Origin of the sequence: Paucibacter sediminis (assembly GCF_030254645.1) — a bacterium.
GTDB classification, from domain to species: Bacteria; Pseudomonadota; Gammaproteobacteria; order Burkholderiales; family Burkholderiaceae_C; genus Paucibacter_B; species Paucibacter_B sediminis.
On sequence record NZ_CP116346.1, the window covers coordinates 4,552,074 to 4,605,446 of the forward strand.

General features: G+C 68.6%; 58 protein-coding genes and 1 riboswitch (2 of these 59 running past the window's edge). Of the genes, 16 read left to right on the forward strand and 42 right to left on the reverse strand.

Going from position 1 to position 53,373, the window contains the following annotated elements; genetic code table 11:
• The 5 genes from prsK to PFX98_RS21095 all read right to left on the reverse strand — a co-directional run.
• Window positions 1-1,977: the 5' portion of an XrtA/PEP-CTERM system histidine kinase PrsK gene (prsK, locus tag PFX98_RS21075; protein WP_285232444.1), read on the reverse strand. 150 nt of this gene lie to the left of the window's left edge; only the first 1,977 of its 2,127 coding nucleotides appear in the window; its start codon is at window positions 1,975-1,977; its stop codon lies off the left edge, out of view.
• 154 nt (window positions 1,978-2,131) lie between these two features.
• Complete coding sequence (locus tag PFX98_RS21080) at window positions 2,132-3,514, reverse strand: TIGR03013 family XrtA/PEP-CTERM system glycosyltransferase (protein ID WP_285232445.1); 1,383 nt, start codon at window positions 3,512-3,514, stop codon at window positions 2,132-2,134.
• Between the two features lie 441 nt (window positions 3,515-3,955).
• A complete protein-coding gene (locus PFX98_RS21085) occupies window positions 3,956-5,098 on the reverse strand; it encodes a branched-chain amino acid ABC transporter substrate-binding protein (protein ID WP_285232446.1) in 1,143 nt (380 codons plus the stop codon).
• A 270-nt stretch (window positions 5,099-5,368) separates the two neighbouring features.
• Window positions 5,369-5,797, reverse strand: coding sequence for a DNA polymerase III subunit chi (locus tag PFX98_RS21090; protein ID WP_285232447.1), 429 nt, complete (start codon window positions 5,795-5,797; stop codon window positions 5,369-5,371).
• Between the two features lie 26 nt (window positions 5,798-5,823).
• On the reverse strand, window positions 5,824-7,284 hold the full coding sequence (locus PFX98_RS21095) for a leucyl aminopeptidase (protein ID WP_285232448.1): 1,461 nt from the start codon (window positions 7,282-7,284) through the stop codon (window positions 5,824-5,826).
• Window positions 7,285-7,342: 58 nt separating this feature from the next.
• Between PFX98_RS21095 and lptF the strand changes: the two genes are divergently transcribed.
• From lptF to PFX98_RS21120, 5 genes are read left to right on the forward strand one after another with little or no spacing between them, the layout of a single operon-like run.
• Window positions 7,343-8,419, forward strand: a complete 1,077-nt coding sequence (gene lptF / locus PFX98_RS21100) for an LPS export ABC transporter permease LptF (RefSeq protein WP_342399159.1) — start codon at window positions 7,343-7,345, stop codon at window positions 8,417-8,419.
• Complete coding sequence (locus PFX98_RS21105) at window positions 8,416-9,585, forward strand: LptF/LptG family permease (protein WP_285232450.1); 1,170 nt, start codon at window positions 8,416-8,418, stop codon at window positions 9,583-9,585. Before lptF ends, PFX98_RS21105 begins: the two co-directional genes overlap by 4 nt.
• A gap of 5 nt (window positions 9,586-9,590) precedes the next feature.
• Window positions 9,591-9,989 carry a sirohydrochlorin chelatase gene (locus PFX98_RS21110; RefSeq protein ID WP_285232451.1) on the forward strand — a complete coding sequence of 133 codons (399 nt, stop codon included), beginning with the start codon at window positions 9,591-9,593 and terminating at the stop codon, window positions 9,987-9,989.
• Window positions 9,986-10,930, forward strand: coding sequence for a CysB family HTH-type transcriptional regulator (locus PFX98_RS21115; RefSeq protein ID WP_285232452.1), 945 nt, complete (start codon window positions 9,986-9,988; stop codon window positions 10,928-10,930). The genes PFX98_RS21110 and PFX98_RS21115 overlap by 4 nt, the downstream gene beginning before the upstream one ends.
• Window positions 10,931-10,955: 25 nt before the next feature.
• Entirely contained in the window at window positions 10,956-12,110 is a 1,155-nt protein-coding gene (locus PFX98_RS21120; RefSeq protein ID WP_285232453.1) for a pyridoxal phosphate-dependent aminotransferase, read from the forward strand.
• Between the two features lies 1 nt (window position 12,111).
• On the opposite strand, the gene PFX98_RS21125 is transcribed toward PFX98_RS21120, so the two are convergent.
• Window positions 12,112-14,181, reverse strand: a complete 2,070-nt coding sequence (locus tag PFX98_RS21125) for a type IV pilus assembly protein FimV (RefSeq protein WP_285232454.1) — start codon at window positions 14,179-14,181, stop codon at window positions 12,112-12,114.
• A gap of 118 nt (window positions 14,182-14,299) precedes the next feature.
• A complete protein-coding gene (locus PFX98_RS21130) occupies window positions 14,300-15,070 on the reverse strand; it encodes a class II aldolase/adducin family protein (RefSeq protein WP_285232455.1) in 771 nt (256 codons plus the stop codon).
• An 86-nt stretch (window positions 15,071-15,156) separates the two neighbouring features.
• On the opposite strand from PFX98_RS21130, the gene PFX98_RS21135 reads away from it, so the two are divergent.
• Both PFX98_RS21135 and PFX98_RS21140 read left to right on the forward strand, forming a co-directional pair.
• Window positions 15,157-15,861 (forward strand): Crp/Fnr family transcriptional regulator, encoded by a 705-nt coding sequence (locus PFX98_RS21135; RefSeq protein WP_285232456.1) that lies wholly within the window; start codon window positions 15,157-15,159, stop codon window positions 15,859-15,861.
• Window positions 15,862-15,918: 57 nt separating this feature from the next.
• The gene (locus PFX98_RS21140) at window positions 15,919-16,992 is read left to right on the forward strand and encodes a phosphotransferase (protein ID WP_285232457.1); all 1,074 of its coding nucleotides are present in this window, start codon (window positions 15,919-15,921) and stop codon (window positions 16,990-16,992) included.
• A gap of 10 nt (window positions 16,993-17,002) precedes the next feature.
• On the opposite strand, the gene PFX98_RS21145 is transcribed toward PFX98_RS21140, so the two are convergent.
• Window positions 17,003-17,758 (reverse strand): hypothetical protein, encoded by a 756-nt coding sequence (locus tag PFX98_RS21145; protein WP_285232458.1) that lies wholly within the window; start codon window positions 17,756-17,758, stop codon window positions 17,003-17,005.
• A 60-nt stretch (window positions 17,759-17,818) separates the two neighbouring features.
• Here PFX98_RS21145 and PFX98_RS21150 point away from each other — a divergent pair, with 60 nt between their 5' ends.
• Window positions 17,819-18,511, forward strand: coding sequence for a glutathione binding-like protein (locus tag PFX98_RS21150; protein ID WP_285232459.1), 693 nt, complete (start codon window positions 17,819-17,821; stop codon window positions 18,509-18,511).
• Between the two features lie 286 nt (window positions 18,512-18,797).
• Here the strand turns inward: PFX98_RS21150 and PFX98_RS21155 are convergent, their stop codons facing one another.
• Genes PFX98_RS21155 through flgB form a run of 12 tightly spaced genes read right to left on the reverse strand, consistent with a single transcriptional unit; the run spans window position 18,798 to window position 28,500 of the window.
• A complete protein-coding gene (locus PFX98_RS21155; protein ID WP_285232460.1) occupies window positions 18,798-19,838 on the reverse strand; it encodes a hypothetical protein in 1,041 nt (346 codons plus the stop codon).
• A gap of 10 nt (window positions 19,839-19,848) precedes the next feature.
• Complete coding sequence (locus PFX98_RS21160) at window positions 19,849-20,739, reverse strand: flagellin N-terminal helical domain-containing protein (RefSeq protein WP_285232461.1); 891 nt, start codon at window positions 20,737-20,739, stop codon at window positions 19,849-19,851.
• A gap of 14 nt (window positions 20,740-20,753) precedes the next feature.
• Window positions 20,754-22,142 carry a flagellar hook-associated protein FlgK gene (gene flgK, locus PFX98_RS21165; RefSeq protein ID WP_285232462.1) on the reverse strand — a complete coding sequence of 463 codons (1,389 nt, stop codon included), beginning with the start codon at window positions 22,140-22,142 and terminating at the stop codon, window positions 20,754-20,756.
• A 33-nt stretch (window positions 22,143-22,175) separates the two neighbouring features.
• Complete coding sequence (locus PFX98_RS21170; protein WP_285232463.1) at window positions 22,176-22,496, reverse strand: rod-binding protein; 321 nt, start codon at window positions 22,494-22,496, stop codon at window positions 22,176-22,178.
• Window positions 22,496-23,602, reverse strand: coding sequence for a flagellar basal body P-ring protein FlgI (locus tag PFX98_RS21175; RefSeq protein WP_285232464.1), 1,107 nt, complete (start codon window positions 23,600-23,602; stop codon window positions 22,496-22,498). The genes PFX98_RS21170 and PFX98_RS21175 overlap by 1 nt, the downstream gene beginning before the upstream one ends.
• Before the next feature lie 12 nt (window positions 23,603-23,614).
• Window positions 23,615-24,268: a flagellar basal body L-ring protein FlgH gene (gene flgH / locus PFX98_RS21180; protein WP_285232465.1), complete on the reverse strand. Its 654-nt coding sequence runs from the start codon at window positions 24,266-24,268 to the stop codon at window positions 23,615-23,617.
• Window positions 24,268-25,056, reverse strand: a complete 789-nt coding sequence (gene flgG, locus PFX98_RS21185; RefSeq protein WP_285232466.1) for a flagellar basal-body rod protein FlgG — start codon at window positions 25,054-25,056, stop codon at window positions 24,268-24,270. Before flgG ends, flgH begins: the two co-directional genes overlap by 1 nt.
• 25 nt (window positions 25,057-25,081) lie before the next feature.
• Window positions 25,082-25,807 (reverse strand): flagellar basal body rod protein FlgF, encoded by a 726-nt coding sequence (locus PFX98_RS21190; protein ID WP_285232467.1) that lies wholly within the window; start codon window positions 25,805-25,807, stop codon window positions 25,082-25,084.
• 2 nt (window positions 25,808-25,809) lie between these two features.
• A complete protein-coding gene (locus tag PFX98_RS21195) occupies window positions 25,810-27,027 on the reverse strand; it encodes a flagellar hook protein FlgE (RefSeq protein WP_285232468.1) in 1,218 nt (405 codons plus the stop codon).
• 12 nt (window positions 27,028-27,039) lie between these two features.
• Window positions 27,040-27,705, reverse strand: coding sequence for a flagellar hook capping FlgD N-terminal domain-containing protein (locus PFX98_RS21200; RefSeq protein ID WP_285232469.1), 666 nt, complete (start codon window positions 27,703-27,705; stop codon window positions 27,040-27,042).
• 1 nt (window position 27,706) lies between these two features.
• Window positions 27,707-28,129, reverse strand: a complete 423-nt coding sequence (gene flgC, locus PFX98_RS21205; protein WP_285232470.1) for a flagellar basal body rod protein FlgC — start codon at window positions 28,127-28,129, stop codon at window positions 27,707-27,709.
• A 5-nt stretch (window positions 28,130-28,134) separates the two neighbouring features.
• Window positions 28,135-28,500, reverse strand: coding sequence for a flagellar basal body rod protein FlgB (gene flgB / locus PFX98_RS21210; protein WP_285232471.1), 366 nt, complete (start codon window positions 28,498-28,500; stop codon window positions 28,135-28,137).
• On the opposite strand from flgB, the gene flgA reads away from it, so the two are divergent.
• Entirely contained in the window at window positions 28,499-29,212 is a 714-nt protein-coding gene (flgA, locus tag PFX98_RS21215) for a flagellar basal body P-ring formation chaperone FlgA (protein ID WP_285232472.1), read from the forward strand. The genes flgB and flgA overlap by 2 nt on opposite strands.
• 14 nt (window positions 29,213-29,226) lie before the next feature.
• On the opposite strand, the gene flgJ is transcribed toward flgA, so the two are convergent.
• From flgJ to fliE, 17 genes are all read right to left on the reverse strand, one after another.
• Window positions 29,227-29,976: a flagellar assembly peptidoglycan hydrolase FlgJ gene (gene flgJ, locus PFX98_RS21220; protein WP_285232473.1), complete on the reverse strand. Its 750-nt coding sequence runs from the start codon at window positions 29,974-29,976 to the stop codon at window positions 29,227-29,229.
• The gene (gene flgN / locus PFX98_RS21225; protein WP_285232474.1) at window positions 29,963-30,394 is read right to left on the reverse strand and encodes a flagellar export chaperone FlgN; all 432 of its coding nucleotides are present in this window, start codon (window positions 30,392-30,394) and stop codon (window positions 29,963-29,965) included. The genes flgJ and flgN overlap by 14 nt, the downstream gene beginning before the upstream one ends.
• Window positions 30,391-30,678: a flagellar biosynthesis anti-sigma factor FlgM gene (flgM, locus tag PFX98_RS21230; protein ID WP_285232475.1), complete on the reverse strand. Its 288-nt coding sequence runs from the start codon at window positions 30,676-30,678 to the stop codon at window positions 30,391-30,393. The genes flgN and flgM overlap by 4 nt, the downstream gene beginning before the upstream one ends.
• 26 nt (window positions 30,679-30,704) lie before the next feature.
• A complete protein-coding gene (locus PFX98_RS21235) occupies window positions 30,705-31,691 on the reverse strand; it encodes a flagellar motor protein MotB (RefSeq protein WP_285232476.1) in 987 nt (328 codons plus the stop codon).
• Window positions 31,681-32,634: a flagellar motor stator protein MotA gene (gene motA / locus PFX98_RS21240; RefSeq protein ID WP_285232477.1), complete on the reverse strand. Its 954-nt coding sequence runs from the start codon at window positions 32,632-32,634 to the stop codon at window positions 31,681-31,683. Before motA ends, PFX98_RS21235 begins: the two co-directional genes overlap by 11 nt.
• A gap of 15 nt (window positions 32,635-32,649) precedes the next feature.
• Window positions 32,650-33,363 (reverse strand): FliA/WhiG family RNA polymerase sigma factor, encoded by a 714-nt coding sequence (locus tag PFX98_RS21245; RefSeq protein ID WP_285235663.1) that lies wholly within the window; start codon window positions 33,361-33,363, stop codon window positions 32,650-32,652.
• Between the two features lie 16 nt (window positions 33,364-33,379).
• On the reverse strand, window positions 33,380-33,841 hold the full coding sequence (locus PFX98_RS21250; protein ID WP_285232478.1) for a flagellar basal body-associated FliL family protein: 462 nt from the start codon (window positions 33,839-33,841) through the stop codon (window positions 33,380-33,382).
• Between the two features lie 2 nt (window positions 33,842-33,843).
• A complete protein-coding gene (locus tag PFX98_RS21255; protein ID WP_285232479.1) occupies window positions 33,844-35,091 on the reverse strand; it encodes a flagellar hook-length control protein FliK in 1,248 nt (415 codons plus the stop codon).
• Window positions 35,088-35,411 (reverse strand): hypothetical protein, encoded by a 324-nt coding sequence (locus PFX98_RS21260; RefSeq protein ID WP_285232480.1) that lies wholly within the window; start codon window positions 35,409-35,411, stop codon window positions 35,088-35,090. The genes PFX98_RS21255 and PFX98_RS21260 overlap by 4 nt, the downstream gene beginning before the upstream one ends.
• Window positions 35,404-35,790 carry a flagellar export chaperone FliS gene (gene fliS, locus PFX98_RS21265; protein WP_285232481.1) on the reverse strand — a complete coding sequence of 129 codons (387 nt, stop codon included), beginning with the start codon at window positions 35,788-35,790 and terminating at the stop codon, window positions 35,404-35,406. Before fliS ends, PFX98_RS21260 begins: the two co-directional genes overlap by 8 nt.
• Before the next feature lie 29 nt (window positions 35,791-35,819).
• A complete protein-coding gene (gene fliD, locus PFX98_RS21270; RefSeq protein WP_285232482.1) occupies window positions 35,820-37,181 on the reverse strand; it encodes a flagellar filament capping protein FliD in 1,362 nt (453 codons plus the stop codon).
• Window positions 37,182-37,268: 87 nt separating this feature from the next.
• Window positions 37,269-37,718, reverse strand: a complete 450-nt coding sequence (locus PFX98_RS21275) for a flagellar export protein FliJ (protein WP_285232483.1) — start codon at window positions 37,716-37,718, stop codon at window positions 37,269-37,271.
• Window positions 37,715-39,025, reverse strand: a complete 1,311-nt coding sequence (gene fliI, locus PFX98_RS21280) for a flagellar protein export ATPase FliI (RefSeq protein ID WP_285232484.1) — start codon at window positions 39,023-39,025, stop codon at window positions 37,715-37,717. The genes PFX98_RS21275 and fliI overlap by 4 nt, the downstream gene beginning before the upstream one ends.
• Window positions 39,022-39,705, reverse strand: a complete 684-nt coding sequence (gene fliH, locus PFX98_RS21285) for a flagellar assembly protein FliH (protein WP_285232485.1) — start codon at window positions 39,703-39,705, stop codon at window positions 39,022-39,024. Before fliH ends, fliI begins: the two co-directional genes overlap by 4 nt.
• Window positions 39,705-40,712, reverse strand: a complete 1,008-nt coding sequence (locus tag PFX98_RS21290; RefSeq protein WP_425334632.1) for a FliG C-terminal domain-containing protein — start codon at window positions 40,710-40,712, stop codon at window positions 39,705-39,707. Before PFX98_RS21290 ends, fliH begins: the two co-directional genes overlap by 1 nt.
• Before the next feature lie 4 nt (window positions 40,713-40,716).
• Window positions 40,717-42,414, reverse strand: coding sequence for a flagellar basal-body MS-ring/collar protein FliF (gene fliF / locus PFX98_RS21295; protein WP_285232487.1), 1,698 nt, complete (start codon window positions 42,412-42,414; stop codon window positions 40,717-40,719).
• Between the two features lie 28 nt (window positions 42,415-42,442).
• Window positions 42,443-42,802: a flagellar hook-basal body complex protein FliE gene (fliE, locus tag PFX98_RS21300; RefSeq protein WP_285232488.1), complete on the reverse strand. Its 360-nt coding sequence runs from the start codon at window positions 42,800-42,802 to the stop codon at window positions 42,443-42,445.
• 625 nt (window positions 42,803-43,427) lie between these two features.
• A riboswitch (cyclic di-GMP riboswitch) is annotated at window positions 43,428-43,539 on the reverse strand.
• A 396-nt stretch (window positions 43,540-43,935) separates the two neighbouring features.
• On the opposite strand from fliE, the gene PFX98_RS21305 reads away from it, so the two are divergent.
• Genes PFX98_RS21305 through PFX98_RS21335 form a run of 7 tightly spaced genes read left to right on the forward strand, consistent with a single transcriptional unit; the run spans window position 43,936 to window position 50,180 of the window.
• Complete coding sequence (locus PFX98_RS21305; protein ID WP_285232489.1) at window positions 43,936-44,766, forward strand: FliM/FliN family flagellar motor C-terminal domain-containing protein; 831 nt, start codon at window positions 43,936-43,938, stop codon at window positions 44,764-44,766.
• A gap of 3 nt (window positions 44,767-44,769) precedes the next feature.
• Entirely contained in the window at window positions 44,770-45,132 is a 363-nt protein-coding gene (locus tag PFX98_RS21310; RefSeq protein ID WP_285232490.1) for a FliM/FliN family flagellar motor switch protein, read from the forward strand.
• Window positions 45,129-45,884 (forward strand): flagellar type III secretion system pore protein FliP, encoded by a 756-nt coding sequence (gene fliP, locus PFX98_RS21315; protein WP_285232491.1) that lies wholly within the window; start codon window positions 45,129-45,131, stop codon window positions 45,882-45,884. Before PFX98_RS21310 ends, fliP begins: the two co-directional genes overlap by 4 nt.
• A gap of 1 nt (window position 45,885) precedes the next feature.
• Window positions 45,886-46,155 carry a flagellar biosynthesis protein FliQ gene (gene fliQ, locus PFX98_RS21320; RefSeq protein ID WP_285232492.1) on the forward strand — a complete coding sequence of 90 codons (270 nt, stop codon included), beginning with the start codon at window positions 45,886-45,888 and terminating at the stop codon, window positions 46,153-46,155.
• Between the two features lie 8 nt (window positions 46,156-46,163).
• Complete coding sequence (gene fliR, locus PFX98_RS21325; protein ID WP_285232493.1) at window positions 46,164-46,955, forward strand: flagellar biosynthetic protein FliR; 792 nt, start codon at window positions 46,164-46,166, stop codon at window positions 46,953-46,955.
• The gene (gene flhB / locus PFX98_RS21330; protein WP_285232494.1) at window positions 46,948-48,096 is read left to right on the forward strand and encodes a flagellar type III secretion system protein FlhB; all 1,149 of its coding nucleotides are present in this window, start codon (window positions 46,948-46,950) and stop codon (window positions 48,094-48,096) included. Before fliR ends, flhB begins: the two co-directional genes overlap by 8 nt.
• Window positions 48,093-50,180 (forward strand): flagellar biosynthesis protein FlhA, encoded by a 2,088-nt coding sequence (locus PFX98_RS21335; protein ID WP_285232495.1) that lies wholly within the window; start codon window positions 48,093-48,095, stop codon window positions 50,178-50,180. Before flhB ends, PFX98_RS21335 begins: the two co-directional genes overlap by 4 nt.
• Here the strand turns inward: PFX98_RS21335 and PFX98_RS21340 are convergent.
• From PFX98_RS21340 to PFX98_RS21360, 5 genes are all read right to left on the reverse strand, one after another.
• Window positions 50,155-50,850 (reverse strand): hypothetical protein, encoded by a 696-nt coding sequence (locus PFX98_RS21340; RefSeq protein WP_285232496.1) that lies wholly within the window; start codon window positions 50,848-50,850, stop codon window positions 50,155-50,157. The genes PFX98_RS21335 and PFX98_RS21340 overlap by 26 nt on opposite strands.
• A gap of 86 nt (window positions 50,851-50,936) precedes the next feature.
• Window positions 50,937-51,797: a flagellin N-terminal helical domain-containing protein gene (locus PFX98_RS21345; protein ID WP_285232497.1), complete on the reverse strand. Its 861-nt coding sequence runs from the start codon at window positions 51,795-51,797 to the stop codon at window positions 50,937-50,939.
• 308 nt (window positions 51,798-52,105) lie between these two features.
• Entirely contained in the window at window positions 52,106-52,477 is a 372-nt protein-coding gene (locus PFX98_RS21350; protein ID WP_285232498.1) for an HGGxSTG domain-containing protein, read from the reverse strand.
• The gene (locus tag PFX98_RS21355; RefSeq protein ID WP_285232499.1) at window positions 52,474-52,929 is read right to left on the reverse strand and encodes a TubC N-terminal docking domain-related protein; all 456 of its coding nucleotides are present in this window, start codon (window positions 52,927-52,929) and stop codon (window positions 52,474-52,476) included. The genes PFX98_RS21350 and PFX98_RS21355 overlap by 4 nt, the downstream gene beginning before the upstream one ends.
• Window positions 52,929-53,373, reverse strand: the 3' end of a protein-coding gene (locus PFX98_RS21360; RefSeq protein ID WP_342399160.1) for an AAA family ATPase. Its footprint extends 794 nt past the window's final position; only the last 445 of its 1,239 coding nucleotides appear in the window; the start codon falls outside the window, past its right edge — the gene reads right to left on this strand; it ends in the stop codon at window positions 52,929-52,931. Before PFX98_RS21360 ends, PFX98_RS21355 begins: the two co-directional genes overlap by 1 nt.

The following is a 53,373-nucleotide window of genomic DNA, read 5'->3' on the forward strand; positions in this document are numbered from 1 at the left end:
GATACCCATGCCCGTGGACTTCGTAGTTTGAAAAGGCTTGAAGAGGCGATTCTCTATGAACTCAGGGGTCATGCCGCAACCAGTATCGCCGACTTCCACGCGCGCATGGCTGCCGCTTTGGTCCAGTTTGAGCCAAACACGGCCATGCGGCGGTGTGGCATCCAGGGCGTTCTGGACAACATGGCCAATGACACGTTCGATCCGATCCTCGTGCCCCCGTGTGCTCAGCGGCCCTGCCACCTGAAGTTCTAGCGCACGTCCTTTGTGCTCAGCATTTCTCGCTAGGCTCCGCGCAATAGCCACCAAGTCAACTCCCCCGGTAACACCGTGAGGCTTGGCCCCCTCACGCAACTGCAACATCAGCTGGCGCATTTTCTCCAGCGAGTTCTCCACGGTATCCAACATGTCCTGCTGGAACTCCGGGTTGTCGCGCAGCCGCTTCGCATTCTTCAGCATCAGCGACAACTGCGTCACGATGTTTTTGAGGTCATGCACGACAAAGGCAGACATGCGATTGAAGGCCTCGAATTTACGTGCTTCCAGAAGCGCTTCCGTTGCCTGCATCTGCATCAAATAGCTGGCTGCCTGGCTGCTGGCGGTGCGCAGAAGATCTCGGACCTCCCAGTTGAGTTCAATGCTGGTGCGCGGTTTGGCAAGAATGGCGAATCCGACCAACTCGGTTGAAGCCATCAAAGGCACAATCAACCAATGCTTGGCGTCCTCATGCAGGTGTGCAGGGATGCTCAGGCCCAGATACTTGCCAGGTAGCTCGCGCCATTCATCCAGATCCACGATCCACGCGCGTTCGCGTAAGAAGTTCGCAAGGCTGCAATCCTTCTCGAGAACCTCGCGCTCCTCTGCCAGGTTCCAGCGTGCAGACTGAATGAAGGCGGCGTCACCACCGCGCTTCAACCACAAGGCCCCCGCGGGGCTCTCGACCAGATTGGCCAGACCACGGACCACCAACTCACCGAGCTGATTCGGTGAGCCACTGGATGCCAGCATGGCCGTGAAGCGCAGCCACTCTTCGCGGTAGTCATAGCGATAGCTGAAGAAGTTCTTGCTGATGTAAACCCGCAGACGAGCTCGCACCGAGCCGGAAAGCGCAACCAGCAAAAGCAGCACCATTGCTACGACCGTGAGCGCCTGCTGTAACGCCCGCCCCCATTCGCCGCCGGTATAGCGAACGTAATAACCCACCGCGGCCACCATCAGCAGGTAACTGCCGACCAAGAGCAGTGCTGCAGAGTGGAATACGGCAGCGCGCGACACATGCAAGCGCGTCGTCCATTGCAGGTTGCGGCGGCTCGCCATCCAGAGCAAAGGTACAGCGGCGGCATGGACCGCAGCGCGGATACTCAGCGCATCGCTATCGAATTCCTGGAACAACGCTGCCTGGGAAAAGACAAACAAGTCAAAAACGAAGACCGCGCCCAAGCCCAGCAACAGTGGTTTCACGCCCCAGCGCATATCGCCAGAAGCGTTGCGTAGCACCTGCTCCGAAAGAATCAACCCGACAACCGCCATGCCCAGAGCCGCAAAGGCTTGGCCGCGCTCAAAGCTGAGTAGAGGAAAGTCCAGTGCTTCACGCACCAACACCAGGCCCATGGGCCCAGTCACGGCCAGCCCGGTAATAAGCCACAAGGCCCAGGGCCCACAGCCAAAAACACTGGCGACCCTGCCATTCAAAACGCCAAGCAGCACTGCGAACCACGCCGCATAGCGCACGGCGTCCGCTATCGGCAAGCCCACGGACAACACCCAGGAACGCCGCGGAAGAAGCGCTTGTTGCGAGGCCATCTCCAAGGTGGCCCAAACCACCGTGGACAGCAGGGCAAGCACAAAGACCCACGAAATCAGGCCTCTTGGCACGCCAGGCTTGCCCTGGGCCCACACAACTGAAATGGCCAACGCCAGGTACGCAGTGGCAGCAATGAGTCCGGATGTTGCCCCAAGGCTGAGGCCATGTTCAAACATGCGTTCGTGGGCCCAAGATGCTGCCCGGCATCGGCAGAAGATGTTTACGAATACCTAACGCATGATCGCGTTCAGGGCGCTACAGACCGGCGAGAGGCCAGCGACGGTGGTAGAGAGGCCTGAACCGACTCTCTATACACCGGGCAAGAACTCCTTAGCGCGCCCCTTTGCCAGTCAGAACTACCGCCACCGTTTCCAAGAGGATCAAGAGATCCAGAAACAAAGTGTGGTTCTTGACGTAGTACAGATCGTACTGGAGTTTTTCCACTGAATCTTCAATTGTGGAGCCATATTCGTAGCGCACTTGCGCCCATCCGGTGACACCCGGCTTCACACTGTGCCGCACAGCGTAATAGGGGATTTTGGCGACCAGCTCGTCCACAAAGAAAGCACGCTCGGGACGCGGTCCGACCAAGCTCATTTCACCCTTGAGCACATTGATCAACTGGGGCAGTTCATCAATACGAACCTTGCGGATGAAACGGCCGACCTTCGTGACACGGTCATCGTTCTTGGTGGCCCAAACCGGCTTGCCGTCTTTCTCGGCATCGGTGCGCATGCTGCGGAACTTCACCACATCAAACACCGCGCCGTTCTGCCCGACACGCTCTTGGCGATAGAACACCGGGCCCTTGGATTCCAGCTTCACTACCAGCGCGGTCAGCAACATGATGGGCGCGCTGACGATCAAGATGGCGGACGAAAAAACGATGTCGAACAAGCGCTTCACTGCCGAACGGAACGCGCCCTGATTGAAGCCATCACCAAACACCAACCACCCAGCATTCACGTGGCTGATCTTGATCTGCGCCAGCGTCTTCTCGAAATGAGTGGCGATGTCCACCACCTTGATGCCGTACAGCTTGCAGTCCAACAACTGACGCAGAGGCATGCTGCCCCCACGGCGCTCGGAAAGCGCCACCACGATTTCGTCCACCCCCAGGTGCAAGGCAGTTTCGGTCAGGCTACCCCTGGACTCAATCACTTCGCCACGCGGCACTTCTGAGCGATCCTCATTGGGGCCGGGAAAATAACCCACCACCTGCGCATGCGGATCGGAAGCGCGCAGCGTATTGCCGACTGACAGCGCCGCGGCGCCCGAACCAAAGATCAGGATCTTGGTGCGCGTACGCGCCTGGCCGATCGGGTGCGCGGCATAAACGCGGTGCACCATCACCGCCGCCACAGCTCCCATGGCGGCAAGAATCAGCAGGTCGCGATGGCTGGCATTGGTCGGCACCAAGCTGAAGATGCCATAGGCCAGCGGCAGGCCGATCAACAGTGCCAGCAAGGCACGCGCGCAGGACTCGGTCAAAGACCGATTGTGAGCATGCTGATACAAACCGGACGCCGAGTTGATGACGAACATGCAACCGGCAAGCGAAAGACCGTGCGACGCAGCAAAAGGAATCACCTGCCCAGCACCATCACCCTGACTGAGCACGACCGAGAAGATGGCAACGATGATCAGTCCGAGGTCAAAGAAGACCTGGACCAAAGTCTGCCTATGCAGGTAATGGTTGAATATCCGAATCATGCCTGTCCCCAATTGCACGCCTTCAGCACCGTTCGGTTGGTGAGCAAGCCGAATCTAGCGGTCTGTCGAAGGACTACCAGAATCCGCCGACCAAGGAGCTGCTTCGAAAGGGCGCAAACCGTACTGCGAGGCGATCATGCCTCCAGCAGACACTCTTGAAAGCCCCCCGTTTGAAGGGTAGGAGTGCCTTGAACCACGGCCATTCACGGATTCAGGGGACAAACTACTGCGCCGCTGTATCCCGGATGCCGCAGCGCTGGAGGCGCCGTGTTAAACCATATGCATTCAACCAGCAAGCGCAGTCAAGTCAAACAAGCCGAGCACCCGCTCACGTGCGTTTTACACGGCAGCCGAAGTTTCTCGTCCCTCACTGTGGGGATGACACAAATAAAAAGGCGCCCACCGAAGTGGGCGCCCCTGGCAAAAGCCGGTTCCTAGTGCTTAGCGCACCACGGCGATCTGCTCGCGCGCACCGCCCTTGTAGGTGAACAGGGTCAGCGCGCCATTCTTGATGTCGCCCTTGCCGTCGAAGCCGATCGTGCCGGTCACGCCCTTGTAACCGTCGGTCTTGGCCAGCACCGGCAGGTACTTGGCAGGTTCGGCCGAGCCGGCCTTCACCATCGCCGCCACCATCACGTTCACGGCGTCATACACATAGGGGGCGTAGATCTGCACGTCCACCTTGTACTTTTCCTTGAACTTGGCCTTGAAGCCTTCCATCGACTTCTTGGATTCGCCTTCCACGCCACCAGCCTCGGCGCACACCACCTGGCCGTCACCCATGGTGCCCGCGGCCAGCTTGGGCAGCTCGCCCGAGCAGATGCCGTCGCCGCCCATGAACTTGGCTTCGATGCCCAGCTGCTTCATCTGGCGCAGCATCGGGCCGGCCACCGCGTCCATGCCGCCGAAGAAGACCACATCGGGCTTCTTGGCCTTCAAGGAGGTCAGGATGGCGGTGAAGTCCGTGGCCTTGTCGTTGGTGAATTCGCGACCGACGACCTTGCCGCCGGAGGCCTTCACGCCCTTTTCGAACTCGTCGGCCACGCCCTGGCCGTACGCGGTGCGGTCATCGATCACGGCGATCGACTGGCCCTTGAGTTCCTTCACGGCGTACTTGCCCAGCGTGCCGCCCAGGTGCACGTCGTCGGCCACCACGCGGAAAGCGGTCTTGTAGCCGTTGCGGGTGAACTTGGGGTTGGTCGCCGAGGGGCTGATCTGCGGCACGCCAGCGTCGCTATACACCTTGGACGCGGGGATCGAGGTGCCCGAGTTCAGGTGGCCGATCACGCCGTTGACCTTGGAGTCCATCAGCTTCTGGGCCGCGGCCGTGCCCTGCTTCGGGTCGCCCGCGTCGTCTTCGGCCAGCAGTTCGAACTTGGCCTTCTTGCCGCCGATGGTGACGCCCTTGGCGTTCAGCTCATCGATGGCCATGCGCGCGCCCAACTCATTGTCCTTGCCCAGGTGGGCAATCGCGCCGCTGGTGGGGCCGACGTGGCCGATCTTCACGACCAGGTCCTGCGCCATCGCCGTGCCGCACAGCACGGCCGCGACGGCGCCCACGATCACATTCAACTTGACTTGCATGTATTACCTCCGAGTTGGAAGAAGGAGAGCTTATTAACGTTGAATTCTCAACGAGCGCAAACATACCCCAATTCCACCCCTTACTCCAGGGGGAAACTCTGGAAAACCGCATGCCATCTGATGCGTTCCGGCTGTCGTTTACCCGTACTTACCCTGCCGGTTTCATATGGGGTGCATCGATATGTGGCACAGCCGCACCGAGTTGGCACGCCACGCGAGGGGCAAGACCTGACCCCTGCGCCTAGCGCCGAGCCTCTGCCGGCCCGCGATTCAGTCGCTGACGACGTGATGCGAGACCTGGCAACCCAGCTCGCGATAGCGCTTGAAGCGCATGCGCCCGGCCTGCACCTGCTGCTCATCGCGCGACACCACCTCCAGCACGCGCTCGAAGGTATCGAAGGCAGGCGGCAGGTCCGAACCCAGGTTGAGCAGCATGTGCCGGTGCGGGATCGACTCCACCCGCTCGGCCAGCACCACCGGGGTGCGCTGCAAGGCGGGCCTGAGCGGTGCGTCCGCCACGCGCACATGCGGGACGAACTCGGTTGGCTCGAAGGTCCAGAGCGCGGCGTCCAGCCGCTCCAGCATGGCTGGCGGCCCCAGCACCCCGACGCGTGCGCCGCTCAGCTGCGCCTTGCGCAGCAAGCGGCACACATAGGGCAGGCGGTCGGCCACATTGGTGTAGAAGCTCACCTCTGCCATACGCCGACTCCTGCCTCCCCGCTCGCTCAACGAACCTGCGACAGCACGAAGTGCGTCAACAGGCCCACCGGGCGGCCGGTGCCGCCCTTGGCGGCGCCACCCTTCCAGGCCGTGCCGGCGATGTCGAGATGGCCCCAGCGGTACTTGCTGGCGAAGCGCTTGAGGAACATGGCCGCGGTGATCGAGCCACCGGCGCGCGAGCCCACATTGGCCACATCGGCGAAGTTGCTCTTCAGGCCTTCCTCGTACTCTTCGTCCAGCGGCATGCGCCAGCACAGATCCTGCGCGGCTTCGCCCGCCGCCAGCAGCGAGGCTGCCAGCTCGTCATCGCTCGCGTACATGCCGCTGCGCACGCCGCCCAGCGCGATCACGCAGGCGCCCGTCAGCGTCGCCACGTCCACCACCACCGCCGGCTTGAAGCGCTCGGCATAGGTCAGCGCGTCGCACAGGATCAAGCGGCCCTCGGCGTCGGTGTTGAGGATTTCGATGGTCTGGCCCGACATCGAGGTCACCACATCGCCCGGCTTGAGCGCGCGCCCGCTGGGCATGTTCTCGCAGGCCGCGATGATGGCCACCAGATTGATCTTGGGCTTGAGTTCGGCCACGGCGCGCAGCGTGCCCAGCACGCTGGCCGCGCCGCCCATGTCGAACTTCATCTCATCCATCTCGGCGCCCGGCTTGAGCGAGATGCCACCCGAGTCGAAGGTGATGCCCTTGCCCACCAGCACCACCGGCGCCTGCGTCTTGGCCGCACCCTCGTAGCGCGCCACGATGAAGCGCAGCGGCTCGTCCGAGCCCTTGGCCACCGACAGGAAGGAGCCCATGCCCAGCTTCTCGCAGGCCTTGTGATCCAGCACCTCGACCTTCAGCCCATGCGTGCGGCCCAGAGCCTTGACCTCGTCGGCCAGATAGCTGGGCGTGCAGTAGTTGCCCGGTCGGTTGGCGGCCTCGCGCGCCAGCTCGATGCCCTCGGCAATCGCCAGGCCACGGGCCAGGCCGGTCTTCACGGCCTTGGCATCGTCCTTGCCGGCCAGCAGGCTGAGCTTGTTGAAGGCGCCAGCCTTGGGCGCGCTCGGCTTGGTATGGCGGTAGACGTAGACGGCATCGCGCACGGCCAGCACGGTCTGCTCGACCAGCGCGTCGCTCACAGCGTCGAAACCAGCGAAGGCGATCGCCGCATGCGCGGCGCCACGGCCCTTCAGCTGGCCCACCGCGTTCTGCACCGCGGCACGTGCCGCCTTGACCGTGGCCTTGCCGGCGGCGGCGAACACCACGCGCGCGGCCTTCACACCGGCCGGGCGCAGCAAGGTCAGGGCCTTGCCGGCCTTGAATTCAAAATCCCCCAGCTTGACCGCATCCTTGAGCAGGGCGCTCAGGGCTGCATCCAAACCAGCGGGCACGGCCTCGCCCGCCACGATCACCACCAGCGCATCCGCTGACACATTGGCCAATGCATCCAGGGACGCAGTCTGAGTACGGAAGTCCATAATGTCGAGAAATAGATAAAGTGCCCGGATGTTATTCGATTCCACCGTACGCAAGGAGTTGGCCAGAAGCTTCGGCGTCACCCTCGTCGTCATCCTCACCATCGTGCTGACGATGATGCTGATCAAGACCCTGGGCCTGGCGGCGGGCGGCAATGTCGCCCCCCAGCATGTGCTCTACCTGCTGGGCTATATGTCGCTGGCGCACCTGCCCACGATGCTGAGCCTGTCGCTCTTCATCGCCATCGTCGCCACGCTGGGCCGCATGTACCGCGAGTCCGAGATGACGATCTGGTTTGCCAGCGGCGTCGGGCTGGGCCGCTTCGTCAAGCCGGTGCTGCGCACCGCCTGGCCGGTGGTGCTGGCGGTGGCGGTGCTGATGATGATCATCTGGCCCTGGGGCAACCAGAACAGCAGCCAGTTGCGCGAGCTGTACGAGCAGCGCAGCGATCTGTCGCGGGTCGCGCCCGGCCAGTTCCAGAGTTCGGCCGACGGCTCGCGCGTGTTCTTCATCGAGCGCGACAGCGCCGACGACAAGACCGCGCGCAATGTCTTCATCCTGATGAACTCCGAGCGCAGCGAATCGGTCACCACCTCGCTGAAGGGCCATATCGAAACGGCCAAGGACCAGCGCTTCCTGGTGCTCGAGCATGGCCAGCGCAATGAGCAGGACCCCCAATCCGGCGCCAAGGCCCTGGCGCGCTTCGAGGAATACAAATTGCTCGTGGACAACCAGGCCATGCGCGCCACCGACCAACGCCCGCCCAAGGCGATCGGCACCCTCGAGTTGCTGGACAAGCCGATCCCGCGCAACCAGGGCGAGCTGACCTGGCGTTTCGGCATGGCGCTGGGCTGCGTCAACCTGATGCTGCTGGGCATCGGCATCTCGGCCAGCAACCCGCGTCGCGCCAGCAACTGGAACCTGCTGTTCGCCCTGCTCGGCTTCGTGGTCTATTTCAATCTCATCAACCTCTCGCAGTCCTGGGTTGCCAGCGGCCGCATGAGCATGGCCGGCGCCCTGCTGGCGGTGCACGGCAGCGGCTTTGCGCTGGCCCTGGGCCTGCTGTGGTGGCGCGACCAGGGCAACCGCCTGTGCCTGCCCAGGTGCAAGCCCCGCTTGGCCGGGGGCGGCGCATGAGGACGGTACGCCGCCTGCTCTACCGCGATGTGTTCGGCGCCGTGTCCTTCGTGATGCTGGGCTTTCTGTCGCTGTTCTTCTTCGTCGACTTCGTGGACGACCTGGACCGCATGAACCGGGTCGGCGCCGGCGCCGCCCAGGCGGCCTGGCTGTCGCTGCTCAAGGTGCCCGGCAATGTCTACGAGCTGGCGCCCTTCGCCATCCTGATCGGCACCATCTACAGCCTGGCGCGCCTGGCACAGTCGAGCGAGTTCACCATCCTGCGCACCGCCGGCCTCGGGCCCGGGCGCGCGCTGGGCCTGCTCGCCAGCCTGGCACTGATGTTCGCGGCCCTCACCTTCGTGATCGGCGACTACATCGCCCCCCTGACCGGGCGCGAGGCGATGGTGGCGCGCGCGCGCAATGCCGGCGCCGCGGTGAGCGAGAGCGGCGCCTGGCTGAAGGACAAGCTCAGCACGCCGGCCGGCGAATGGAGCTACTCGGTCCATGTGCAGCGCGCGCGCGCCGGCGGCCTGCTGGAGCAGATCCGCATCTTCGAGTTCGATGCCCAGGGCGGCCTGGTGACGCGCCTGTCGGCCCAGAGCGCCAAGGTCTCGAACATCGGCGTCTGGACGCTCGAGGGCGTGAGCGCCACGCAATGGCGGCAGACCGGTAGCCCGCTGCTGAGCCTGGCGCCCGGCAAGGAAGCGGCGCCGGCGGCAAGACCTGGCACCGGGCCGGCGCCGGCGGGCCTGGTGGAACATCGGCTGGCGCAACTGCCCTGGCACAGCAGCCTCACCCTCGGGGTGGTGACGGCCGCGGTGCTGCCGGCGGCCAATATGTCGACGCTGGAGCTGTACCGCTACACCGAGCATCTCTCGGCCCAGGAGCAGTCGGCCCAGGCCCACAACATCCAGTTCTGGCGCAAGGCCTTCTACCCGATCGCCTGCATGGTGATGGTGGCCCTGGCCCTGCCCTTTGCCTATCTGCACGGCCGCGCCGGCGGCATCAGCCTGAAGGTGTTTGGCGGCATCATGCTGGGCATCAGCTTCGTGCTGATCAACAACCTGGCGGGCCATCTGGGCCTGCTGAAGAACTGGACGCCCTGGGCCGTGGCCGCGGCGCCCAGTCTGTTCTACATGGGCATCTCGCTGGCCGCCTTCGGCTGGCTGGTGCGGTACCGGTGACGACGATGGATGGCCTGCTCCTGTTTGCCCATGGCGCCCGCGACCCCGCCTGGGCCCGCCCCTTCGAGGAAGTGGCGCGCCGCATCCGCCTGGCGCGCCCCGCGCTGCCGCTGCAGCTGGCCTTTCTGGAGCTGATGCAGCCGGACATCGAAAGCGCCGCGCTGCAGCTGGCCGAGGCCGGCTGCACGCGCGTGCACATCGTGCCGCTCTTCCTCGGCGCCAGCGGCCATGTGCGGCGCGACGTGCCACCGCTGGTGGACAAATTGCGCGCCGCCTGGGGCGAGCGCGTGCAATGGCTGCTGCATCCCGCCATCGGCGAGCAGGACGCGCTGATGCAGGCGATGGCCGATCTCAGCCTGGGGCTGCTGAACGCCGGCTCGGCGAACGAGGGCCACGCGCCATGAACCTGCATCAATTCCGTTTTGTCCAGGAAGCGGCGCGCCGCAACCTCAACCTCACCGAGACCGCCAAGGCCTTGTTCACCTCCCAGCCCGGCGTCTCCAAGGCCATCCTGGAGCTGGAAGAGGAGCTCGGCGTCGACATCTTCTCGCGCCATGGCAAGCGCCTGCGCAGCATCACCGAGCCCGGCCAGCAGGTGCTCAAGGCCATCGAGGTCATCATGCGCGAGGTCGGCAACCTCAAGCGCATCGGCGAGGAGTATTCCAAGCAGGATGCCGGCACGCTCTCCATCGCCACCACCCACACCCAGGCGCGCTATGTGCTGCCCGGGCCGGTGGCGCAGCTGCGGCGCCTGTACCCGCAGGTCAATGTGAGCCTGCACCAGGGCAACCCCGAGCAGGTCGCGCGCATGCTGGTCGACGAGACCGCCGATGTCGGCCTCGCCACCGAGTCGCTCAGCGAGTTCGAGGAACTGATCTCCCTGCCCTGCTACGAATGGCAGCATGTGCTGGTGGTGCCCGCCGGCCATCCCTTGGCGCTGGTCGAGCGCCCCACGCTGGAGCAACTGGCGGCCGAACCCCTGGTGAGCTACCACCCCAGCTTCACCGGACGCACCCGCATCGACCGCGCCTTTGCCGCGCGCCACCTGCAGCCCAATATCGTGCTGGAGGCGATCGACTCCGACGTCATCAAGACCTATGTGCGCCTGGGCATGGGCGCGGGCATCGTGGCCGAGATGGCGGTACGCGACGATCCGCCGGGCGGCGACCTGGTGGCGAAGCCGCTGGGCCATCTGTTCGGCCAGAACGTGGCCCGCATCGCCTTCAAGCGCGGCGCCTATCTGCGCAACTATGTCTATGCCTTTGCTGAACTGCTGTCCGAGCGCCTCAACAAGCACCTGCTGCAGCGCGCCCTGAACGGCCAGGCCAGCGACTACGAACTCTGAGTCTTACGCCCGTCCCGTCTTGCCGATGACCACGCCACCCACGCTTGCATCCCGCCTGCCCGATGTGGGCACCACCATCTTCACGCGCATGTCGGCGCTGGCCCAGCAGCACCAGGCCGTCAACCTGGGCCAGGGTTTTCCGGATTTCGACTGCGACCCGGCCCTGATCGATGCGGTGGACGCGGCCATGCGTGCCGGCCACAACCAGTACCCGATGATGAGCGGCGTGCCGGCGCTGCGCGAGGCGGTGGCGGCCAAGCTGCAGCGGCTCTACGGCCATGCCTATGACGCCGGCCGCGAGATCACCATCACCGCCGGTGCCACCCAGGCCATCTTCACCGCCCTGCTCGCCATCGTGCATCCGGGCGACGAGGTGATCGTGCTGGAACCCTGCTACGACAGCTATGCGCCCAACATCCAGCTGGCCGGCGGCCGCGTGCGGCGCGTGCCCTTGGACCCGCACAGCTTCCGTCCGGACTTCGCGCGCATCCGCGCGGCGCTGGGCGAGCGCACCCGCGCCATCGTCATCAACACCCCGCACAACCCCAGCGGCACGGTCTGGAGCGATGCCGACATGCGCGCGCTCGCCGCACTGCTGGAGGGCACCCAGGTGCTGGTGATCAGCGACGAGGTCTACGAGCACATGGTGTTCGATGGCCAGCTGCACCAGAGCGCGGCGCGCTACCCGGCGCTGGCGGCGCGCAGCCTGATCGTCTCCAGCTTTGGCAAGACCTACCATGTCACCGGCTGGAAGGTCGGCTATGTGGCCGCGCCGGCCGCCCTCACGGCGGAGTTCCGCAAGGTGCATCAGTACAACGTGTTCACCGTCAACACGCCGATGCAGCATGGCCTGGCACGCTACCTCGACGACCCCAGGCCCTATCTGGACCTGCCGGCCTTCTACCAGCGCAAGCGCGATCTGTTCCGCGCCGGCCTGGCGCGCACGCCGCTGCGCCTGCTGCCCTGCGAAGGCACTTATTTTCAATGCGTGGACTACAGCGCCGTGAGCGAGCTGCCGGAAGAGGCCTTCTGCGATTGGCTGACGCGCGAGATCGGCGTCGCGGCGATTCCGATGGCGGCATTTGGCGGCGCCGACCGCCACGAGCGCGTGGTGCGCTTCTGCTTCGCCAAGCGCGACGAGACGCTCAACAAGGCGCTGGAGCTGCTCGCCAGGCTGTGAATCAGGCCTGCTGCGCCGGCGGCGCGGCCGGCTCGTCCAGCGAGATGTCCACGTCGATGGGCGAGCTGGCCTGCGGCGTGCTCTGCCAGACCATGGTGGCCATCATGCCCGCGCCCGCGGCGGCCGCGGCACTGCCCGATCCGTCCAGCGGCAGGAACACATCGATGTCATCGCCGCGCACCTCATGCTCGGAGATGTCGCGCGCCACCGCATACAGCATCAGCAGATCGCGGTAGGCCGGCAGGTTCAGGCCGGCCTCGCCAAGCGCATCGCGCGCGAGCAGCGCCTGCACGGCCGCCATGCTCACGCCGGCATCGTGCCAGCAGGCCTGCAGGCGGCGCAGCACCTCGGGATAGGCTTCCAGGCCGTGGCCCTCGTTCAGATCCTCGCTCCAGGCCGGCGCGCGCGCATCGAAGCGCTCGGCAAAGCGCTCGGCCAGCGCGGCAAAGGCGGCGCGATCGCCGCGGCGCTGGTGAATCTCCAGCAGCTTCAGATAGGGCAGGCCGTTGCCATCCGCCTGCTCGAGGCGCTCGGTGAGCAGTTCGACGGCGGCGTCCTCCTGGCCCAGCACGAGGAAGAAGTCCACCTGCTGTTCCAGATCGATCAATTCCTCCACCGTCACCATGCGCTGCGCGTCCAACTGCCGCACCGGTGCGGCGCTGGGCGCATGCAGGGCGGCCGGCTGCGTCGGCAGGCCCTGGTTGATCAGTTGCACGCTGAGCGGTTCCTGCTCGGCGGCGGCGGCAGGCTCGCCCAGGTCCAGCAGGCCGGGCAAGGACATGGTGCGCTCGTCGGGCGGCGTGGACAAAGCGCCGGGCACGGTGGTATCCAGCGCCTCGGGAGGCATGGCGGGCGCCATGCGCGGCACGGCGGGAGCGGCCGGCGCAGGCGCCGCGGCCGCGGGCGCCGCTGCGCTCGCCTCGGGCCTGGAGCCGGACCACCAGGCCTCGCCATGCTGGCGCCGCTCGCGCCTCAGGGTCAGGCCCAGATAGGTGCAGGCGCCGGCCAGGGCCAGGCTGAGGGCCAGCAGGCCGAGGCTGAAGGGGTTGCTGTACTGCGCACGCTGGGCCTGCTCCAGCTGCACGCGCAGGGCCAGCAGGCGTTCCTGCGTCTGGCGCTGTTCGGCCTGCAGCTTGGCAAAACTCTGCTCCAGCTTGACCATGCGCTCGCTCGCCTCGGCCGCCGTACTGGCCGCGCCGCTGGCGGCGCTGGCAGCCTGGGCCGCCTGCAGGGAGCTGGATTCGAGCAGCGCTTCGGGCGCCTCGAGGCTCAGCCTGCCGCCGCCGGCCTTCGGGGCACTGGCGGCCTGCGCGGCGGCGGCCACGCTGGTGCGCGTGCGCGTGCTGCGCCTGGGCTTGGTGGTTTCGGCGCCAGGGGCGCTTGGGCCACTTGCGGCGCTTGACCCCGCCGCGCCATCGCCGGCCGCGCTGCGGGGGCCCGCCGCCGGGGCGCGCTTGGCGCGCGGCTTCGGCGCGGCGGCCGCGGCGGCACTTGCCGCCTGCTCGGGCGCCGCCAAGGTGGCCAGTTCCTGCGCCGACAGCAGGCTGGCCGGCTTGGCATTGGCGGTCGCCAGCGCGGCCTGCAGGGCGGGTGAGTATTCGCGCAACTCGGCGCTGGGCATGCGTGCACTGCCCGCGTCAGGCAAGGACGGCGCGCCGCTCGCGGGCGGGTCGATGAAGGCGGTGTACTGGCGCGTGAAGCGCGCCGGGCAGCCCACCGCCAGATTCACGGTCACCAGCGGCTCGTCGATCTGCACCACCGTCTGCAAGCGCACCAGGCGCACCGAGCTTTCGTCCTCGCCCTCGAGCTGGATCTGCACCAGATTGGCCGGCATGCGGGCATCGCCGGCCAGCACCTCGGCACGCACGCAATCGCGCGTCAGCGTTTCGCCGCGCGCCAGCTGCAGGGGGAAGGTCAGGCTCAGCGGTTGGCCCAGGGCCGACAGGGTCTGCGGACGCCCCACCCCCACCGCATGGGCGTTGGTCCATCCGCCGGCAAGAAGTGCAAGCAGGAGGGTGCGCAGTCTGGCGGACGCAGCGCCGGCCTGCGGCGCTGGTTTGGCTCGGTCCATTCCCGGGATCTGTGTTGTTCTGCGGGGCACTCTAGCATGAGGCCCCGCGCCGGCGCCGCCGGAATGCTCTGCGGGCCGCACGCTGTTTCGTCGCGCCCACAGTCAGGGTGTTGAAACCTTAGCTGGCGTAGCCGGGCAGGCGGCGATCCAGACGGCGCAGCAGCCCCGGCCAGGCCAGCGCCCCGCCCAGGCCCTTGGTCACCTGCGCGGCCTGCTGCTGGGCGCCGCCGATGATGGCCGGGTTCACCTGCACCAGCTCGCCGCCGCCACTTTGCGCGCGCAGCTGGATCGCGCACACGCTCTCGAACAGATACATCGCCAGAAAGGCATCGGCGACGCTGGCTCCCAGCGTCAGCAGGCCATGGTTGCGCAGCATCAGGTAGTTCTTGGCGCCCAGGTCGGCCACCAGGCGCGGCTTCTCGTCCTCGCGCAGCGCCACGCCCTCGTAGTCGTGATAGCCCAGGCTGGAGAGCACGAAGATCGACTGCTGCGAGAGCGGCAGCACACCGCCCCGCTGCGCCGACACCGCCACGCCGTTGAGCGTGTGCGTGTGCAGCACGCAGCCGGCATCGGCGCGCGCCGCGTGCACGGCGCTGTGGATGGTGAAGCCGGCCGGGTTCACCGGATAGGGGCTGTCGTCCAGCTTGTTGCCCTGCATGTCCACCTTCACCAGGCTGGAGGCGGTGATCTCCTCGAACATCATGCCGTAGGGGTTGATGAGGAACTGATCGTGCTGGCCGGGCAGGCGCGCGCTGATGTGGGTGAAGACGAGATCGTCCCAGCCGAACAGCGCCACCAGGCGGTAGGCCGCCGCCAGGTCCACGCGCAAGCCCCATTCGGCCGCGCCGAAACGCTGCTGACCCTCGAGTTGTTCGGCATCTGCGGGCATCTTGGTCTCCTGCTTCAGTAGGTTTTGGTGAGTCGTACACAATAGGGAAGGACGGCCATGTGGAGCTGTCACGTCAGCGACTAAGCATGAATAGCCCGGTTCTTACAATTCCCGAACGCAGCAACATCGAGTCGGGGTCGTGGTTCTCAAAACTCTCACTGCCCTTGCGCAGCGACATCCTCTCCCGTGCCACGGTCCGACGCCTCAGCGACGACGCCCTGCTCTCCTGCCGTGGCGAGCCGGCCGAGGAATGGGTGGGCGTGGCCAAGGGCGCGGTGCGCATCAGCTCGGTCTCGCTCTCGGGCAAGCAGATCACCCTTACTTATGTGGAGCCCGGCACCTGGTTCGGCGACATCTCGCTGTTCGACGGCCTGCCGCGCACCCACGATGCCACCGCGCATGGCGACACCACCCTGCTGGTGGTGCGCAAACCCGATTTCCGCGAACTGCTGGCGCGCCACTCCGAGCTCTACGAGGCGCTGCTGCGCCTGAACTGCCGGCGCCTGCGCCTGATGTTCGACGTGGTGGAAGACCTCAACACGCGGCCACTGGCCTCGCGCCTGGCCAAGCAGATCCTGCTGCTGGCGCGCAGCTACGGCGTGCCGCAGGGCGAGGAAATCCGCATCGGCCTGCAGCTGGCGCAGGAAGACCTGGCGCAGATGCTGGGCGCCTCGCGCCAGCGCGTCAACCAGGAGCTCAAGGGCTTCGAGCGCGACGGTGCGGTGCGCGTCGAGCCCACGCGCCTGGTGGTGCTGAGCAAGGAAAAATTGATGGCGATCGCCGCCAAGTAGCGAGCCCGGCCACGCCGCCCGGGTCGCCGCACTGAATTCACTGCAATCAGGAGACCCATGGAAGCGTTCACCGGCACCCGTGCCCCCTCACATTCGATCGACAACGAGGCCCTGGCCGCCTGGCTCGGCAGCCAGGTGCCAGGTTTTGCCGGCCCGCTCAGCATCGAGCAGTTCAAGGGCGGCCAGTCCAATCCCACCTACAAGCTCGTCACGCCGGGCCAGACCTATGTGATGCGCGCCAAGCCGGCGCCGGCGGCCAAGCTGCTGCCCTCGGCGCACGCCATCGAGCGCGAATACATGGTGATGCGCGCGCTGCAGGACACCGAGGTGCCGGTGCCGCGCATGCTGGCCTTGTGCGAGGACGAGAGCGTGATCGGCCGCGCCTTCTACATCATGGAGTTCGTGCAGGGCCGCGTGCTGTGGGACCAGTCCCTGCCCGGCATGACGAATGCCGAACGCGCCGCGCATTACGAGGAGATGAACCGCGTCATCGCCGCGCTGCACAAGGTCGACGTGCAGGCGGTGGGCCTGGCCGGCTATGGCAAGCCGGGCAACTACTTCGAGCGTCAGATCGGGCGCTGGAGCAAGCAGTACCAGGCCTCCATCACCCAGCCCATCGAGGCGATGGACCGCCTGATCGAATGGCTGCCGGCGCATATCCCCGAGTCGGCGCGCGACCCGCGCGAGGTGTCCATCGTGCATGGCGACTTCCGCCTCGACAACCTGGTGTTCCACCCCGCCGAGCCGCGCGTGCTGGCGGTGCTGGACTGGGAGCTCTCCACGCTGGGCCACCCGCTGGCCGACTTCAGCTACCACTGCATGTCCTGGCACATCCGCACCTCGGGCACTGCACGCGGCCTGGGCGGCGTGGACATCGCCGCGCTGGGCATCCCCGACGAGCAGAGCTATGTGCGCCGCTACTGCGAGCGCACCGGCCGCGTCGACCCGGCGCTGGTGACGAAGGACTGGAACTTCTACCTGGCCTACAACCTGTTCCGCATCGCCGCCATCCTGCAGGGCATTGCCAAGCGCGCCGAGGACGGCACCGCCTCAAGCGCCCAGGCGCGCGAGGCCGGCGCCGGCGCGCGGCCGCTGGCCGAGCTGGGCTGGCAGTTCGCGCAGCGCGGCTGAGCGCTGGCCTTCAGTGAGCCGGCCGCGCCAGCGGCGGCTCGTCCTCGGGCGTCTGGCTCTGCCAGGCCACCGAGGTGGTGGTGGGCCAGGGCCCGCCCTCGCTGAGGCGCAGATTGACGCGCTGGGCCGCGTGGCAGGCCACCTCCAGCAGCTTCACCAGCGACTGGATCTGCGGCAGCGAGGCCTCGGCCATGGTGGTGCGCAAATAGAGGTTGCCGCGCAGGCTCATCATCACGAAGGGCCGCTCGTCGGGCAGCAGGTCCTGACTGGCCTGGGCCAGCGCCTCGTTCAACTCGCCCTCCAGCCAGGCGGCCGGCAGTTCGCGCGTCACGCCCAGGGCGCCGAAGCGCTGGCGCACCAGTTTGGAGGTGAAGCCATTGAACTTGGGGAACATCACCAGCCAGCGCATCTCCTCCGGCGTGTCGGTGTCGACGCGGGTCTTGAGCGTGTCGGTATAGGCCTCGAAGACGGTCTTCTCCAGCGTCTCCATCAGCTGGCGGCACAGCACCATCATCTGCAGATCGCCGCTCAGGCGCAGCTCGCAGCGCATGCGCAGCTCATGGCCCGGCAGATAGCCGCGCTGCGACGGGCCCCACTCGATGCGCAGGGGCCCGGGCAAGGCGCGCGGGAACTCGAGCACGAAGCCCTCGCCGTCGCGCGAATGGCGCAGCCCACCGCCGCGGCCCTCGGCCCATTCGGCGATGGGCTTCCAGCGCGCCGCGTTGGCACGAGCCACAAACCATTGCTTGACTTGCTTAATTACCATGAGACGTGACAATGCGATGACAGCGTGAGAACCATCACCAGTGCAGGATGGAGCGACCGAATGATCGAAGTGTATTCATGGGCCACGCCCAACGGCCACAAGGTTCACATCATGTTGGAAGAATGCGCGCTGCCCTATCGGGTGATCCCCGTGGACATTGGCACGGGAGCCCAGTTCGACACCAAGTTCCTCACCATCAGCCCCAACAACAAGATCCCCGCCATCATCGACCCGCAGGGCCCCGATGCCGCACCGATCTCGCTGTTCGAATCCGGCGCCATCCTGCTCTACCTGGCCGGCAAGACCGGCAAGCTGCTGCCCGCCGACACGCGCGGCAAGTACGAGGTGCTGCAATGGCTGATGTTCCAGATGGGCAGCGTCGGCCCCATGCTGGGCCAGGCCCACCACTTCCGCATCTATGCGCCCGAGAAGATCGCGTACGCGATCGAGCGCTACACCAACGAGGCCAAGCGCCTGTACGGCGTCATCAACAAGCGCCTGGCCTCCAGCCGCTACATCGGCGGCAAGGACTACAGCATTGCCGACATCGCCGTCTTTCCCTGGCTGCGCTCCTGGAAGAACCAGGGCGTGGAACTGAAGGACTATCCGCACCTGAAGGGCTGGTTCGACGAGATCGCCTCGCGCCCGGCGGTGCAGCGCGGCGTCGAGGTGCTGGCCCAGCAGCGCAAGCCCTTGATGGACGACAAGGCGCGCGAGATGCTGTTCGGCGCCACCCAGTACAAGCGGCACTGAGCGGCGGCAGCGCCGGGCTTAGGGCCTGTTAACGCTACGCCGATGGGCCGCGAAGGCTCGCCTCGGCGGGCCAGGCTAGGCGCAGCGCGCCGCCCGCACTCGCGTGCGGGCCAGCGTTGCAACGACGCTTGGCCCGCCGAGACGAGCCTTCCCGCAGGGTTGTGGCCAGAAAGACCGCAGGCCGCGTTGCAAATCCTCGCCGGGTGTCCAACCCGGCTGCGGCTTGCGCCTTGCCTGCGGCCTTTCTGGCCGACAACGCGGCCCATTGGCGTAGCGTTAACAGGCCCTAGTCCCCCAGCAGCTGCTGCACGCATTCGCGGCGCAGGCCCTTGAGCGCCGGCGCCAGCGCCGCGTAGGTCTCGTAGTCCATCGGCTTGGCGGCGTCGCCATGTTCGGCAGCAAAGCCGGCGGCCAGGCCCTGCATCGCGGCGGCGCTGGCCCGTTCCTCGGCCTGGCCCGCCACCGGCTGCAGGCCGGCGACGCGCTCAGACAAACCCGCCCGCGCCTGCTGCAGCTGCAGCTGGGCCTGGGCCAGCCGAGCCAGGGTCTCGCGCTGTGCGGCCGCACCATCCAGCCGCCATTGCGCCGGCTGCAGCGCCTCGCCCAGTGGCTCCAGGCGCGCCCGCACCAGCTGCCCGCTGGGAAAGCGCCGGCCGTCGCCCCTCAGGCTGAGGCCCTCGCGCAGCACCGGCCAGGCGGCCTCGGCGACGCTGAACTGCAGCTCGCCGCCCGGGGCCGACACGCGCACGCCGGCGGGCGCGAGCAGCTGGTCGATGCGGCGCAGCTGCGCCTGCGGGCCCGCGGCGGGGTCGATCGGCACATTGATGGTGGCGGCACGGCCGGGCAGCGCCAGCCGCAGGGTCTCCGGGCCATCGTCGCGCAGCGAGGCCAGATCCAGGCCGCGGATCGCAAAGCGCTGGCGCGCCTGGCCGGGCTCCACCAGGCGCAGCTGTGCGTCCAGCACGCCGGCCTGCGGGCGCTGCTGCCAGGCCAGGGTCAGGTCTTGCAACCGCCGCTGCAGGGCGGCCGGCTCGGCCTGGGCCAGCAGATCGGCCTTGAAGCGCTGCAGCTGCGCCAGCAGGCCGTCGACATGGTCCAGCCCCTGCTGGTAGGCCGCGACGCGCTGCTGCAGGCCGGGCTCGCGGTAGGGGCTGGCCGGGCGTAGCGTGCGGCCGCCGCTGCCCTCGCTGGCGCTGGCGGCGGCGGGCTGGCGGCTCGCGGCCACGAGCTCGCGCGCCAGCGCCGGGCCGGCCAGCGGCGCCGCTGCGGCGCGGCCCGGCCCTTCGCCGCTGGCGCGCGGCGCTGCGAGTGCGGGGATGCTGCTCAAGGGTCCGGCCTCAGAGTGCGTCGAACAGGCTCAGGCTGCTGACGCGGGCATAGGCCTTCTGCGTCGCCTGCACCGCCTGGGTGTAGCTGTTCAGGCGCACCGCCGCCTCGCCATAGTCCAGCTGGCCCAGGCTGATGCTGGCCTGCTGGTTCGACAGCGTCACCGCGTCGTGGTTGTCTTCCAGCGTCTGCAGCACGGTCTGGCGCCCGCCCAGGGCGCCGATCTGGCCGGCGATGGTGGACAACATCTGGTCGATGCCGCTCAGCTGCGCGCTGGCGGTGCTGGCATTGCCGGCGCCCAGCTTGGCCACGGTGTCGTCCAGCTGGTTCAGAAAGGCGGTGATGCCGGCGACGCTGACATTTGCCGCCAGGCTCACGCCGTCGCCCACCGCCACGTCCTGGGTGACGGTGTTGATGCCCACGCCGCTGCTGTAGCGCGCCCCCGGCACCACCCCGGTCAGCTCCACCGTCGGCACCATCGTGGCGGTGCCCGAGAACAGATAGCGACCCTCGGCGTTCTTGCTGTTGATGGTGAAGAACAGGCTGTCGCGCAGCGCCGCCAGCGAGCCCGACATGGCCTGCAGGTCGGCGCTGGTGTTGGTGCCGTCGGCGGCCCAGACCATCAGATCGCGCGCCAGCAGCAGGTCCTGCTTCATGCCGTCCAGCGTCACCTCGTTGGTCTGCAGGCGCGTGCGCAGGCCGCTGATGTTGTCGCGGTACTGGTGCAGCGCCGCGCCCTCGCGCGCCATGCGCGCCAGTCGGATGGTGGCGATGGTGTCGTCCGAGGGCTTCATGACGCGCTGGCCGGAGGCCATCTGCTGCATCACGGTGCTGAGGCCGGTATTGGCCGCCTGCAGCGCGCTGCTCATGGTCTGGTGGTATTGATTGCTGGCAATGCGCATCTTGCTTCTCCGCTTCAGCCGACCATCGCCAGCGTGCTGTCGAACAGCTGGTTGGCCACCGCGATCACTTTCATGTTCGCCTCGTACATCTGCTTGAACTGCATCAGGTTGATCGCCTCTTCATCGCTGTTGACGCCGCTGGTGGACTTCCAGTTCTCCTGCGCCTGGTCGTGCACCGTCTGCGCGGTCTTCTGCGCCGCCTGGTTCTGCTGGCTGCTCACGCCCAGCCGGCCCACCAGCTGGGTATAGACATCGCCCAGCACCACCGCCACCGGCGCGACCAGGGCCTGGCCCGCGGTGTCGAAGGCGGTGAGGTTGATGCTCTGGCCCTTCAGCCCGATCAGGGCGGCCAGATTGCGGCTGTCGCCGGCCGCGCTGCTGGCTGCCGCCGTGCTCGAGAAGGCCAGCTGGCCGGCGCCGATGCCGCTCAGGCTCAGGCCGGACGCGCCATAGACGAACAGGTCCACGCCGGGCGTGCCGTCGGGCTGGAAGCCGGCCCGCAGCTGGGTGTTGAACTGGCCGGCCACGCCCTGCGCCAGCTCGGCGATGTTCTGGGCCAGCGGCTTGAGCAGCTGCTGCTCGAAATCGTCCAGCCCGCCCAGCTGGCCGCCCAGGCCATGGCCCAGCACCTTGAAGGCGGTGTTGGCGAACTGCAGCCGCATGCCGCTGGCGTCCTGGCTCAGCTGCGCCGCATCGCTGGCGGCCACCAGCGGCTGGCCGTTCTTCAGCGAGACGCTGCGCGTGCCGTCCGGCAGGTCCACCACCTGCACGCCCACCAGGGCCGCCAGCGCATCGGTCTTGAGGTCGCGCGCGTCCAGCAGGCCGGCGGCGTTGATATTGCTGCCGCGGCTGGCGGCGATCTGCGCGTTGAGCAGGGCGATGTCGCGGCTGATGCTGTTGATCTGGTCGAGCGCCGCGCCGCGCTGCTCGATCACCGCGTTGCGCTGGTTGTCCAGCAGGCGCTGCAGGCTGCCGAAGCGCTTCACCAGGCCGTCGGCGGCGGTCAGCACCTGCTCGCGCAGCGGGCCCGAATCGGGTTGCACGCTGGCGGCGTTGAGCGCGGCAAAGAAATCGTCCAAGCCCTTGTTGATGTTGGAGGTGTCGTCCGACATCACCTGCTCGAGCTGGTTGAAATAGGCCTGCGTGCTGTTGGCCTGGCCGAGGTTGGCACTGGCCTGCCAGAGCTGCAGGTTCTTGTAGCCGTCGCTGAAGCGCAGCAGCGCCGACACCGCCACGCCGCTGCCGGCCTCGGTCGTGCCGGCGCGCTGCGGCTGCACCGAGCTCAGCAGCACGCCCTGGCGCGAGTAGCCCGGCGTCATCGCATTGGCGATGTTCTGGCTGGCGCCGCTCAGCGCGGCCTGGGCCGCCTGGGCACCCGAGAGGGCGTTGTAGATCATGGACATGGCGGACTCGCTCGCTAGGTGGGCTTCAGGAGCTCAAGGCGACGCCTTGGGCCCGGCACTTAAATCGGCCGGCAGCAGCTGCTTGAGGATCACGTCGGCAATGCCGAAGGCGCGCTGCTGCGCCATGCTGTCGGCCACCAGGCCATCGGCCAGGTCCTGCATGTCCTGGTTGACGCGGTTCTTGAACACGCTGCCCTCGTCGGCCAGCTCGCGCGTGGCCGCACGCATCTGGCTGAGCATCTGCTTGATGAAGAAGGCCTCGAACTTCTCGGCCGCCTGGCCGGCCTTGGCGCGCAGCAGCGCGTCGTCGCCGGCGGCGCCGGGCTGGGCATCGGGATGGAGCTGGATGGGCATCAGATCACCTGCAGTTCGCCTTCGATCGCGCCGGCCTGGTCCAGGGCCTGCAGGATGGCCATGATGTCGTCCGGGTTAGCGCCGATGCTGTTGATGGTGTCGACGATGGTCTGCAGGCTCACCCCGACCGGCCAGCGGAACATGCGGCCCGAGCCCTGCTCCACCGCCACGCGCGATTGCGGCGTGACCTTGGTGTCGCCGCGGCCGAAGGCATTGGGCTGGCTGACCTGCGAACTCTCGCTGATCACCACCTTGAGCGAGCCATGCGAGACCGCCGCCGGCCGCACCCGCACGCCCTCGGCGATCACCACCGTGCCGGTGCGCGAGTTGAAGATCACCTTGGGGTTCTCGCGGCCCTGCTCCACCTCCAGCTGCTCGAGGCCCGCCATGAAGGCGACGCGCTCGGTCGGGTCGGCGGGCGCCTGCACCGCCACACTGGTGGCGTCGCGCGTGCTGGCAATCGCGCCGAAGCGCTTGTTGATGGCCTGCACGATGGCGGTGGAGGTCTGGAAGCTGGGGCGCTTGAGGCTCAGATGCACCTGCTCGCGGCTGTCGAAATCGGTCTCGATCTCGCGCTCGATGCTGGCGCCGTTGGGGATGCGGCCGGCGGTGGGCGTGTTGACGGTGACGCTGGAGCCGCTGGCGCCCTGGGCGCTCAGCCCCCCCACCACCAGATTGCCCTGGGCCAGGGCATAGACCTCGCCGTCGGCGCCGTAGAGCTGGCTCAGCAGCAGCACGCCGCCGCGCAGGCTCTTGGCATCGCCCAGCGAGGACACCGTCACGTCGATGGACTGGCCGCGCCGGTAGCCGCTGGGGAACACCGCGCTGACCATCACGGTGGCGACATTGCGCGACTTGGAGTCGGTCTTCTCGGGCAGCTTGACGCCGAACTGCTTGAGCAGGTTCTGCACCGACTGGCCCGAGTACTTGACCTGGCTGCTGTCGCCGCTGCCGTTCAGGCCGACCACCAGGCCGTAGCCGATCAGCTGGTTGTCACGCATGCCTTCCACGCTCACCAGCTGGCGCAGCAGCCGCGCCGCCTGCACGGGCTGAACGAGCGCCAGCAGGCTGCCCAGGATGAGGCCGGAGATCCAGGTTTTGTTCATGGCTGCTCTCGATCAAAGAGGCATCAGCGGGCTGTTGAAGAAGCGCGTCAGCCAGCCGGGGGTGTTGCTGTCGGCCAGCGTGCCCTGGCCGCTGTAGAGGATGCGGGCATTGGCCAGGCGCTGCGAGGACACGCGGTTGTCACTGTCGACGTCGGCGGCGCGCACATAGCCGCTCACGCGGATGATTTCCTCGCCCTGGTTCAGGTAGAGGTTCTTGTCGCCATGCACGCGCAGCAGGCCATTGGCCAGCACCTCGTGCACCACCACCGTGATGGCGCCCTGCAAGGTGTTTTGCTGGCTGCTCGAGGCGCTGCCGTTGAAATCGCGCTGCGCGCCGGCGCTCAGGTCCAGCTTGCCGATCTTGGCCGCCGTCTGCAGGCCGGCGCTGCTGGTCTTGCCCAGCTGGGTGTCGGCGCGCTTGCTCGCCTGCGTGGTCTCCAGCAGCACCACGGTCAGCACATCGCCGGGGCGGAAGGGGCGGCTGTCCGCGGTCAGCGAGGCGGCGCGCTCGCTCACGAACAGGCCGCCGGCCTGGCCGCGCGCCGGCCGCGCCAGCGGTTGCAGGGGCAGCGGCTCGAGCTCGCCGCGCGGCAGCGGCGGCGGCTGGACCGCCGCGCAGGCGCTCAGCAGGACGGCCGCGGTGGCGGCTAGCAGGCGCGCGCTCATCAGCGCACCGCCTGGGCCAGGTACTGCAGCATATTGTCGGCCGCCGACAGCACCTTGGTGTTCATCTCATAGGTGCGCTGCGCGGCGATCATGTCCACCATCTCCTCCACCACCTGCACGTTGGAGCCCTCCAGCGCGCCCTGCTTGAGCTTGCCCAGGCCATCGGCGCCGGGCACGCCCTCGGCCGGCGCGCCGCTGGCGCTGGTCTCCTGGTAGAGGTTGTCGCCCAGCGCCAGCAGGCCGGCGGGGTTGACGAAGTGGGTCAGCTTGAGCTGGCCCAGCTCGGTGGGCGTGGTGTTGTTGGCCAGCGTGGCCGAGACCATGCCGTTCTCGCCGATCGTGATGGCGCTGGCATTCGCCGGCACGCTGATCTCGGGCTGCAGACGCAGGCCCTGGGCATTCACCAGCTTGCCCTCCGCATTGATCTGCAGCTGGCCGGCACGCGTGTAGGCGGGCCGGCCGTTCGGGCCGTCCACCTGCAGAAAGCCCTGGCCCACCACCGCCACGTCGAGCGACTGGCCGGTGGTCTGCAGATTGCCGGTGGTGAAGACCTTTTGCGTGCCCACCATGCGCGTGCCGTTGCCGAGCTGCACGCCGGCCGGGCTGGCGTTGTTGTCGTCGCGCGCCGCGCCGGGCTGGCGCTCGACCTGGTAGAACAGGTCCTCGAACATCACGCGGTCGCGCTTGAAGCCCACCGTGTTGACGTTGGCGAGATTGTTGGCAATGGCCTGGAGCTTGGCGTCCTGCGCCTGCACACCGGTCTTGCTGATCCACATCGCTGGATTCATGGGGTACTCCTTGGCTTTCTTGCGCTCACTCGCGCATCAATCGGTTGCCCGCGTCGGCCATGCTGTCGGCCGCCTTGAAGAGCTTCATCTGCAGCTCGAAATCGCGACTCAGGCTCATGGTCGCGACCATCTCCTCCACCGCCGAGACATTGCTGGATTCCAGGTGGCCGGCGTTCAGCTGCACCGTGGTGTCGGCGGCGAGTTCGCCGCCCTGGCGCGGCACCAGCAGGCCGGCCTCGTTCTTGGTCAGCTCGCCCATCGCGGGCTTGACCAGCTTGAGCCGGTCCACCGGCTGCATCTCGGTCTGGCCGGCGGCCAGGATGGAGATCACGCCGTCCTTGGCGATCGCCAGCTTGCTGTGCGGCGGCAGCACGATGGGCCCGCCATCGCCCAGCACCGCACGCTCGCCCAGCATCAGGCCGCCCTCGGCATTGAGGCTGAAGTTGCCGGCGCGGGTATAGGCCTCGCCCTCGCCCGACTGCACGGCGAACAGCCCCTCGCCCTGCACCGCCACATCGAGCTCGCGCCCGGTGTCGCGCTGCGTGCCCTGGCGGGCGCTGACGGCGTCGGCCTGCAGCTCGCTCATGTGGCGGGCCGCATAGCCGTAGCCGGCCACCTGCTGGCGGCCGGTCAGCTCGACATTGCCGCGAAAGCCCGGCGTCTCCAGATTGGCCAGGTTGTTGGCATGCACCTGTTGCGCACGCAGGGCGCGCTCGGCGCCGCTCATGACGGTGTAGATCAGAGCGTCCATGCTCAGATGGCCTGCATGAGCGTTTGCATCATCTCGTTCTCGGCCGAGATCACCTTGGTATTGGCCTGGTAATTGCGCTGGGCCGACATCAGGTTCACCAACTCGCCGGTCATGTCCACATTGGACTGCTCGACCGCGCCGGTGCTCAGCTTGGAGGCGGTGGCCGAGCCGGGGCGCGAGAACAGCGCCGTGCCGGTCGCGCCATTGGCCTCCCAGCTGGTGTCGCTGATGGCCTTGAGCGCGTCCTCGTTGGCAAAGGTGGCCAGGGCCACGGTGCCCACGGTCTGCTTGAGGCCGTTGCTGTAGGTGGCCAGCACGCTGCCATCCTCGGCCAGCGAGGTGCCGGTGAGGGTGCCGGCGGCATAGCCGTCGGCGGCGTTGCCGAGCGTGGTGGTGTCGCCGGCGAACTGCGTCGTGCCGCTGTAGTCGATCGTGATGGCGAGCGCGGCCGCGCCCGCCGGGGCGGCGCCATAGGGCACCGGCGCCAGCGGTGCGGTGAGCTGGCCGTTGACGTCGAAGCTGAGCGCCTGCGGGCCGGTGGGCGCCGCGCCGTCGAAGCTGTAGTGCACATCCACCGCGTTGGCGGCGGTCTTCACGAAGTACTGCGTCACGCTGTGCTTGGCGCCCAGCGAGTCGTACAGCACCGAGGTGATCGAGCTGTTGAAGGTCTTGGGGTCGGTGGGGTCGAAGGCCGGCAGCGGGCCGGGTGCGCCCGGCACCTTCCAGTCGGCCGAGAGATTGCCGCTGAAGGCCAGCTTCTTGCTTGCCTCGGCACCGATCTGGCCGGTGGGCACCTTGAGGTCGCCCAACGCGCCCAGGCCGGCGCCCGGCACCGGCTTGCCGGCGGCGTCCAGCACCGCGGCGTAACCCTGCGCCCTGCGGCCCAGGCTGTCGACCACATAGCCGTCCTTGTCGGCGCTGAAGATGCCCACGCGGGTGTAGACCTGCTGGCCCGCGCTGTCGCGCACCGCGAAGAAGCCGCGGCCCTGGATCATCGCGTCCATGCCGCGGCCGGTGCTCAGCAGGCCGCCGCCCTTGGCCATGCTCTGGGTGCTGGACGAGACCTCGGCGCCGATCGCCTGCGTGCCCGCCACCATGGCGGAGAAGTTGGCGCGGCTGGACTTGAAGCCATAGGTGCCGGCGTTGGCGATGTTGTTGCTGATGGCTTCCAGGCTGCCATTCACCGCATTGATGCCGGAGCGTGCGATTTCAAAACTCATGATGTGGGCCTTTCAGTGGCTGGGGGTCGCGGCGCGGCCGCGGAATTGGGTGATGGCCTCGGGGCCGACCTCGGCCAGCGTGCCCAGGGCCAGCAGCACATTGCCGCCGGCGCCCAGCTTCACGCGGCTCAGCTCGGTCACCAGCTCGAGCGGGGCGACTTCCTTGCTGTCGGTCTCGATGCGCAGGCGGTAGTCGCCCGGGCTGAGGCCCAGCTTGACGGGGTCCAGCAGATAGCTGGACTCGCCGGCCGGGCGGCTGCCCAGCGCAATGCGCTGCGTCTGACCATCGCTGCCGGTGAGCAGCAGGCTGGCCTCGGCGGCCGGGCTCTGCAGGCTGAAGCTGGTCTGCACCGCGCCCTGCGCCAGGTGCAGCTGCTCGACCTTGGCCTGCACCAGGCTGCCCACCTGGGCGCCCAGGCCCAGCATCTGCAGGCTTTGCAGGCTGGCGCTGTTGCTGCTGCCCTGGCTGGCGAGCTTCTGCAAGGCCTCCATCTGGCTCAGCTGGGTGAGCTGGTTGACGAAGGCGCTGGGGTCGGCCGGCGAGAGCGGGTCCTGGTTCTTGATCTGGGCCACCAGCAAGGTGGTGAACAGATTCGACATGGCGCCATTGCCCGCCACCTCGCCGCCGGCGGCACTGCCGGCCGCGACGTTCGTGTTGTTGCTGACTGCGCTGCTCATCTCAGCCCTCCCCCAGGCGCAGCAGCGACTGCTGCATGGACTTGACGCGGCCCAGCACCTCGACATTGCTCTCGAAGGCGCGCGAGGCCGAAAGCATGTCGGTCATCTCGGCCACCGAGTTGACGTTGGGATAGAACACCATGCCCTCCGCGTTGGCGAGCGGATGGCCGGGCTCGTAGACCTTGCGCAGCGCCTCGCTGCTTTCCACCACGTCCAGCACCTGCACGCGGCTGCCGGCCAGCTGCTGCTCGCCCTGGCCGCTGGCGGCGAGCGCGGCAAACACCGGCTTGCGGGCGCGGTAGGTGTCGGCCTCGTTGCCGCTGGCCGATTGCGCGTTGGCCAGATTGCTGGCGATGGTGTTCATGCGCACGGTCTGGGCCGACATGGCCGAGCCGGCGATCTGGCTGATCTGTTTGAATGACATGCTTGTCACTGGCCGGCGATTGCCTTGGCCAGCCCCTTCAGTTGCAGGTTCAGGAAAGTCAGGCTGGTCTGGAAGTCGGAGGCGTTCTGTGCGAACGCCGCCTGCTCCACGCCCAGCTCGACGCTGTTGCCGTCCTGTGCCGGATGGAAGGGCACGCGATACTTGAGTGCATCGGCGCCGCTGTCCAGCGCCAGTCCATCCCCGCCGTCCTGCTGGGCCTGGCGCAGCGAGGCGGCAAAATCGAGATCGCGCGCCTGGTAGCCGGGCGTGCTTTCGTTGGCGATGTTGGAGGCCAGAATCTTGGTTCTCTCGGCTCGCAGTCGGAGCGCGTCGGGGTGGATACCGACCGCCTTGCTGAAATCAATGCTCATGCGCTTCCTTTGCTCCTTCGTGATAGGTTTCATGCCGCTGCTGGCCGGCGCGGCGCAGGCACAGCAAAGCCTGGACACGCAGGCCCTGGCGTTTGCGCGCCAGAGCCTGCTGGCGCAGGCGCAGCGCGAGGGCCTGCAGGCCCCCGAGCTGCAGCTGCGCGTGGCGACCCCGCCCAGGGCCAAGAGCGTGCCCGGCTGCGCGGCCGGCTGGCAGCTGCAGCTGCTGGACACGCGCTTCCTCAGCCGCCTGCGCCTGGCGGCACGCTGCCCCGGCGACGAGCAGGCCGCACAGGAGCTGGTGCTGCGCGCCGAGCTCAGCGCCGAGGTGCTGGTGGCCGCCGCCGCCCTGCCCTCCGGCCGGCCGCTGGCCGAGGCCGATCTGCGCCTGGAGCGGCGCGCGTTGACGCAGCTGGGCGAGGCGCTCTCCGATCCGGCCGCGGCCCTGGGCTTGAGCCCGCGCGCCGGCCTGCGCGCCGGCCAGGCGCTGCTGCGCAGCCAGCTGGCCGAGCCCCTGCTGATCAAGCGCGGCGAGGCGCTGCGCATCGTCGCGCGCAACGGCGGCATCGAGGTGCATGCCAGCGGCGAGGCGCTGGAGGCGGGCCACCGCAACGAAACCGTGCGGGTGCGCAACACCAGCACCGGCCGCGTCATCGCCGCCCGCGTGCTCGGCCCCGGCCTGGTGGAACCGGCCGAACTCTCGCCCCAGCCCTGATTGCCGCCGCGCGTTCATAGGCCCGCCTTGATGCGCGCGGCCACGCGCGTGAGCTTGTCGGCATAGGCCGGATCGGTGGCATAACCGCCGCGTTGCAGGGCCTGGCCGTAGGCGCGTGCGTCCGCACCGGTCTGCAGGGCATCGCGGTAGCGCGGGTTGTCCAGCAGCAGCTGGGTCAGATCGCGGAAGGCGGCACCGGCATCCGCATAGCTGCGGAACTTCTCCTGGCGCGCCACCGGCTGGCCCCGCTCGTATTCGGTGGTGGCGCTGAGCGCCACCTCGCCGCGCCAGCCGCCGCCGGCCTTGATGCCGAAGAGGTTGTGGCTGTCGCTGCCATCGGCGCGGCGGATCGCCTGCTGGCCCCAGCCCGACTCCAGCGCCGCCTGCGCCGCCAGCACCTCGGGCGCCACGCCCAGGCGCGCCGCCGCGGCCTGGGCATGCGGCACGATGCGCTGCACGAAGGCGGCGCCGTCCGCCGGCAGCGCGGCCTGGCTCGCCTGGGCGGCCTCGGCGCCCTCCACCTCGAGCCGCGCGGCGGCGGCTTGCGCACGCGCCTGGCCCCAGCGGCCTTCCGGGCTCAGCGCCGCGCCGGCCTGGGCCGGGCTCGCGCCATCGCCGCGCTCGATGAACTGTTGCACCTCGCCCTGCAGCTGGCGGAACAGCGCGCTGAATTGCGCGCCGGAGGCGCTCGGGCGCACACCCGCTTCGGCGGCGATCTGGCCACTGATCTGCGCCCCCAGGGCGCCGAGCTCAAGGCTGCGCATAGAGCTCCCCTTCCTGACCCAGCAGGCGCTGCATCAGCCCATGCTGCTCGATGATGAGCGTGCAGTTGCGCTGGTTGAGCGCCTTGCAGTCGCGGATCTGCTGCTCCAGCTCGGTCCAGACGCCGGCCAGGCGCTCGCCCGGGCCGGCCGGCAGGCGCTGCAGCAGGGCCGCCAGGCTGGGCGGCTGCGCGCGCCCCAGTAGGCGCAGCAGCAGCTCGCCGCGCTCGACGCGGCGCTGCTCCAGCTCGCCCACCTGGGCGCCGATCTGCTCGGCCAGGCTCAGCAGGGCCGCCGCATCGTGGCGCAGCGCGCCCTGGAACTGCGCCTCCAGCAGGCCGCGCAGGCCCGCATAGCCGGCGCGATCGGCCTGCAGGCCGCGCAGCAGGTTCAGCAGGGCCTCGTGCGGCGTGCCGTTCATCCGCGGCCCCCGTGGTAGCGCTGGATCAGGGCCGCCAGGCGGCCGGCGTCGAAGCTGATCTCGCCGCGCGCCAGCGCCTCGCGCAGCGCCGCCACCTTGGCCTGGTCGATCTCGGGCAGCTCGGCCAGCGCCTGCTGGGCCGGCTGGATGAGGTCGGACACCAGCGCCGCCGCGGCCGCGCCGGCGCCAGCGGGCGCGGCCACCGGGTCGAGCGGCGCCGGCGCGCCGGCCGGCTGGCTTTCGGCCGGGCCGCCGAGCGGATGGTTGGATGCTGTGACTCTCATGCGATCACCTCGGGACTTGTTGGTTCTCATGGCGTGACTCGGGCGGCGGGCTGGTAGGGCGCCAGCTGGCCTTGCAGGCGCTGCAGCAGGGTCGCCGGCGTGGCGGCCTCCTGCAGGCCGCCGGCCGGCATGCCGTACATGGCGCCGAGCTGGCGCGCCTGCTGGCTGCTCAGCACCATCAGCTCGATGCGGCGGTTGATGGCGGCCTGCGGATGGGCCGGATCCAGCAGGGCGCGATCGGCCATGCCGCTGACCTGCAGCACCGTTTCCTCGGCCATGCCGCCGGCCAGCAGCTGGTAGCGCGCGCTCATGGCGCGCTGGTTGGACAGCGCCACATTGGTGAAGGCGCCGGCGCTGCGGTCGGCAAAGGCGGTGGCGTCGGTATGGCCGACGATGATGAGCTGGTTCTCCATGCGCGCGAACAGCGGCCCGAGCTTGCGCAGCAGCTCGCGCATGCGGGCGCTAGGGCTGGCGCTGCCGCGCTCGAACATGCCCTGCGCCTCGGTGTCGTGCAGCATCAGGCGCAGGCCTTGCGGCGTGATCGCGCTGTGCAGATTGCTGGCCAGGCCGACCTCGGCGGCGATGCGCTCGATCAGCCGCGAGAGCTCGCGCATGTCGGCGGCCGACTCGTAGCGCGATTTGCTCAGGCGCGGGTCGGCATCGGGCTGCTCGGTATTGCTGCTCTGCGTGGACTTGCCCTTCATTTGCACCTCGCCATGCGCCGGCACCGGGTTGCGGTCCAGCATGCTGCCGCGCGAGCCCGAGGCCAGCGAGCTGCTGAGGCCCTGGCCCTCCTCGATCAGGTCGGCGCCGGCGGTCTTGAGCAGTTGCTGCATGCGCTCGGAATTGCGCGAGGCCAGCAGCCACAGCACCAGGAACAGGCACATCAGCGCCAGGCAGAAGTCGGCGAAGGCGACCTTCCAGGCACCGCCATGGGTCTCGTCGTCCTGCTTGCGCGAGACGCGCTTGACGACGGTCTGGTGCGCGTCGACGGCGCTCAGCTTAGGCGGCACGGCGCTCTCCTTGACGCTCACCCTGGCGTTCCCCCGGCATGCGATCGGTGGCGCGGCGGCGCGGCGTGGCGTCGGGATCGCCGGCGCTCTGCATCTGGTTGATCCAGCTCTCCAGCAGGGCGAAGCTGGGCTTGATATTGAGCTGCACAAGGCGGCGGCCGGCGTCGATGGCCAGCAGCGCCGGCTTGCCCGACACATGGGTGACCAGCACCACCTTGACCGACTCCAGCGCCTGCAGCTCTTCGTTGACGAGCTGCTTCATCATGTTGGCCAGCGGGTCCAGCACCGCGTAGCAGAAGAAGATGCCGATGAAGGTGCCCACCATGGCGGCCGCCACCATCACCGCGATCTCGGCGGTGCCGGCGCCCTCGGCCACCGTGTTCATCGCCATCACGATGCCCAGCACCGCGGCCAGGATGCCGAAGCCGGGCATGGCCTCGGCGATCTTGTGCAGGGACTTGGCGGGCTGGGCCATCTCCTCGTGGATGGCCTCCAGCTCCTGCTCCAGCACGCCCTCCAGCTCATGCGCATTGATCTTGCCCATCGCCATGAGGCGGAAGTTGTCGACGATGAAGTGCAGCAGCTTGGGCTCGGCCAGGATGAGGGGATAACGCTTGAACAGCACGCTCTCGTGCGGCGCCTCGACGTGGGCGTCCAGCGCCTTCAGGCCGCCGGCGGCGGTCTGCAGCAGCTCGTACATCAGCAGCAGCAGCTGGCGCTGGAATTCCTCGCCGGGGCGGCGGCGCGTCATCACCTTGCGCAGCTGCAGCAGCATCTCGCCGAGCACATGGCGCGGATTGCCCAGCACCACCGAGCCGACGCCGGCGCCGACGATGATGAGCAGCTCCACCGGCTGCCAGATGACGCCGAAGTTGCCGCCGTGCAGCATGAAGCCGCCGAAGACACAGGCCAGGACGATGAGGATGCCGATGAAGGGCTGCATGGTGGGGTGTTCCGTTCAGGCCGGCTGCAGATGCGTGCGCATCTTCAGCAGGGCGGCCTTGTTGATCTGCGACACGCGGGCCTCGGTGAGGTCCAGCACGGCGGCAATTTCCTTCAGGCTCAGCTCGTACTCGTAATAGAGCTGAATGACGCGCTGCTCGCGCTCGTCCAGGCACGCCAGCGCCTGCTCGATGCTGCGGCGCGCGACCAGCAGCGCCTCCGGCGAACGGCTCTCGCTGGGCAGGTGGCTGAGCTCTTCCACCAGTTCGTCGAAGCTCGCCATCTCCTCGGCCACATCGGCCTGCAGATAGGCCTGGTAGTCCTGCGGGCTGAGCTTCAGATGCAGCAGGATCTCGGCCTCGCTGGGCTCGTGGCCGAGGCGGCGGCGCAGCTCGCGCAGCGCATCGCGCAGCTTGTGGCTGTCCTGGCGCACCGAGCGCGGCCGCCAGTCGAGGCGGCGCAGCTCGTCGAGGATGGCGCCGCGCACGCGCAGCGTGGCAAAGCCGGCAAAGCCCGCGTCCGGCGGGCCGTAGCGGCGCAGCGCCTCCAGCAAGCCCATCAGGCCCACCTGCTCCATGTCCTCGCGGTCCATGGCGGCGCTGACCTGGCTGCCGAGCTGGCGCACGATGCGCTTGACCAGGGGCGCATGCAGGCGCAGCTGGTCGCGCTCGTAGGCCGGACCCAGGGCCGCTTGGGCCACCTGGTTCAGCTCGGCGTAGGCTTCTTGCATCTGCATGGCGCTGCGCTCACTCGATGATGAGCTTGCCGATCAGGGCTTCGGCAAAGGGCGGCTCGCGATGCTCGGCGCCATAGCCCTCGCGGTAGGCGCGGTTCAGCTCATCGGCGATCTGCTCGATGGTGAGCGCGCTGGCGCTGTCGATGTTGTAGCCGGCCAGCGCCTTCACCGCGATGGTGCGCAGCAGGGCCAGGTGCTCCTTGGTGCGCTTCTCCTGCTCGGGCAGGGTCTTGAACACCACGTCCACCGCCATGTAATGCGCCATCGCCTCGCCGCCACGGCCGCGCAGCATCACCAGCACCTTGTCCAGCGTGACGTATTTGTAGTCGGGGCCGGGCTTGGCCGGCGGCTCGACCGGCTCGCTGGCGCTGGCCTGGGGCGCGCGCATGCTCCACCACACCGCGCCACCGGCGCTGCCGGCCGCCAGCAGCACGGCCAGGGCCAGCGCCAGCATCAACTTGATCTTGGACATCCTCAGTCCTCCTTGCGGATTTGGGCACCCAGGCGCTGGGCGAACGGGCGCGGGCCGGTCTCGGGCGCGTCGCCGCCCTCATGCAGGGCGCGGCCAGGGCGCTGTGCAGCCTCGGCCTCGGCCTGAGGCTGCTGCCGCCCCGACTGCGCGTCCTGCTCGGCCAGGCCGCGCTGCGCGACCTGCACCTGCACCTCACCGGGCTGACGCAGCGCCAGCTCCTGGCGCAGCTCGGCGCTGATGTGCTGCAGCTGCCGCGTCACCTCGGGGTGGCTGGCACTCAGCCGCACCTGCAACTCGCCGCCCTGCTGCTGGATGGCGATCTCCACCCGGCCCAGCAGCGGCGGCTCCAGGCGTATCACCGCCTGTTCGCTGCGCGCCGCGATCTGCAGCTGCAGGCGGTCGCCCAGGGCCAGCAGCAGCGGCTGCTGCCACTGGCTGGGCAGGGCCTGCGGCAGCGCCAGCGTGGCCGCCGGTGCGGCCACCGCCGCGGCGGGCTTGGCCCATGCCGCCGGGGCCTGCACATTGGCGACCAGACTCGCGTCAAGCGCGGGCGCCGCATTGGCCTCCGCCTTGGCGCCCGGCTCCTGCGCCAGCTTGGCGGCCGGCACGGCGGCCTGCAGCACGGCGGCAAAGCGCGCCGCCAGCGCCTGGCCGGCGCTCGGGGGAATGGCATCGACGCCGGGCTGCTGGCGCGCCGGTGCCGGCGCGCTGCCGGTGGCGGGCGCGGCCGGCCGCATGGCGGGCTGCAGCAGGGTCGCGGCGCCGGCCACGGTCGGTACGGCCATGGCCGGCGAGGCCTCCGGCATCGCGGAGGCATGCGCCGGCGGCGCGCTGGCTGGCTCGGCCGGCGGCGGGGCACTCGGCTGAGCGCTCGGCTGAGCATTCGGCAACAGCGCCAGCATCAGGCCGTCCATCGCCGGCATGTCCTGCGCCGGCGTGGCGGGTTCCTCGGTCGCGCGCTCGCTGCTGGCGGCCGCATCGGCCGCGGCCGGCGGTTCGCCGGCCGGGCCCTGCTGCAGCATGCGCAGCAAGGCCTGCAGCTCGGCACGCAGCTGGTCGCCGGCCGGGTCGGCCTGCAGCTCGGGGGCGGCGGGCGAGACGGGCAAAGCGGGCACCATGGCAGCCAGCGCGCTGGCAAAGTCCTGCGCCAGCTGGCCGGCCTCGTCCAGCGGCGCGGCCTGGGTCGGGGCAGCCGCGGCCGGCAAGGGTGGGCCGGCCGGCAGCTCGGTGCGCGTGCTCACGGGCTTCATGATTGTGTTTCCTCCCAGTCGGCGCTTTCGGCGTACGCCGTCCAGCGGCCGCGGTTCTCGGTGAGTTGCTGCAAGAGCTGGCCCAGGCGGGCGAGTTCGGCATGCACCAGGGCGCTGGCCTGGCCATGCTGGAGGCGCAGGCCGTCCAGGGCCTGGCGCTCGGCCGCCGTCCATGCGGCGTCGCCCTGCCAGGCCGCCAGCTGGCCGGCCAACTCGCGGTCGATGCGGGCCAGCGCCAGCCAGTCCTGCTCGCCGCCGGCCTGGCCCAGGCGCGCGCTCAGCGCGAGCAACTGCTGATGTCGATCGATGGGCTTAGGCATGACGCGCCTGCACCCCTTGCCAGCCGCCGCGCAGCTGGCTCAGCAGGCGCACCACCTCGTCGATCACGTCCACGTCCAGGGCCACGCCGGCGCGGTAGAGGCGCTCGGCGCAGTAGTCGTAAAGGCGCGCCAGATTGCCCACCACCTCGCCGCCGGCGTCCAGGTCCAGCGCGCTGGACAGGCCGTTGATGATGCTGACGCATTTCTCCAGGCTGGCCGCCTTCAGTTCGTAGCGGCGCGCCTCGATGTGGGCGCGTGCGCGCGCCAGTTCGTCCAGCAGGCCGTCCATCAGGATCAGCACCAGCTGCACCGGCGAGGCCTGGGCGGTCTGGGCATGCAGATGGACGGTCTGGTAGCTTTGATAGGCGTCGTGGCTCATGGTCTGGGAAGGGGTTGGAAGGCCGGGAGCTAGACGCTCAAGCCGGCCAACATGCTGCTGGTATCGCCCAGCTGGGACTGCAGGTTCTGCAGCTGCGTGAATTGCTTGAGGTAGCGCTGGTAGGACTGCTGGTACTGCGCGTCCAGCCGCGCCTGGCGCTGGCCGATGGCCTTCTGCATGCTCTGCACCGAGCTCTGGCGCTGCTTGATCTGGCCGCTGCCGAGATTGGTCCACTGGTCGACCTGCTTGCTCAGATCGCCCATCAGGCCGCTGGCCGCGCCGGCGGCGGCGCTGCCGAACACCTTGTCCAGCGCATCGGGGGTGGCCGCCAGGGTCTTGTTGAGCCGCGCGCTGTCGAGCGCCAGCGCGCCGTTGCGGTCCACGCTGATGCCCAGCTCGCGCAGGCTCAGGCCGCCATAGCTCTGGCGCAGCAGATTGCCCAGGCGGTCGCGCAGCGCGCGCACGCCGGAGTCCGAGGCAAAGGCGGCCGCGGCCACACCGTCCTTGGCGCTGCCCACCGAGGTCAGCTCGTCGAGCGTCTTCTCGAGCCCGTTCCAGGCATCGACGAAGCTCTTCACATTCGCCGTGGTGGCGCCGTCGTCCTTGGCCACGCTCAGCGTCACCGGCACATCGCCGGGCTTGTTGGCCTGCAGCAGGGTCAGGGTCACCCCGCTGATGGCGGTGAAGCTATTGCTGCTCTGCTGCATGCGCACGCCGCTGCCCTGCGCGCCCAGCCAGACCACCGCATCGCGCGCCGGCGCCAGTTCCACGCTGGGGCCGCTGAGCTTGGTCTTGAGGTCGCCGGCGTTCAGGCCGCTGGTGTCCAGCGTGATGCCGCCCGCGGCACCGCTCACGCCCGAGGACAGCATCAGCTGCGTCACGCCGCCGGCGGTCATCACCATCGCGGTGACCAGGCCGGCGTTGTTGGGTGCCTGGTTGATGGCGCGTGCGATCTCGGTCTGCGAGAGCGTGCCGTCGCCATCGGCGTCGGCGCTGTTCAGGTCCACATTGAAGGCGGCGCCATTGCCCAGCTGCACCGCCATGCTGCCGCCCATCGCCACTGGCACCGCGGGCAGGTCCTGGAAGGCGATCTGCTGGCTGCTGGCGGTCTGCTCGACGAACAGCGGATAGCTGCCGGCGCTGGCGCTGGCCGACACGCTGGCGTTGGCGATCGCTGGGTTGCTCAGCGTGGCGCTCAGCTGCGCCAGCGAGGGCTTGGTGGAGAGGCTCTTCAGCGCGCCGTCAAAGGCCTGCAGGGCGCCCTGCAGCTTGCTGAGCGCCGCCGCGGTCGCCTTGCTGCTCTTGCTCTGGGCGTCCAGCAGCGACTGCGCCGATTGCGTGTAGGCGGTGGCCAGTTGCTGGGCCATCGAGGTCGGGTTGATATCAGCCATGGCGAACTCCGTGCGGATAGGTGGGGGGACTACCCAAGGAGAAGGCGACCGGGAGGGCCCCGGGCTTAAGCCGGCGCGATGCTGCGCTCATGTCCGCCCCCTCAGCCACACCTGGCCGGCCAGCTCGTCCTGGCCCTTCTGGGCGCGGCGCTGCTCGGCCAAGCGGCTCTGCGCCAGGCTCTGGCTCAGCACCTGGCCCAGCACCTCCTGGCGGCAGGCGAGCGCCTGCACGGCGCTGCGTGTGGCCGCGGTATCGGCCTCGTGCAAGGCCAGTTCCTGGCGCTGGCTGTCGGCGAAGTCGCGCACGCCCTGCTGGTAGGCGGCCTGGTTCAGCGCCAGGCCGGCGTCCAGGCGCGCGCCCGCGGCCAGGCCTCCCTGGCCACGCGAGGCGGCCAGGGCATCCAGGCGCTGCACGCTGGCCTGCAGGCGCTCGCCCAGGGCCTGCTTGCGCGCCAGCTCGGCGCTGCGGCGCTCCAACTCGCGCTCGCGCACGGTCAGCATCAGGTCCAGGCTGCGCTGCATCGCGGTCTTGTTCATGCCAGCAGCTCCTGCAGCTGTTGCAGGCAGTCCTGCAGCGGCGCGGCCTCGTTGACGCCCTGGTGCAGAAAGGCCTCGATGCGCGGGAACAGCTGCACCGCGCGATCGGTGAGCGGATCGGCGCCGGGCACATAGGCGCCCAGCGGCATCAGCTCGCGCACCTGCTCGTAGCGGCCGGCCAGCTGCTTGAGCTGGCGCGCCCAGGCCTGGTGCTCGCGGCCGGCCACCAGGGCCATGCAGCGGCTGATCGACTGGGCGATGTCGATGGCGGGATAGTGGCCACGCTCGGCCAGCGCGCGGCTCAGCACGATATGGCCATCGAGGATGGCGCGCGCGGTGTCCACCACCGGGTCCTGCTGGTCGTCGCCCTCGGCCAGCACGGTGTAGATGGCGCTCATGCTGCCCTCGGCGCGCTCGCCGTTGCCGGCGCTCTCCACCAGCTCGGGCAGCAGGCTGAACACCGAGGGCGGATAGCCGCGCGTGGCGGGCGGCTCGCCCAGCGCCAGCGCCACCTCGCGGCGCGCCATCGCATAGCGGGTGAGCGAATCCACCAGCAACAGCACATGCTGGCCCTGGTCGCGGTAATGCGCGGCGATGCTGTGGCACAGCTCGGTGGCGCGCAAGCGCATCAGCGGCGACTCGTCGGCCGGCGCCACCACCACCACCGCGCGCGCCAGGCCGGCACGGCCCAGCGAGAGGTCGATGAACTCGCGCACCTCGCGGCCGCGCTCGCCGATCAGGCCCACCACCACCACATCGGCGACGGTCTGGCGCGTGATCAGGCCCAAGAGCACGCTCTTGCCCACGCCGCTGCCGGCCATCAGGCCGACGCGCTGGCCGCGGCCCAGCGTCAGCATGCTGTTGATGGCGCGCACGCCCACGTCCAGCGGTTCGTGCACGGGGGTCTTCTTGAGCGGATTGATGCGCGGCGGCTGGCTGGCCAGCGCATGCTCGCCGCCCAGGCGGCCCAGGCCATCGATGGGCTCGCCCAGGCCGTTGACGATGCGACCCAGCCAGGACGGCCCGATCGCCAGGCCGGCGCGTTCCGGCGCCGGCAGCACGCGCGCGCCGGTGCTCAGGCCATCGGGCTTCTTGAAGGGCATGAGGTAGGAGATCTGCTCGCGAAAGCCCACCACCTGGGCGGCGATCCACTCGCCCGAGGCGGCCTCGATCATGCAGCGCTGGCCGGTGCGCAGCGCGCAACCGGCGCTTTCCAGCAGCAGGCCGGAGGCGCCCACCAGGCGGCCGGTGGGCGTGGCCACCGGCACCTCGCCCAGCTCGACGCGACGCAGTGCGGCGGCGATCATGCGCCCTGCTCCTGCGGCTCGGTTTCGCTCTCGACCAGCTGGCTGTGCACCTGGGCCATGCAGGCCGCCAGGCGCTGGGCGCAGCCGGCATCGGCCTCGCGGCCGCCGGCCAGCAGCCGGCATTCGCCGCTCGCCAGTGTCGCATCGGGCAGCAGGCGCCAGGCCTCGGCGCGCTCGGGGGCCAGGTCTTGCAGGCGCCGCAAATCCTCCGGGTTGAGGAAGACCTCGACGCCATCGCGCGCCACCGGCATGCCGGCCAGGGTCTCGTCCACCAGGGCCAGCAGCTGGGCCGGTTGCAGGGTCAGCTCGCAGCGGATCACCTGGCGCGCCACCTTCTCGACCAGCTCCACCACCTCCTTGCGCGCCGCCGCCTGCACCTCGGCCTGCAGCGCCTTCAGCTCGCGCAGCAGCGCATCCACCGGCGCGGCCAGCGACTCGAAGCGCGCCAGCGCCTCGCGCCGCCCCAGCGCCAGGCCCTGCGCGCGGCCCTCGGCCTGCGCGGCCTCGCTGCCGGCCTGCAGGCCGCTGGCATGGCCCTCCTCGTAGCCCTTGGCCAGGCCTTCCTGGAAGCCCTGGGCCAGGCTGGCCTGCAACTGCGCCGGCGAGCTGGCCGGCAGGGCCAGGCTGGCCTGCAGCTGGGCCAAGGGCGGGAAGCGGTGCGGACGCATGGGCTTGCTCATCACTCGACCGTGGCCTCGGCAAACAGCTGCACCTCGATCTCGCCGGCATCCACCAGGGCCTTGACCCTGGCCATCACCTCGGCACGGGCCTGCTCGACGCGCGACAGCGGCACCGGGCCGCTGCGGCGTATCAGTTCCTCGAAGTTCTGCGCCTGGCGCCGCGGCATCGCGGCCAGGATGGCGTTGCGCACCGCGCCCTCGGCGCCCTTCAGGGCCACCGCCCAGAGCTCGGGCGCCACTTCCTCGATCACGCGCGTCAGCACCGCCTCGCTCTGGCGCGACAGCACCAGGAAGTCGTACATGCTGAGTTCGATCTCGCCCATCACATCGGGGTCATGGGCGCGCAGGCGCTCCACCATCTGCTGGCGGTCGGCGGGCAGGCGGTTGAGGATCTCGGCCACCTGGCGCACGCCCTCGACGCTGGCGCTCTGCTGGCCCAGGCCGGCCAGGCAGCGCTCGACCAGCTCCTCCAGCTCGACCAGCAGCTCGCGGTCCACCTCCTGCAGGCGCGCCACGTTCAGCAGCACCAGGTCGCGGCCCTCGGCGGGCAGCGCGGCGATCACCTCGCTGGCCAGATGTGGCGGCAGGAAGGCCAGGAACACCGCCTGCATGCGCACATGCTCGTAGGCGATGTGCTCGGCCAGCCACTTGGGCGAGGCCCATTGCAGGCGCTGCATCTTGGGGCGGATCGCGTCGCCATAGATGTTGTGCAGCACGCTGTTGGCGATGTCGCCACCCAGGGCCAGATCCAGCGAACGCTTCAGGTAGGAGCGCGACGCGCCATGCACGCCGCTTTGCTCGCGGTAGTCGTCGAAGAAATGCTGGATCGCGGTCTTCACCGAATCGACCTTGATGCCGCTCATGCGCGACATCACCTGGGTCACGTCCAGCAGCTCCTCGCGCGACAGGCAGCGCAGCACCGCCGCGGCCGGCTCCTCGCCCATGCTCAGCAGCACGATGGCGGCGCGTTCGACGGCGCTCAGCGCACCCGGCTCGGCCGCTGCCATCAGATCACTTGCCTCGGCCATATTGCACCCACTGTTTCACCACCTCGGCGACGCGCTCGGGCTCCTTGGCCGCCAGCACCTTGAGGTGATCCACCAACACATCCACCGGCGAGCCGGGGGGCGGCAAGTCGTAGTTCTCCAGCAGCGGCACCACCGCCAGCGCGGGTGCGGCGGCCGCGCCCGGCACCGCAGCCGGCAGGGCCAGCCCCGGCGCGGCGGCCAGGGGCGGCGTGGCGCCATCCGGCATCAGCGGGGTCAGCGGCGTGGTCTCGACCGTCTGCAGGGCGTTCGAGGGCGCCAGGCGCTGCTGGGCCAGGCGCAGCAGCGGCCGCGCAAGCAGCAGGTAAGCCAGCAGCGCGCCCAGGCCATAGACGGCCCAGCCGCCCATGTCCACCAGGTTGTCGCGCTGCTGGTACCAGGGCTCGAGCTGCGGCGGCGCCGGGAAGGCCATCGGCGAGACGGTGAGCTGGTCGCCGCGTTCGCTGTTGATGCCCAGGCCGCTGTTGAGCAGCTTCTCGACCTTGGCCAGCTCGGCCGGGCTCCAGAGCTTTTCGGCGCCGGGCGCGGCGGCGTTGTTGAGCAGCACCGCGACATGCAGGCGCGCCAGCCGGCCGCGGCTGCGCTTGATCTGGGTGATGTTGCGGTCGTAGGCGTACTGGCGGGTGCTGGCGTTCTTGTGCGCGCTGGCGCCGTTGTCGCCCTCCGGTGCCGAGGCGCCATTGGCCGCCGCGTTGGCCGCCCCATTCACCGGCCGGTTGCTCAGCGAGCCCGGCACGCCCAGGGCGATGCGCTCGCGGTCGCTCTCTTCGCGCATCGCCTCGTTGGTGAGGCGCGGCGCGTCGCCGTACTGCTCGCGCGTCTCCTGCACGCGGTCGTTGTCGACCTCGGCGGTGACGCTGAGCCGGTAGTTGGCCTCGCCCAGCACCGGGGCGAGCAGGTCGTGCACATTGCGGCGCACCTCGTCCTGGTAGCGCTGTGCCGCCTCGTTGCCCTGGTTGGCCTCGAAGCCCTCGGCCAGGTCCACGCGCGCCGACAGCAGATTGCCGGCCTGGTCCACCAGGCTGACGCGCTGCGGCTCCAGGCTGGCCACGCTGCCGGCCACCAGATTGATGGCGGCGGCGATCTGCTCGTTGCTGAGCTTGCGGCCGGGCTTGAGCGTCAGCACCACCGAGGCCGAGCTCTTCTGGCCGTCGTTGAGCACAAAGCTGGTGGACTTGGCGATGGACAGGTGAACGCGCGCCGCCTCCACCGCGTCCAGCGCCATCATCGATTGCGCCAGCTCGCCCTCCAGGCCGCGACGGAAGCGCACGTCCTGCACGAACTGGCTCACGCCCAGCGGGTCGTTCTTGTCCATCAGCTCCATGCCGGCCGGCAGCTTGGCGACCACGCCCTTGGCGGCCAGCAGCATGCGCACGCGGCCCAGCGCGCTCTCGGGCACCAGCACCTGGCCGGTCTCGGGATGCAGGCGGTAGGCGATGTGCTCGGCGTCCAGCACCGCCAGCATCTCGCCGTTGGCGACGCGCTCGCGCTGGCCGAACACCGGCTTGTAGGCGGCCTGCTCGCGCCACATCAGCATCAACGCCAGCGCGGTGCCGGCCACGGCCAGCGACAGCACCGGCAGCAGGCCCTTGGCCAGGCCGGCGGGCATGGCGGGGCGCGCGTTCCAGGCGGAACCCAGGCGGGACTTGAGCGTGTTGAACATGGTGGGGATGGCGAGGTCGTTGCGGGGCTCAGAGCTGCAGCTTGATCAGCTCGTCCATCGCGCCGACCAGCTTGTTGCGCACCTGCATCAGCATCGAGAAGGACAGGCTCGCGTCCTGGCTGGCCAGCATCGCGCCCACCAGGTCGTCGCTCTCGCCGCGCTCCACCGCGCCCATGCGCTCGATGGCCTGCTGCTCCTTGCCATCCACCTGATGCAGCGCCTGCTGCAGGCTGTGGCCGAAGCCCGCCGCACCGGCCTCGCCCGCCATGGGCGAGGCCAGGCGCAGCGCATCCTGCTCGATGCGGGCCAACTCGGCCTGCACCGGCTGTGCGATGGCGCCGCCGTGGCCGGCCGACAGGGCCGCTGGCGTGATCGCGATGGCGCTCATGGATACCCCTTTTCAATATAGTGTGGGCCGCCTCGGCGGTACCCGACACAAACTCAGGACGTACGCAGGCCTTACCCCCAAGCATGGAGTAATGACAAGCAAACATAAATACTGGACGCGGCCTTCGGCGATGACAACCGAAAACCCGACAAAAACTCGACCTTAAATACGCAGATGCAAGCCCATTTGATACTCCCGTTTCGCCCTTCTTGTTTTTATTAGCGCAATATCAAGATCAATTACAAAAATAGCAGCAGATATTCATGACGCAGGCATGAATAACTCAAGCAATTCATTCCGCTGCCATATTCAAGACAAACCCATCCCCTTGCCCGACGTCGCGGCAATTGCAGCTCAGGATGGATGCGTGAACGCGGCGACGAGCCGCCCGGCGCTCAGCTCGTGCCGACGCGCAGGGCCAGACCCGCGCCAGGTGGCGCCAGTTCAGGAGGAAGAAGGAATCGATAAAGCTTGCTCATGCGCTGGTCCAATCGGGCCCAAATGGCCCTGAAGGTCGGCGGCAAGCCCTGGCGAAGGCCAGCAAAGGTCACAACAGGCCACTGGCGTGGCCCGGCAGGCGAGAGCACCCACAGACCCACGCAGCACGTGGATCGGCAGACTCAGGTCTGGCAACCCCGCTATCGTTACCCGAACCGCGCCCCTGTGGGAGCGCCGCCCGGATGGTAGACCGGAGGCTTTGCGACCCCGGCTTTCGCTCGGGTGTGCCCTGATGTATCCAACTGTACAGAGCCTGCGATACCGCCGCAAGCCTCCGCATCGATATTGGCGACGGCGCCCCCGCGGCCCGTGAACTAGTTCACAGGCGGCACCACCCCAAAGCGCCCACCGGGTCTCCCGACCCGGCTTCCAGCCAATACCCACACGCCGCGCTCCGGTATATCCACAGCCAAATCATGCTCGCCCCTCGATATGGCGACCTGAAAACCATTTTTATTAAGCACCGACGCCAAAAATCGTGAAATCATGCCGCCCGCAAACCCTAATATCAGCAGCAACCCTACATATTCAGCGGCCAGTTCCTAAAATGCAGGGCATCCGCCGGGCCGATTGCCATCCACGCAATCCGCGCCCATGCCTCGCGAAGCCACCGGCCGCTCCGGCCCCGCCGCCCCATGCCGCAACAAGCCTTGCTACAGGCCAACGCCACCCTGCCCCTGGACCCGCGCACGCTGGGCCGCCCGGTGCACCTGCTGCCACGCCTGGCCGAAAGCCTGCGCGAGGCCTTCAACGAGGCCCTGCGCCTGCAGTTGAACCGGCGCTACCGCAGCCAGTACCAGGTCAGCGATCTCGGCTTCCAGCCGCTGGAGGGCGTGCCGGCCGCCGGCCGCTGGCTGCTCGGCAAGGGTGCGGCCGGCGTGCTGGGCTGCCGCATCGATCGCCCGCTGGTGCTGGCCGTGATGGCGCAGCGTTATGGCGCAACGCCGGACGCCGGCGCCAACCCGCCCGAGACCTCCAGCGAGGAGCGCGTGCAGGCCTGGCTGAGCCGTCTGCTGCTGGAGCCGCTGCAGGCCCTGCTGCTGGAGCCGGCCGAACCGGCGCCCTTGGGCGAGCTGCAGGCGCAGATGGCGCCGCAGCTGCCCGCCGGCAGCTGGCTGCTGCGCCTGAACCTGCGCGAGCCCGGCCAGGGCCTGGCCAGCAAGCTGGTGCTGGCATTGGCGCCGGCCTATCTGGACGCGGTGCTGCAGCGCCTCGCGCCGGCACGCGCCGGCGCGCCCACCCCGGCCCAGCCGCCGCTGGCGCGCCGCCTGCCGCTGACCCTGCAGGCGCGCCTGCTGGAGCGCCCGATGGAGCTGGGCGAGCTGCTGGCGCTGCGGCCCGGCAGCCTGATCCCCATCCACATGGGCCATGCCGAGGTGCTGGTGGGCGGCGCGCGCCTGTTCACCGCCGCGGTGGCCGAGCACCAGGGCAAGCTGTGCCTGACCTCTTTTGAAGATGCCGAGTAAGCCATGAACATGAACGACACCCCCGACCTGGAACATCTGCTGGACGATCTCGACGGCGCCGAGCCGGCGCTGCTGGGCCAGCCCGAGCTGGCGCCCGCGCCACCCCGACGCGCGCTGCCGCAGCTGATGCGCAAGATCCCGGTGACGCTCACCCTGGAGGTTGGCGAGGCGAAGATTTCGCTGCACGAGCTGGCCCAGCTGGGTGCCGACAGCGTGGTCGAGCTCGACACCCTGGCCGGCGAGCCGCTGACCCTGAAGGTCAACGGCGCCACCATCGGGCGCGCCGAGGTGGTGGTCTCGGGCGACAACTACGCGCTCAAGGTGATCGACATCGCCGGCCTCGATCTGGAGCAGCTGCAGCCATGAGTGGCCAACGCCTGCATCGCGCAGGCCTGCTGTTGCTGGGCGGGGCGCTGAGCCTGGCCCACCACCCCGCCCTGGCCGACACGCTGAAGATCAGCGGCATGGGCGCGGGCGGCGCTGGCGACTTCACCGTCAAGACCCAGGTCCTCATCATCATGACCCTGCTCGGGCTGCTGCCCGTGCTGGCGCTGATGATGACCAGCTTCACCCGCTTCGTGATCGTGCTGTCGCTGCTGCGTCAGGCCCTGGGCCTGCAGCAGGGCCTGCCGAACCGGCTCATCACCGGCGTGGCGCTGATCCTGACGATTCTGGTGATGCGGCCGGTGGGCGAGCAGATCTGGGAGAAGGCCTTCGTGCCCTACGACGCCGACAAGATCACCCTCACCGAGGCGCTCAAGGTGGCCGAGGCGCCGCTGTCGCGCTTCATGCTGGCGCAGACCAGCAAGAGCGCGCTGGCGCAGATCGCCAAGCTGGCCGGCGAGGAGCAGGTCGACAAGCCCGAGGCCCATGGCTTCACCGTCAAGCTGGCCGCCTTTGTGCTGAGCGAGCTGAAGACCGCCTTCCAGATCGGTTGCATGCTCTTCATCCCCTTCCTGGTCATCGACCTGGTGGTCTCCTCGGTGCTGATGGCGATGGGCATGATGATGCTGTCGCCGCTGGTGATCTCGCTGCCGCTGAAGCTGCTGCTGTTCGTGCTGGTGGACGGCTGGACGCTCACCGTCAACACCCTGGTCAGCAGCGTGAGGGCCTACTGAAATGAGCCCTGAGATCGCCATCGACCTGATCAGCGAGAGCCTGCATCTGGTGATGCTCTTGGTGACCCTGCTGGTGCTGCCGGGCCTGCTGGTGGGCCTGCTGGTGAGCCTGTTCCAGGCCGCCACGCAGATCAACGAGCAGACCATGAGCTTTCTGCCCAAGCTGCTGGTCACCCTGCTGGTGGTGGGCCTGATGGGTCGCTGGATGGTGGGCTCGCTGATGGACTTCTGCGTCTCGATCTTCGAGCGCGCGGCCACCTTGGTGGGCTGAGACGGATCATGGACCTCGAGTTCATGCAGCTGGCCGGCCTGCTCAGCGGACTCTGGTGGCCGTTCTGCCGCGTCATGGCCATGCTCAGCGCCGCGCCGCTGCTGGGCGAGGCGATGGTGCCCGTCACCGTGCGCGTGCTCTTGTCGCTGGCGCTGGCCGTGGTGCTGCTGCCGATCTCGCAAAGCACGGCGCTGGCCGTCAATCCCTGGTCGCTGCAGGGCGTGGCGGTGGCGGCCGAGCAGGCCCTGCTGGGCTTTGTACTGGGCCTGGCCTTCCATCTGACGCTGGCGGTGATCAATCTGCTGGGTTTCCTGCTCTCGTCCCAGCTGGGCCTGGCGATGGCGGTGATGAACGACCCGATGAATGGCAGCTCGTCCGACGTCGTGTCGGGCCTCTTGGGCGTGCTGTGCATGCTGGTGTTCTTTGCCATCGACGGCCATCTGCTGCTGGTGGGCGTGGTCGGTGCCAGTTTCAAGGCCTGGCCGGTAGGGTCGGGTCTTGCGGCGTTGTCGCTGGAGACCATCGCCTACAACATCGCCTGGGTGTTCTCGGCCGCCCTGCTGCTGGCCCTGCCGGTGATCTTCTCCACCCTGCTGGTGCAGATCGGCCTGGGCTGGCTGAACCGGGTGGCGCCCAGCCTGAACCTGTTCTCGCTGGGTTTCTCGGTGGTGACGCTGTTCGGCCTCTTCATGCTGAGCCAGCTGCTCAGCGCCGTGCCGGCCCACTATCTGCGCCTCACCGAACGGGTGCTGGAGCTGATCGATCATGGCCTGAAGGCCGGGGTGCCCGGCTATGTCTGAGGCCAGCAACGGCGACAAGACCGAAAAGCCCTCGGCGCAGAAGCTGAAGAAGGCGCGCGAGCAGGGCCAGGTGGCCCGCTCGAAAGATCTGTCGACGGCCGTCGCCGTGCTCTTGAGCCTGAAGCTGCTGGTGGCCCTGCTGCCCGGCTATCTGGACGACTTCGGGCGCCTGTTCCGCATCGGCTTCGCCACGCTGGAGAGCGAAGGCGCGCTCGACAATCTGCTCTCGGCGGCGATGCTGGACGCGCTCTGGCTGGTGGCCAAGATGGTGGCGCCGCTGCTGCTGGTGCCGGCCGCCGTGCTGCTGGCCTCGGCCTTCCCCGGTGGCCTGGTGTTCAGCGCCCAGCACTGGGCGCCGCAGCTCAACCGCCTGAGCCCGATGAGCAATCTGGGGCGTCTCGTCAGCGCCAAGCATTTCAGTGAGCTGGGCGTGTCGATCGCCAAGGTGCTGTGCGTGCTGCTGGCCTTGTGGCAGGTGGCGCGCGGCATGGCCCGCGACTGGGCCGGCCTGCAGGCGCTGAGCTTGCATGAGGCGCTGCTGCAGGGCAGCAGCCTGATGCTGGACGGTGCAATGGTGATGTGCAGCGTGTTCCTGCTGTTCGCCGTCATCGACCTGCCGCTGCAGCAGTTCTTCTTCCTGCGCGGCCAGCGCATGAGCAAGCAGGACATGAAGGAAGAACACAAGCAGAACGAGGGCCGGCCCGAGGTGCGCCAGCGCATCCGCCAGCTGCAGCGCCAACTCGCCAAGCGCGGCGTGCGCCAGGCGGTGCCGGGCGCCGATGTGGTGGTGGTCAACCCCGAGCATTACGCGGTGGCGCTGAAGTACGACGAGCAGCGCGCCGAGGCCCCCTTCGTGCTGGCCAAGGGCGTCGATGAGATGGCCTTCTACATCCGCGAGATCGCCGCCGAGCATGGCGTGCAGGTGCTGGTGCTGCCGCCGCTGGCGCGCGCCATCTACAACACCAGCCAGGTGCAGCAGCAGATCCCCGCCTCGCTCTACAACGCCGTGGCCCAGGTGCTGGGCTATGTGATGCAGCTCAAGGCCTTCCAGCGCGGTGCCCGCGCCACCCTTCCCCAGCTGCCGGCCGATCTGGCCGTGCCGCCCCATCTTTCCGAGCCCCATCAGCAAGCTTCATCATGACCATGCTCTCGCGCCTGACCGCCCTGATGGCCCGCCACCGCGTCGCCTCGCCGCTGTTCCTGATGGCCATCCTGGCCATGGTGATACTGCCGCTGCCGCCGGTGCTGCTGGACATGCTGTTCACCTTCAACATCGTGCTCGCGCTGGTGGTGATCTTGGTCAGTGTCAACAGCAAGCGGCCGCTGGACTTCTCGGTCTTCCCCAGCATCATCCTGGCCACCACCCTGCTGCGCCTCTCGCTCAACGTGGCCTCCACGCGCGTGGTGCTGCTGCACGGCCACGAGGGCACGCATGCGGCCGGCCAGGTGATCGAATCGTTCGGCAATGTGGTGATCGGCGGCAACTTCGTCGTCGGCATCGTGGTGTTCGTGATCCTGATGGTGGTGAACTTCATCGTCGTCACCAAGGGCGCGGAGCGCATCTCCGAGGTCTCGGCCCGCTTCACGCTGGACGCCCTGCCCGGCAAGCAGATGGCCATCGACGCCGACCTCAATGCCGGCCTGATCAACCAGGAGAAGGCTCAAGCGCGGCGCAAGGAGGTGGGCGCCGAGGCCGACTTCTACGGCGCCATGGACGGCGCCTCCAAGTTCGTGCGCGGCGATGCGATCGCCTCCATCCTGATCCTGCTCATCAACATGATTGGCGGCGTCGCGATCGGCGCCTTCATGCACGATCTGTCCTTTGGCGACGCCTTCCGCCAATACGCGCTGCTGACCATCGGCGACGGCCTGGTGGCGCAGATCCCGGCGCTCTTGCTGTCGGCCGCGGCGGCCATCATCGTCACACGCATCAGCGATGCCGGCGACATCGAGAACCAGATCGGCGAGCAGCTGCTGGCCTCGCCCGCGGTGCTCTACAGCGCCGCGGCGGTGATGCTGGGCCTGGCCGTGATCCCCGGCATGCCGGTGCTGACCTTCAGCGCCTTTGCCGCGGTGCTGGGCTTTGTGGGCTGGCGCATGAGCCAGCGCCAGCAGGCCGCGCCCAAGCCGGCCGCGGCGCTGGAGACGGCGCTGCTCGTGGAGGCCCAGCCCGAGCCCGACTGGCGCGCGTTGCCGGTGGTGGAGCCGCTCTCGGTGGCGGTGGGCTACAAGCTGGTGCAGCTAATCGATCCGGCGCATGGCGCGCCGCTGCAAAAGCGCGTCAAGGGCATGCGGCAAAGCCTCAGCGAGAACCTCGGCCTGCTCTTGCCCAGCCTGACGGTGCGCGACGATCTCTCGCTGAAGCCGACGCAGTACAGCGTGCTGCTGAACGGCAGCGTGATCGCGCAGGGCGAGGTCTATGCCGAGCGCCTGATGGCGATCGCCTCGACCCAGGTCTATGGCGAGCTGGACGGCGTGCCCGGCCTGGACCCGGCCTATGGCATGCCCGTCACCTGGATCGAGGCCCGGCACAAGGCCCACGCGCTGGGCCTGGGCTACCAGGTGGTGGACCTGGCCAGCACCATCGCCACGCACCTGTCCAAGCTGGTGCGCGATCATCTGCCCGAGCTCTTGCGCTATGAGGACATCACCGCGCTGATGGAGCGGCTGACGGCGCAAAGCCCCAAGCTGGCCGCGGCGCTGGAGAAGGCTTACACGCACAGTCAGCTGCTGAAGATACTGCGCCTGCTGCTGGCGGAGAACGTCTCGATCAAGGACATCGTGCTGATCGCCAGCACCCTGGTGGAGAACGCCGAGGCCACCAAGGACCCGATCCTGCTGGCCGCCGAGCTGCGCTGCGCGCTGCGCCGGCAGATCGTCTCCAGCATCTGCGGCCCGGTGGGCGGCATGAAGGTCTTCAACCTCGGCAGCGAGCTCGAGAACCTGCTGCTGGGCGCGCTCAACCAGGCGCGCCAAGGCGGCGCCAAGGTCAGCCTGGACAGCTACCCGGTCGACCCGCAACTGCTGGGCCAGCTGCAGCAGCACATGCCCGCCGCACGCGACGCGATGAAGGCCCAGGCCAGCACCCCGCTGCTGCTGGTAACGCCGCAGGTGCGGCCGCTGCTGGCCCGCTACGCGCGCCTGTTCGCGCCGGGCCTGCATGTGCTCTCCTACAACGAGGTGCCGGAGCAGCGCGAGATCAGCGTGCTGGGTTCGCTGGGCTGAGGCCGGCCTCGCGCTGACGCAGCACCGCGGCGATTTCGGCCGCGGCGCGCAGCAGCCAGGCGCCATGCCCCAGCGCCAAGGGCTGAGACGCCGGCGCGTGCGTGGGCATGGGCCGCGTCAGGCGCACCAGCCAGCAGCGCCGCAGGCGCAGCGGCACCGCAGCCAGCGCGGTGGCGATCGCCGGCACCAGCGCGCGCAAGGCCTGCAGGGTAGCGGGCGAACGCGCGCCGAGCTGCAGCCACAGGCCCTGCTGCCAGTGCAAGAGCACCAACACCGGCTCGCCATCGAGCAGCAGGCCCAGCGCCAGGCTCGGGTCCTCCTGCGCGGCGCCGCCGGCATGGGCCTCGTCGCGATCGCGCGGCCAGCGCCAGGGTGCTTGCGGCGTGGCCATGAAGCGCAGCCCCTGCTGGGGCAGCGCCGCGGCCATGCTCAGCGCCAGCCTGCCGTCCAGCAGCTGCGCCTGCCAGCGCGCCGCCTCGGTGGCGGCGTCGGGCTGCTCGTGCAGCGTCTCCACGCGCATCGCCGTCAGCATGGCGGCATCCATCGGCTCCGCAGCGATCGGCGCGATCACCTCGATGGGCAGGGCCGCCGGGCGCGCGGCGCGCGCGGCGGCCGGAGACAGTGCGGGCAGGGCCGGCAGCGCGGGGATGGGCGTGATGGAGGAGGCCATGAGTTCGAGGCATCGAAGGGCTCAAAACAAAAAAACCCGGCGCTCGCACGCCGGGTTTCTCGCTTGCAGGCAGTGCCTTGGCGGTATTACTGCAGCAGCGACATGACCAGGCCGGACATGCTGTTGCTCTGCTTCAGCATCGACGAGCCGGCTTGCATCAGCATCTGCTTGGTCGTCATGTTCGAGGTCTCGGTGGCGTAGTCCACGTCCATGATGCGGCCACGGGCCTGGGCGGCGTTGGTGCTGACGTTCTGCAGGTTGTTGTAGACATGGTCCAGGCGGTTGGCCGCGGCACCCATGCCGGCGCGGATCTTGCCGATCGTGTCCAGCGCGGTGTTGACCTTGTCGATCGCGCCGTTGGCGCTGGCGGCATTGATTTCGGTGCCGGCGGCGCCGCCCGGGGCGGTGTACTTGGCGCTGACGGCGGTCAGGTCGGTGCCGGCCTGGGTGAAGTCGGCGCTGATGTCCACGGTCATCTTCTCGCTCGACGAGGCGCCGATCTGGAAGGTCACCGCTGCGGCCATGGTGCCACCCACCAGCAGCTTGCTGCCGCCGAAGCTGGTGTTGTTCATGATGTTGTTCAGCTCACCGCCCAGGGCGTCGTACTCGGCCTGCATGGCGTCGCGATCCTTGGTGGTGGACGAACCGCTGGCGGACTCGGTAGCCAGGTCCTTCATGCGCAGCAGGATGTTCGAGACTTCGTTCAGCGCGCCTTCGGCGGTCTGCAGCATCGAGATGCCGTTCTGCGTGTTGCGCATCGCCACGGCCTGGCCGCGGGTCTGGGCGTCCAGACGGGTGGCGATCTGCAGGCCGGCGGCGTCGTCCATGGCGGAGTTGACGCGGAAGCCCGTGCCCAGACGGGTCATCGAGGTGGACAGAGCGCGCTGCGAAGCGCCCAGCGAGTTTTGCGTGGAAAGAGCAGCGGCGTTGGTGTGCAGGCTAAGCATGGGAAGCTCCAGAAGTTTGTCGTCGTGATCGGACAAGTTGTCTTGCCCTCAGCCATACAAGGCGACGCGCCGCCCGCAGGACTTAAATGCCGAACGAAGAAAAACTTTGGAAACCGCCGCGGCTGCGGACTGGCCCCGGAGGGGTCCACATTCTGCCCGCTAGACCGCATAGATGCTTGATCTACGCCGCTTGCATCCTCAAACGTTCCCCGGTTTGTTCCCCGGTTTTCTTCGCTCTACCCATGGCGTAGGCACTTGGCAGCAACCGCACTAAATCGCTCTATTTTGCAGAGCCGAGGCAATACTGTTTAGCACCCATTTCCGGCATTCTTTGCTCGCTTCGGCGCTCGGCCATTCAGCGCAGCGCGAGCCTTACCTTCCGTACTCGTCGGACCGGTGGACAGGCCGCCGTGGAGCTTGCAGCGCCCATTGGCATAGATCGCAGTCAGCGAGCAAGGCTTGCCAGAGCGCTTACCGGTGGCACCGCAGCGCAGGCCGGCAAAAAGGGCGTAGTCCATGCGCAGCGGGTTGCACCGCATCCGCTCGGCGATCTCCCATTCCGGCACGCCCGCAGCCAGCAGCCGCATCACCTCTGCCCGCTCTGCCTTCATAGCGGCCACGAACGCCTGGCGCATCGCCGCTTGCGGATCAATAGCACGCAGCTTTTGACTGCCAGTCATGAGGTCCGCTCCAGCCGGCCGAAACCCGCGCAGCGCTGCGGCAGCGTTGCCAGGTCGTCGCCCAGAATCTGCGGCATATCGGCCGCCTTGTGATTTCCGCAGCGCCTGGCCCCGGCCTTGAAATGCCGGCACTCGAAACAGCTTCGCCGGTCGTCCCCTTCAGCCGTGCGCGACGCCATCCACGCTGCAAGCTGGGCCGCCTTCGCGCTGTCCAGGCCCAAGCCCATCAAGCGAGGTTGCTGCGGGTCTTTCGGGCCTGGATCGTCAAGCGGTGCAGCGGGCCTGATCTCGTTGGCCTTGAGCGCGTCGAGCAAGCCGGGCTTGTGCGCCCGGATCGCGCTGCGCATGGCGTCGGTCAGCCGTTCGCGTGGCGTAACGATCAGGTTGTCCCCGTCAACGGTTAGCGCAAGACCAGCGGTGCGTAGGTGCTGCAGCAGGTCGAAGGCACCCATCAGAACACCTCGCTGGCATGGTCAACCGTGCCAAGGGTGCCAACAGTGCCAAGGTTTTCAGACGTGGAATCCTTGGCCCCCTTGGCATCCTTGCCCTCATTGGGCGAAGCCTCAGCGACCATGCCCCACAGCCAGCCGGCAGCCTCCTTGCGAGACTCGATGCCAAGATGCGCCTTTGCCCGCTTAATGGTCCGCTCACTGTGCCCAGCCTGCCGGGCTTCAGCCAAGATGTATTTGGCCGACTTCGGCCCATTCGCCAACTCATGCCGCAGGAAGCCGCAAGCGTCATCGAAGGCTGAGGCCTCCACATCGTCGCCCTGATCGGCTTCAGCTTCGGCCAGCAGCTCGCGGGCGGTGCCATCCACCGCCTGGCCCCACTCGATCAGCGAGGCATGAACGCCCGGCCAGGCCTGCAGCTCGGTCTGTGCAATGCCGTACTCAAAT

What these genes read in the sequence shown, in the direction of transcription:
- PFX98_RS21310 (WP_285232490.1), top strand. Translation starts at nt 44,770, where the DNA reads ATGAACATGAACGACACCCCCGACCTGGAACATCTGCTGGACGATCTC.
- PFX98_RS21080 (WP_285232445.1), bottom strand. Translation starts at nt 3,514, where the DNA reads ATGATTCGGATATTCAACCATTACCTGCATAGGCAGACTTTGGTCCAG.
- fliF (WP_285232487.1), bottom strand. Translation starts at nt 42,414, where the DNA reads ATGTTCAACACGCTCAAGTCCCGCCTGGGTTCCGCCTGGAACGCGCGC.
- PFX98_RS21160 (WP_285232461.1), bottom strand. Translation starts at nt 20,739, where the DNA reads ATGCGCATTGCCAGCAATCAATACCACCAGACCATGAGCAGCGCGCTG.
- PFX98_RS21140 (WP_285232457.1), top strand. Translation starts at nt 15,919, where the DNA reads ATGGAAGCGTTCACCGGCACCCGTGCCCCCTCACATTCGATCGACAAC.
- PFX98_RS21170 (WP_285232463.1), bottom strand. Translation starts at nt 22,496, where the DNA reads ATGCCCATCCAGCTCCATCCCGATGCCCAGCCCGGCGCCGCCGGCGAC.
- flgH (WP_285232465.1), bottom strand. Translation starts at nt 24,268, where the DNA reads ATGAGCGCGCGCCTGCTAGCCGCCACCGCGGCCGTCCTGCTGAGCGCC.
- PFX98_RS21175 (WP_285232464.1), bottom strand. Translation starts at nt 23,602, where the DNA reads ATGAACAAAACCTGGATCTCCGGCCTCATCCTGGGCAGCCTGCTGGCG.
- PFX98_RS21250 (WP_285232478.1), bottom strand. Translation starts at nt 33,841, where the DNA reads ATGTCCAAGATCAAGTTGATGCTGGCGCTGGCCCTGGCCGTGCTGCTG.
- PFX98_RS21255 (WP_285232479.1), bottom strand. Translation starts at nt 35,091, where the DNA reads ATGAAGCCCGTGAGCACGCGCACCGAGCTGCCGGCCGGCCCACCCTTG.
- fliR (WP_285232493.1), top strand. Translation starts at nt 46,164, where the DNA reads ATGGACCTCGAGTTCATGCAGCTGGCCGGCCTGCTCAGCGGACTCTGG.
- PFX98_RS21260 (WP_285232480.1), bottom strand. Translation starts at nt 35,411, where the DNA reads ATGCCTAAGCCCATCGATCGACATCAGCAGTTGCTCGCGCTGAGCGCG.
- fliD (WP_285232482.1), bottom strand. Translation starts at nt 37,181, where the DNA reads ATGGCTGATATCAACCCGACCTCGATGGCCCAGCAACTGGCCACCGCC.
- PFX98_RS21125 (WP_285232454.1), bottom strand. Translation starts at nt 14,181, where the DNA reads ATGGACCGAGCCAAACCAGCGCCGCAGGCCGGCGCTGCGTCCGCCAGA.
- PFX98_RS21290 (WP_425334632.1), bottom strand. Translation starts at nt 40,712, where the DNA reads ATGGCAGCGGCCGAGCCGGGTGCGCTGAGCGCCGTCGAACGCGCCGCC.
- PFX98_RS21195 (WP_285232468.1), bottom strand. Translation starts at nt 27,027, where the DNA reads ATGAGTTTTGAAATCGCACGCTCCGGCATCAATGCGGTGAATGGCAGC.
- PFX98_RS21305 (WP_285232489.1), top strand. Translation starts at nt 43,936, where the DNA reads ATGCCGCAACAAGCCTTGCTACAGGCCAACGCCACCCTGCCCCTGGAC.
- motA (WP_285232477.1), bottom strand. Translation starts at nt 32,634, where the DNA reads ATGCAGCCCTTCATCGGCATCCTCATCGTCCTGGCCTGTGTCTTCGGC.
- PFX98_RS21110 (WP_285232451.1), top strand. Translation starts at nt 9,591, where the DNA reads ATGGATGGCCTGCTCCTGTTTGCCCATGGCGCCCGCGACCCCGCCTGG.
- PFX98_RS21095 (WP_285232448.1), bottom strand. Translation starts at nt 7,284, where the DNA reads ATGGACTTCCGTACTCAGACTGCGTCCCTGGATGCATTGGCCAATGTG.
- PFX98_RS21335 (WP_285232495.1), top strand. Translation starts at nt 48,093, where the DNA reads ATGACCATGCTCTCGCGCCTGACCGCCCTGATGGCCCGCCACCGCGTC.
- flgA (WP_285232472.1), top strand. Translation starts at nt 28,499, where the DNA reads ATGCGCTTCCTTTGCTCCTTCGTGATAGGTTTCATGCCGCTGCTGGCC.
- flhB (WP_285232494.1), top strand. Translation starts at nt 46,948, where the DNA reads ATGTCTGAGGCCAGCAACGGCGACAAGACCGAAAAGCCCTCGGCGCAG.
- fliQ (WP_285232492.1), top strand. Translation starts at nt 45,886, where the DNA reads ATGAGCCCTGAGATCGCCATCGACCTGATCAGCGAGAGCCTGCATCTG.
- PFX98_RS21090 (WP_285232447.1), bottom strand. Translation starts at nt 5,797, where the DNA reads ATGGCAGAGGTGAGCTTCTACACCAATGTGGCCGACCGCCTGCCCTAT.
- fliE (WP_285232488.1), bottom strand. Translation starts at nt 42,802, where the DNA reads ATGAGCGCCATCGCGATCACGCCAGCGGCCCTGTCGGCCGGCCACGGC.
- PFX98_RS21150 (WP_285232459.1), top strand. Translation starts at nt 17,819, where the DNA reads ATGATCGAAGTGTATTCATGGGCCACGCCCAACGGCCACAAGGTTCAC.
- fliP (WP_285232491.1), top strand. Translation starts at nt 45,129, where the DNA reads ATGAGTGGCCAACGCCTGCATCGCGCAGGCCTGCTGTTGCTGGGCGGG.
- PFX98_RS21130 (WP_285232455.1), bottom strand. Translation starts at nt 15,070, where the DNA reads ATGCCCGCAGATGCCGAACAACTCGAGGGTCAGCAGCGTTTCGGCGCG.
- PFX98_RS21355 (WP_285232499.1), bottom strand. Translation starts at nt 52,929, where the DNA reads ATGGGTGCCTTCGACCTGCTGCAGCACCTACGCACCGCTGGTCTTGCG.
- PFX98_RS21115 (WP_285232452.1), top strand. Translation starts at nt 9,986, where the DNA reads ATGAACCTGCATCAATTCCGTTTTGTCCAGGAAGCGGCGCGCCGCAAC.
- fliS (WP_285232481.1), bottom strand. Translation starts at nt 35,790, where the DNA reads ATGAGCCACGACGCCTATCAAAGCTACCAGACCGTCCATCTGCATGCC.
- PFX98_RS21340 (WP_285232496.1), bottom strand. Translation starts at nt 50,850, where the DNA reads ATGGCCTCCTCCATCACGCCCATCCCCGCGCTGCCGGCCCTGCCCGCA.
- PFX98_RS21275 (WP_285232483.1), bottom strand. Translation starts at nt 37,718, where the DNA reads ATGAACAAGACCGCGATGCAGCGCAGCCTGGACCTGATGCTGACCGTG.
- flgM (WP_285232475.1), bottom strand. Translation starts at nt 30,678, where the DNA reads ATGAGAGTCACAGCATCCAACCATCCGCTCGGCGGCCCGGCCGAAAGC.
- flgC (WP_285232470.1), bottom strand. Translation starts at nt 28,129, where the DNA reads ATGTCATTCAAACAGATCAGCCAGATCGCCGGCTCGGCCATGTCGGCC.
- flgJ (WP_285232473.1), bottom strand. Translation starts at nt 29,976, where the DNA reads ATGCGCAGCCTTGAGCTCGGCGCCCTGGGGGCGCAGATCAGTGGCCAG.
- PFX98_RS21120 (WP_285232453.1), top strand. Translation starts at nt 10,956, where the DNA reads ATGACCACGCCACCCACGCTTGCATCCCGCCTGCCCGATGTGGGCACC.
- PFX98_RS21135 (WP_285232456.1), top strand. Translation starts at nt 15,157, where the DNA reads ATGAATAGCCCGGTTCTTACAATTCCCGAACGCAGCAACATCGAGTCG.
- PFX98_RS21145 (WP_285232458.1), bottom strand. Translation starts at nt 17,758, where the DNA reads ATGGTAATTAAGCAAGTCAAGCAATGGTTTGTGGCTCGTGCCAACGCG.
- flgG (WP_285232466.1), bottom strand. Translation starts at nt 25,056, where the DNA reads ATGAATCCAGCGATGTGGATCAGCAAGACCGGTGTGCAGGCGCAGGAC.
- PFX98_RS21085 (WP_285232446.1), bottom strand. Translation starts at nt 5,098, where the DNA reads ATGCAAGTCAAGTTGAATGTGATCGTGGGCGCCGTCGCGGCCGTGCTG.
- flgB (WP_285232471.1), bottom strand. Translation starts at nt 28,500, where the DNA reads ATGAGCATTGATTTCAGCAAGGCGGTCGGTATCCACCCCGACGCGCTC.
- flgN (WP_285232474.1), bottom strand. Translation starts at nt 30,394, where the DNA reads ATGAACGGCACGCCGCACGAGGCCCTGCTGAACCTGCTGCGCGGCCTG.
- fliH (WP_285232485.1), bottom strand. Translation starts at nt 39,705, where the DNA reads ATGAGCAAGCCCATGCGTCCGCACCGCTTCCCGCCCTTGGCCCAGCTG.
- PFX98_RS21190 (WP_285232467.1), bottom strand. Translation starts at nt 25,807, where the DNA reads ATGGACGCTCTGATCTACACCGTCATGAGCGGCGCCGAGCGCGCCCTG.
- PFX98_RS21245 (WP_285235663.1), bottom strand. Translation starts at nt 33,363, where the DNA reads ATGCAAGAAGCCTACGCCGAGCTGAACCAGGTGGCCCAAGCGGCCCTG.
- PFX98_RS21105 (WP_285232450.1), top strand. Translation starts at nt 8,416, where the DNA reads ATGAGGACGGTACGCCGCCTGCTCTACCGCGATGTGTTCGGCGCCGTG.
- PFX98_RS21350 (WP_285232498.1), bottom strand. Translation starts at nt 52,477, where the DNA reads ATGACTGGCAGTCAAAAGCTGCGTGCTATTGATCCGCAAGCGGCGATG.
- fliI (WP_285232484.1), bottom strand. Translation starts at nt 39,025, where the DNA reads ATGATCGCCGCCGCACTGCGTCGCGTCGAGCTGGGCGAGGTGCCGGTG.
- PFX98_RS21200 (WP_285232469.1), bottom strand. Translation starts at nt 27,705, where the DNA reads ATGAGCAGCGCAGTCAGCAACAACACGAACGTCGCGGCCGGCAGTGCC.
- flgK (WP_285232462.1), bottom strand. Translation starts at nt 22,142, where the DNA reads ATGTCCATGATCTACAACGCCCTCTCGGGTGCCCAGGCGGCCCAGGCC.
- PFX98_RS21345 (WP_285232497.1), bottom strand. Translation starts at nt 51,797, where the DNA reads ATGCTTAGCCTGCACACCAACGCCGCTGCTCTTTCCACGCAAAACTCG.